The 57,671-nt window shown below is 63.5% G+C and carries 51 protein-coding genes, 2 tRNA genes and 1 pseudogene (2 of these 54 cut by a window edge); 29 read left to right on the top strand and 25 right to left on the bottom strand.

Translation table 11 applies throughout. The features are described from left to right. The 4 genes from AC1DVN_RS20630 to AC1DVN_RS20645 form a co-directional block, all read right to left on the bottom strand. Positions 1-130, bottom strand: partial view of a universal stress protein gene (locus AC1DVN_RS20630; RefSeq protein WP_020723653.1) — the 5' end (the start) only. Its footprint begins 302 nt before the window's first position; only the first 130 of its 432 coding nucleotides appear in the window; the start codon lies at positions 128-130; its stop codon lies beyond the left edge, outside the window. 157 nt (positions 131-287) lie between these two features. Next, entirely contained in the window at positions 288-1,829 is a 1,542-nt protein-coding gene (locus AC1DVN_RS20635) for an SDR family NAD(P)-dependent oxidoreductase (protein WP_074447104.1), read from the bottom strand. A gap of 108 nt (positions 1,830-1,937) precedes the next feature. Further along, positions 1,938-2,023, bottom strand: a tRNA-Leu gene (locus AC1DVN_RS20640). 162 nt (positions 2,024-2,185) lie between these two features. Beyond that, positions 2,186-2,271 (bottom strand) — tRNA-Leu (locus AC1DVN_RS20645). Between the two features lie 118 nt (positions 2,272-2,389). Here AC1DVN_RS20645 and AC1DVN_RS20650 point away from each other — a divergent pair. Further along, positions 2,390-3,742 (top strand): M20/M25/M40 family metallo-hydrolase, encoded by a 1,353-nt coding sequence (locus AC1DVN_RS20650; protein WP_003946170.1) that lies wholly within the window; start codon positions 2,390-2,392, stop codon positions 3,740-3,742. 65 nt (positions 3,743-3,807) lie between these two features. Beyond that, the gene (locus tag AC1DVN_RS20655) at positions 3,808-4,344 is read left to right on the top strand and encodes a YbhB/YbcL family Raf kinase inhibitor-like protein (RefSeq protein WP_007733394.1); all 537 of its coding nucleotides are present in this window, start codon (positions 3,808-3,810) and stop codon (positions 4,342-4,344) included. Between the two features lie 45 nt (positions 4,345-4,389). Here the strand turns inward: AC1DVN_RS20655 and AC1DVN_RS20660 are convergent. From AC1DVN_RS20660 to AC1DVN_RS20670, 3 genes and pseudogenes are all read right to left on the bottom strand, one after another. After that, positions 4,390-5,370 (bottom strand): annotated as a pseudogene (locus AC1DVN_RS20660) (quinone-dependent dihydroorotate dehydrogenase); the annotation flags it as partial. Between the two features lie 75 nt (positions 5,371-5,445). Beyond that, the gene (locus AC1DVN_RS20665) at positions 5,446-5,694 is read right to left on the bottom strand and encodes a DUF5703 family protein (protein WP_003946171.1); all 249 of its coding nucleotides are present in this window, start codon (positions 5,692-5,694) and stop codon (positions 5,446-5,448) included. Then, complete coding sequence (locus tag AC1DVN_RS20670) at positions 5,694-6,719, bottom strand: NHL repeat-containing protein (RefSeq protein WP_477994176.1); 1,026 nt, start codon at positions 6,717-6,719, stop codon at positions 5,694-5,696. The genes AC1DVN_RS20665 and AC1DVN_RS20670 overlap by 1 nt, the downstream gene beginning before the upstream one ends. A 183-nt stretch (positions 6,720-6,902) precedes the next feature. On the opposite strand from AC1DVN_RS20670, the gene AC1DVN_RS20675 reads away from it, so the two are divergent. Next, complete coding sequence (locus AC1DVN_RS20675) at positions 6,903-7,325, top strand: hypothetical protein (RefSeq protein ID WP_020969683.1); 423 nt, start codon at positions 6,903-6,905, stop codon at positions 7,323-7,325. Here the strand turns inward: AC1DVN_RS20675 and AC1DVN_RS20680 are convergent. From AC1DVN_RS20680 to AC1DVN_RS20700, 5 genes are all read right to left on the bottom strand, one after another. Further along, entirely contained in the window at positions 7,306-8,169 is an 864-nt protein-coding gene (locus AC1DVN_RS20680) for a heme ABC transporter ATP-binding protein (protein WP_141487249.1), read from the bottom strand. The two genes, AC1DVN_RS20675 and AC1DVN_RS20680, sit on opposite strands and share 20 nt — an antisense overlap. Then, entirely contained in the window at positions 8,166-9,263 is a 1,098-nt protein-coding gene (locus AC1DVN_RS20685; protein ID WP_020907826.1) for a FecCD family ABC transporter permease, read from the bottom strand. Before AC1DVN_RS20685 ends, AC1DVN_RS20680 begins: the two co-directional genes overlap by 4 nt. A gap of 63 nt (positions 9,264-9,326) precedes the next feature. Next, positions 9,327-10,334 (bottom strand): heme/hemin ABC transporter substrate-binding protein, encoded by a 1,008-nt coding sequence (locus tag AC1DVN_RS20690; protein WP_477994177.1) that lies wholly within the window; start codon positions 10,332-10,334, stop codon positions 9,327-9,329. Next, the gene (locus AC1DVN_RS20695) at positions 10,331-11,017 is read right to left on the bottom strand and encodes a biliverdin-producing heme oxygenase (protein WP_003946162.1); all 687 of its coding nucleotides are present in this window, start codon (positions 11,015-11,017) and stop codon (positions 10,331-10,333) included. The genes AC1DVN_RS20690 and AC1DVN_RS20695 overlap by 4 nt, the downstream gene beginning before the upstream one ends. 92 nt (positions 11,018-11,109) lie before the next feature. After that, positions 11,110-12,045, bottom strand: coding sequence for an aldo/keto reductase (locus AC1DVN_RS20700; RefSeq protein ID WP_003946175.1), 936 nt, complete (start codon positions 12,043-12,045; stop codon positions 11,110-11,112). A 228-nt stretch (positions 12,046-12,273) separates the two neighbouring features. Here AC1DVN_RS20700 and AC1DVN_RS20705 point away from each other — a divergent pair, with 228 nt between their 5' ends. The 4 genes from AC1DVN_RS20705 to AC1DVN_RS20720 are packed head-to-tail and all read left to right on the top strand — an operon-like array spanning position 12,274 to position 15,336. Beyond that, positions 12,274-13,119, top strand: a complete 846-nt coding sequence (locus AC1DVN_RS20705) for an undecaprenyl-diphosphate phosphatase (protein ID WP_019748539.1) — start codon at positions 12,274-12,276, stop codon at positions 13,117-13,119. Between the two features lie 58 nt (positions 13,120-13,177). After that, positions 13,178-13,873 (top strand): histidine phosphatase family protein, encoded by a 696-nt coding sequence (locus AC1DVN_RS20710; protein WP_019748538.1) that lies wholly within the window; start codon positions 13,178-13,180, stop codon positions 13,871-13,873. A 55-nt stretch (positions 13,874-13,928) separates the two neighbouring features. Further along, on the top strand, positions 13,929-14,525 hold the full coding sequence (locus tag AC1DVN_RS20715; protein WP_047888140.1) for a DUF3090 domain-containing protein: 597 nt from the start codon (positions 13,929-13,931) through the stop codon (positions 14,523-14,525). Positions 14,526-14,529: 4 nt separating this feature from the next. Further along, a complete protein-coding gene (locus AC1DVN_RS20720) occupies positions 14,530-15,336 on the top strand; it encodes an SCO1664 family protein (protein WP_003946172.1) in 807 nt (268 codons plus the stop codon). Here the strand turns inward: AC1DVN_RS20720 and AC1DVN_RS20725 are convergent. Next, positions 15,333-15,794, bottom strand: coding sequence for a MarR family winged helix-turn-helix transcriptional regulator (locus AC1DVN_RS20725; RefSeq protein WP_003946187.1), 462 nt, complete (start codon positions 15,792-15,794; stop codon positions 15,333-15,335). The genes AC1DVN_RS20720 and AC1DVN_RS20725 overlap by 4 nt on opposite strands. Positions 15,795-15,824: 30 nt before the next feature. Between AC1DVN_RS20725 and AC1DVN_RS20730 the strand changes: the two genes are divergently transcribed. Next, entirely contained in the window at positions 15,825-18,014 is a 2,190-nt protein-coding gene (locus AC1DVN_RS20730) for an MMPL family transporter (RefSeq protein ID WP_244891364.1), read from the top strand. Between the two features lie 10 nt (positions 18,015-18,024). Continuing rightward, positions 18,025-19,266, top strand: coding sequence for a cysteine--1-D-myo-inosityl 2-amino-2-deoxy-alpha-D-glucopyranoside ligase (mshC, locus tag AC1DVN_RS20735; RefSeq protein ID WP_020969678.1), 1,242 nt, complete (start codon positions 18,025-18,027; stop codon positions 19,264-19,266). Here mshC and AC1DVN_RS20740 read toward each other — a convergent pair. The 6 genes from AC1DVN_RS20740 to AC1DVN_RS20765 all read right to left on the bottom strand — a co-directional run bounded on the left by AC1DVN_RS20740 (position 19,243) and on the right by AC1DVN_RS20765 (position 29,606). Continuing rightward, positions 19,243-23,388: a TIGR02680 family protein gene (locus AC1DVN_RS20740; RefSeq protein ID WP_477994178.1), complete on the bottom strand. Its 4,146-nt coding sequence runs from the start codon at positions 23,386-23,388 to the stop codon at positions 19,243-19,245. The genes mshC and AC1DVN_RS20740 overlap by 24 nt on opposite strands. After that, positions 23,385-24,827, bottom strand: a complete 1,443-nt coding sequence (locus AC1DVN_RS20745) for a TIGR02678 family protein (protein WP_397510311.1) — start codon at positions 24,825-24,827, stop codon at positions 23,385-23,387. Before AC1DVN_RS20745 ends, AC1DVN_RS20740 begins: the two co-directional genes overlap by 4 nt. After that, positions 24,824-26,329 carry a TIGR02677 family protein gene (locus AC1DVN_RS20750; protein WP_019748531.1) on the bottom strand — a complete coding sequence of 502 codons (1,506 nt, stop codon included), beginning with the start codon at positions 26,327-26,329 and terminating at the stop codon, positions 24,824-24,826. Before AC1DVN_RS20750 ends, AC1DVN_RS20745 begins: the two co-directional genes overlap by 4 nt. A gap of 33 nt (positions 26,330-26,362) precedes the next feature. Beyond that, a complete protein-coding gene (locus tag AC1DVN_RS20755; RefSeq protein ID WP_211916638.1) occupies positions 26,363-27,448 on the bottom strand; it encodes a helix-turn-helix domain-containing protein in 1,086 nt (361 codons plus the stop codon). A 146-nt stretch (positions 27,449-27,594) separates the two neighbouring features. Further along, positions 27,595-28,755: an MFS transporter gene (locus AC1DVN_RS20760; protein ID WP_020969675.1), complete on the bottom strand. Its 1,161-nt coding sequence runs from the start codon at positions 28,753-28,755 to the stop codon at positions 27,595-27,597. Next, complete coding sequence (locus tag AC1DVN_RS20765) at positions 28,752-29,606, bottom strand: PAC2 family protein (RefSeq protein ID WP_223257810.1); 855 nt, start codon at positions 29,604-29,606, stop codon at positions 28,752-28,754. Before AC1DVN_RS20765 ends, AC1DVN_RS20760 begins: the two co-directional genes overlap by 4 nt. A gap of 168 nt (positions 29,607-29,774) precedes the next feature. Here AC1DVN_RS20765 and metH point away from each other — a divergent pair, with 168 nt between their 5' ends. From metH to hisG, 6 genes are all read left to right on the top strand, one after another. Next, positions 29,775-33,344: a methionine synthase gene (gene metH / locus AC1DVN_RS20770; protein ID WP_020907816.1), complete on the top strand. Its 3,570-nt coding sequence runs from the start codon at positions 29,775-29,777 to the stop codon at positions 33,342-33,344. Continuing rightward, positions 33,337-34,035, top strand: a complete 699-nt coding sequence (locus tag AC1DVN_RS20775) for an HAD family hydrolase (protein WP_003944849.1) — start codon at positions 33,337-33,339, stop codon at positions 34,033-34,035. The genes metH and AC1DVN_RS20775 overlap by 8 nt, the downstream gene beginning before the upstream one ends. 12 nt (positions 34,036-34,047) lie before the next feature. Beyond that, entirely contained in the window at positions 34,048-34,908 is an 861-nt protein-coding gene (trhO, locus tag AC1DVN_RS20780; protein WP_003944828.1) for an oxygen-dependent tRNA uridine(34) hydroxylase TrhO, read from the top strand. Positions 34,909-34,965: 57 nt separating this feature from the next. Beyond that, complete coding sequence (locus tag AC1DVN_RS20785; protein WP_229757176.1) at positions 34,966-35,826, top strand: pseudouridine synthase; 861 nt, start codon at positions 34,966-34,968, stop codon at positions 35,824-35,826. 59 nt (positions 35,827-35,885) lie between these two features. Next, complete coding sequence (locus tag AC1DVN_RS20790; RefSeq protein WP_003944933.1) at positions 35,886-36,149, top strand: phosphoribosyl-ATP diphosphatase; 264 nt, start codon at positions 35,886-35,888, stop codon at positions 36,147-36,149. Between the two features lie 97 nt (positions 36,150-36,246). Beyond that, the gene (gene hisG, locus AC1DVN_RS20795; protein WP_003944905.1) at positions 36,247-37,098 is read left to right on the top strand and encodes an ATP phosphoribosyltransferase; all 852 of its coding nucleotides are present in this window, start codon (positions 36,247-36,249) and stop codon (positions 37,096-37,098) included. A 46-nt stretch (positions 37,099-37,144) separates the two neighbouring features. Here hisG and AC1DVN_RS20800 read toward each other — a convergent pair whose 3' ends face one another. After that, on the bottom strand, positions 37,145-37,954 hold the full coding sequence (locus AC1DVN_RS20800; RefSeq protein ID WP_019748522.1) for a thioesterase family protein: 810 nt from the start codon (positions 37,952-37,954) through the stop codon (positions 37,145-37,147). 1 nt (position 37,955) lies between these two features. Next, positions 37,956-38,846, bottom strand: a complete 891-nt coding sequence (locus AC1DVN_RS20805; RefSeq protein ID WP_477994179.1) for a RecB family exonuclease — start codon at positions 38,844-38,846, stop codon at positions 37,956-37,958. 138 nt (positions 38,847-38,984) lie between these two features. Between AC1DVN_RS20805 and AC1DVN_RS20810 the strand changes: the two genes are divergently transcribed. Beyond that, on the top strand, positions 38,985-39,908 hold the full coding sequence (locus AC1DVN_RS20810) for a tRNA (adenine-N1)-methyltransferase (protein WP_007729892.1): 924 nt from the start codon (positions 38,985-38,987) through the stop codon (positions 39,906-39,908). Here the strand turns inward: AC1DVN_RS20810 and AC1DVN_RS20815 are convergent, their stop codons facing one another. Beyond that, positions 39,909-40,394: an MTB12 C-terminal domain-containing protein gene (locus tag AC1DVN_RS20815; RefSeq protein WP_477994180.1), complete on the bottom strand. Its 486-nt coding sequence runs from the start codon at positions 40,392-40,394 to the stop codon at positions 39,909-39,911. Between the two features lie 195 nt (positions 40,395-40,589). On the opposite strand from AC1DVN_RS20815, the gene arc reads away from it, so the two are divergent. Together arc and AC1DVN_RS20825 are read left to right on the top strand one after the other, a co-directional pair. Beyond that, positions 40,590-42,365: a proteasome ATPase gene (arc, locus tag AC1DVN_RS20820; RefSeq protein WP_003944870.1), complete on the top strand. Its 1,776-nt coding sequence runs from the start codon at positions 40,590-40,592 to the stop codon at positions 42,363-42,365. Between the two features lie 118 nt (positions 42,366-42,483). After that, positions 42,484-43,161 (top strand): TIGR00266 family protein, encoded by a 678-nt coding sequence (locus AC1DVN_RS20825; protein ID WP_003944961.1) that lies wholly within the window; start codon positions 42,484-42,486, stop codon positions 43,159-43,161. Between the two features lie 34 nt (positions 43,162-43,195). Here the strand turns inward: AC1DVN_RS20825 and AC1DVN_RS20830 are convergent, their stop codons facing one another. Beyond that, positions 43,196-43,753, bottom strand: coding sequence for an NUDIX hydrolase (locus AC1DVN_RS20830; protein ID WP_020969670.1), 558 nt, complete (start codon positions 43,751-43,753; stop codon positions 43,196-43,198). A 58-nt stretch (positions 43,754-43,811) separates the two neighbouring features. Between AC1DVN_RS20830 and dop the strand changes: the two genes are divergently transcribed. The 4 genes from dop (at position 43,812) to prcA (ending at position 47,292) form a co-directional block, all read left to right on the top strand. Continuing rightward, positions 43,812-45,311 (top strand): depupylase/deamidase Dop, encoded by a 1,500-nt coding sequence (gene dop, locus AC1DVN_RS20835; RefSeq protein WP_019748516.1) that lies wholly within the window; start codon positions 43,812-43,814, stop codon positions 45,309-45,311. 147 nt (positions 45,312-45,458) lie between these two features. Next, positions 45,459-45,653: a ubiquitin-like protein Pup gene (locus tag AC1DVN_RS20840; RefSeq protein ID WP_477994181.1), complete on the top strand. Its 195-nt coding sequence runs from the start codon at positions 45,459-45,461 to the stop codon at positions 45,651-45,653. Further along, positions 45,650-46,528, top strand: coding sequence for a proteasome subunit beta (gene prcB, locus AC1DVN_RS20845; protein ID WP_477994182.1), 879 nt, complete (start codon positions 45,650-45,652; stop codon positions 46,526-46,528). The genes AC1DVN_RS20840 and prcB overlap by 4 nt, the downstream gene beginning before the upstream one ends. Then, a complete protein-coding gene (gene prcA / locus AC1DVN_RS20850) occupies positions 46,525-47,292 on the top strand; it encodes a proteasome subunit alpha (protein ID WP_019748514.1) in 768 nt (255 codons plus the stop codon). Before prcB ends, prcA begins: the two co-directional genes overlap by 4 nt. A gap of 37 nt (positions 47,293-47,329) precedes the next feature. Here prcA and AC1DVN_RS20855 read toward each other — a convergent pair whose 3' ends face one another. Then, on the bottom strand, positions 47,330-48,748 hold the full coding sequence (locus AC1DVN_RS20855) for a phosphatase PAP2 family protein (RefSeq protein WP_021344323.1): 1,419 nt from the start codon (positions 48,746-48,748) through the stop codon (positions 47,330-47,332). Positions 48,749-48,892: 144 nt separating this feature from the next. On the opposite strand from AC1DVN_RS20855, the gene pafA reads away from it, so the two are divergent. The 7 genes from pafA (at position 48,893) to AC1DVN_RS20890 (ending at position 57,475) form a co-directional block, all read left to right on the top strand. Next, positions 48,893-50,251 (top strand): Pup--protein ligase, encoded by a 1,359-nt coding sequence (gene pafA / locus AC1DVN_RS20860; RefSeq protein WP_007729869.1) that lies wholly within the window; start codon positions 48,893-48,895, stop codon positions 50,249-50,251. A 75-nt stretch (positions 50,252-50,326) separates the two neighbouring features. Then, positions 50,327-51,340, top strand: a complete 1,014-nt coding sequence (locus AC1DVN_RS20865; RefSeq protein ID WP_019748512.1) for a helix-turn-helix transcriptional regulator — start codon at positions 50,327-50,329, stop codon at positions 51,338-51,340. Further along, positions 51,340-52,317: a helix-turn-helix transcriptional regulator gene (locus AC1DVN_RS20870; protein ID WP_021344321.1), complete on the top strand. Its 978-nt coding sequence runs from the start codon at positions 51,340-51,342 to the stop codon at positions 52,315-52,317. Before AC1DVN_RS20865 ends, AC1DVN_RS20870 begins: the two co-directional genes overlap by 1 nt. Positions 52,318-52,451: 134 nt before the next feature. Further along, on the top strand, positions 52,452-52,727 hold the full coding sequence (gene tatA / locus AC1DVN_RS20875) for a Sec-independent protein translocase subunit TatA (protein ID WP_003944836.1): 276 nt from the start codon (positions 52,452-52,454) through the stop codon (positions 52,725-52,727). A gap of 73 nt (positions 52,728-52,800) precedes the next feature. Continuing rightward, entirely contained in the window at positions 52,801-53,829 is a 1,029-nt protein-coding gene (tatC, locus tag AC1DVN_RS20880) for a twin-arginine translocase subunit TatC (RefSeq protein ID WP_019748510.1), read from the top strand. A 48-nt stretch (positions 53,830-53,877) separates the two neighbouring features. Then, positions 53,878-56,589: a DEAD/DEAH box helicase gene (locus tag AC1DVN_RS20885; protein WP_021344319.1), complete on the top strand. Its 2,712-nt coding sequence runs from the start codon at positions 53,878-53,880 to the stop codon at positions 56,587-56,589. A gap of 52 nt (positions 56,590-56,641) precedes the next feature. Next, the gene (locus AC1DVN_RS20890) at positions 56,642-57,475 is read left to right on the top strand and encodes a DUF4333 domain-containing protein (RefSeq protein ID WP_020907805.1); all 834 of its coding nucleotides are present in this window, start codon (positions 56,642-56,644) and stop codon (positions 57,473-57,475) included. Between the two features lie 4 nt (positions 57,476-57,479). Here AC1DVN_RS20890 and AC1DVN_RS20895 read toward each other — a convergent pair whose 3' ends face one another. Continuing rightward, positions 57,480-57,671, bottom strand: the end of a protein-coding gene (locus AC1DVN_RS20895; protein ID WP_029538151.1) for a 5'-3' exonuclease. The gene runs 774 nt beyond the window's last position; only the last 192 of its 966 coding nucleotides appear in the window; its start codon lies beyond the right edge, outside the window; its stop codon occupies positions 57,480-57,482.

Genomic DNA, 57,671 nt, shown 5'->3' on the forward strand with positions numbered 1-57,671 from the left:
CCCCGATGTTGACATCGTCCAGGACGTGCAGAACCAGCAGTTCCTCGCTTCGACCCACGGATTCCCGTGCGGCGGCCACGATTGCGGCGCGGCCTTCCGGGCTGTCCTTGTGTACGACGGCGATCGTCATGGTTCCTCCGAGTCGGTGAGCAGGTTCGCAATCCATTATCGCCTGCAATGCTGTGCCCTACCTGAATTGAGCTACTCGACACGGGGGTTTGGCGGTGACGAGATCGCCACATCGGGGCGCCTAGGTGCTGCCTGTCACCACTACGGGGTGCCGCCCATCACCACGGCGAGGGTTTGTAATCCTTGAGGAAGCAGCCGTGCAGGTCGACGCCCAACTCGCCCTGAACGATTGGGTCGTAGACGCGGGCTGCACCGTCGACAAGGTCGAGCGGCGCGTGGAAACCTTCGTCGGCCAACCGCATCTTGGTGAAGTGCGGGCGTTCGTCGGTGATCCAGCCGGTGTCGACGGCGGTCATGAGGATGCCGTCGTCGAGCATTTCCTTGGAGCTGGTGCGGGTCAGCATGTTCAGTGCTGCCTTGGCCATGTTGGTGTGCGGGTGGCCAGGGCCCTTGTATGCGCGGCTGAACTGGCCTTCCATGGCGGAGACATTCACGACGTACTTGCGTCGCGCAGCTGCCGCGGCCATCGACGGGCGCAGGCGTGAAACGAGGATGAAGGGCGCGACCGAGTTGCAGAGCTGGACTTCGAGAAGCTCGATCGGATCGACTTCCTCGACGGTCTGGACCCAACTGTTGGTGTGCGCGAGGTCCGGCAGCAGCCCGCCGGCGTCGATGGCGATGCCCTGCTCGATGCGATCGGGTGAAGCCGACTTGGCGACGAGTGCGAGCGAACTGACCGCGTCGGCGGACAGATTTCCGGAGGTGATGCTTGCGACGTCCGACAGCGATCCGGCCAGAGCCGCGGGGTGAGCGTCGCTCGTCTTGCCGAAGGTCAGGACATCAGGGAGTTCACCGGCGGGCAGTGCTCCGGACTCGGCGTCAACCAGAGCGCCGTAGGCACCGGGGGAGCGTCGGACGGTCTGCGCGGCGTTGTTGATGAGGATGTCGAGCGGACCCTGTGCGGCAACGGAATCCGCGAGTGCAACAACCTGGGCGGGGTCGCGGAGGTCGATGCCGACGATGCGCAGACGGTGAATCCAGTCGTTGCTGTCTTCCATCGCCTTGAATCGGCGGATCGCGTCGTTGGGGAATCGCGTCGTGATGGTCAGATGCGCGCCGTCACGCAGCAGGCGCAGCGCGATGTACATACCGATCTTCGCGCGGCCGCCGGTCAGAAGTGCGCGTCGGCCGGTCAGATCAGTGCTCGCATCACGTTTGCTGCGGCTGGTGGCAGCGCAATCGGGGCACAGTTGGTGGTAGAAGGCGTCGACTGCGGTGTAGCGCTGCTTGCAGATGTAGCACGGTCGCGCCTTGATGAGTGTGCCGGCGGAAGCGCCCGCGGTGTTCGACTTGATCGGAATGCCTGCGGTCTCGTCGTCGATGCGATCGGGTGAACCTGTGGCAGTCGCGGCGACTACTTGGCGGTCCGCTTCGTTGACGGCTGCGCGCGAGGCGAGGCGGCGCTTCTTCTTGAGTCGCTTGAACAGATGGCCGACAGCGCGCTGCATGGTGATCGAATCGGGATGCTCGTCGTCGAGTTCGGCGGCTTCGGAAAGGACCTTCAGGCAGATTTCGAGTTCTGCGGGGTCGAGGCCGGTGAGTTCGGCTCGAGCAGATTCTGAATCGGCTGTTTCCAGCGAATCTGCCTGCAGTGCATCCGACTTCTTGGTGTCTGTATCCACTTCGAACTTCTGTTCCATCTCGATCGCCGCTCGCGCGGACTGTTCCCTGGTGCGGGAACTTCGCCAATTACGAGAAAAGCTCCGGTTCGATGAACCGGAGCTTTTCCTGTCTGTCTCAACACAGAGTGTCCGAGGGGGGACTTGAACCCCCACGTCCGTTAATAGGACACTAGCACCTCAAGCTAGCGCGTCTGCCATTCCGCCACTCGGACTCGGCCCCGATTTCTCGGTGCTGGGAAAGAGTATCCGATGCCATCGCCAGGTCCCAAATCGCCCCACTGCTGTGCGCCTTTATTAACCGCCGGGGGTTAATAAAGGCGCACAGCAAAAAGACCCCAACCTGATCAGGCTGGGGTTTTTTTGCTGTATTCGAGTGTCCGAGGGGGGACTTGAACCCCCACGTCCGTTAATAGGACACTAGCACCTCAAGCTAGCGCGTCTGCCATTCCGCCACTCGGACTCGGCCCCGATTTCTCGGTGCTGGGAAAGAGTATCCGATTAGGTCAGCTGCCCCAAATCGCCAGGTTGCGGGGCATTCCGGTCGCCCGCGTCGTTTGATTCGATGGTAGGAAAGTGGAATGACCACAACCCCGAATAATCCGAATCCGAGTAGAGCCGAAGCAGAAGTAGTCGAACTGGTCAGTTCTCTCATCCGCTTCGACACCTCGAACACGGGAGAACTCGAAACCACCAAGGGTGAGCGTGCGTGCGCGGAGTGGGTTGCCGCGCAGCTTCAAGAAGTCGGCTACGAGACGGAATACGTCGAGTCCGGTGCGCCCGGCCGCGGGAACGTCTTTGCTCGCTTGAAGGGAGCTGAGTCGGGTCGAGGTGCATTGATGCTTCACGGTCACCTCGACGTCGTTCCGGCCGAGCCCGCCGACTGGAGCGTCCATCCCTTTGCCGGCACCGTCCAGGACGGTTACGTCTGGGGGCGCGGCGCCGTGGACATGAAGGACATGGTCGGGATGATCCTGGCCCTCGCCAGGCAGTTCAAGGCGGAAGGCGTCGTACCGCCGCGTGATCTGGTGTTCGCCTTCGTGGCGGACGAGGAAGCTGGCGGAAAGTACGGATGCCAGTGGCTGGTCGAGCACCGCCCGGATCTGTTCGAGGGAGTGACCGAAGCCGTCGGTGAGGTGGGCGGTTTCTCGCTGACGGTTCCGCGGCCGGACGGAACCGACCGACGGCTCTACCTCGTGGAGACTGCGGAAAAGGGCCTCGGTTGGATGCGTCTGACGGCCAAGGGACGCGCCGGGCACGGCTCCTTCCTCCACGACGACAACGCAGTCGCGACACTCGCCGGCGCGGTCTCGAGACTCGCTGCTCATCAGTTCCCGATCGTGATCTCGGATTCGGTTGCCGAGTTCCTCACCGCCGTCGGCGAAGAGACCGGATTGGACTTCGATCCGGGATCACCTGACATCGACGGGACTCTCGCGAAGTTGGGGACGATCGCCAACATCATCGGGGCGACGTTCCGTGACACGGCGAACCCGACGATGCTCAAGGCCGGATACAAGGCGAACGTCATTCCGCAGACTGCCGAGGCGGTCTTCGACTGCCGCGTGCTGCCGGGACGGCAGGCCGAATTCGAGCGCACGGTGGACCAACTGATCGGCCCCGACGTGACCCGCGAGTGGATCACCAAGCTGGATTCGTACGAAACGACGTTCGACGGACATCTCGTCGATGCCATGAACGAGGCGATCCTCGCTCATGATCCGGAAGCTCGCACAGTTCCGTACATGCTCTCCGGCGGAACCGACGCGAAGGCATTCGCGAAACTGGGCATTCGCTGCTTCGGCTTCGCCCCGTTGCAGTTGCCACCCGAGCTGGATTTCAGCGCGCTGTTCCACGGCGTCGACGAGCGAGTTCCGGTGGACGCACTACTGTTCGGGACACGTGTTCTGGAACATTTCCTGCTCAATTCCTGACGAGCACGTAGATAGATCCGTGAGCTCGACGCACATCGAGCTCTCTTGTCACAGAAAGGATTCGCATGGCGCACGATCCGTACGAACCATTGCCGAAGTTGCCGAGTTTCGAGCTGACCAGTGACGACATCACTGCGGGCCAGCCGCTGAAGCTTGCTCAGGCCAGTGGAGCCTTCGGAGTTCCCGGTGGCGAAGACATCTCACCGCAGCTCTCGTGGTCCGGCTTTCCGGCCGAGACGAAGAGCTTCGTGGTGACGGTGTTCGATCCGGACGCACCGACGGCGTCAGGATTCTGGCACTGGGCCGTGGCGAACATCCCCGCTTCCGTCACCGAACTCCCGGCCGGTGCCGGCGCGGCGGACAGCGATGTCCTGCCTGCCGGAACCGTCACCCTCCGCCACGACGGTGGCGGGTTCGGTTTCATCGGCGCAGGCCCGCCTCCCGGGCACGGTCCGCATCGCTACATCGTGGCGGTGCATGCCCTCGACGTGGAGACGCTCGACGGAGTCACCCCTGACTCGTCGCCGGCGTTCCTCGGTTTCAACGTGTTCCATCACGCGATCGCGCGTGCAACCCTGACCGGGACGTTCGAGGTCGAGTAATCACTTTGCCGTGCGCCTTTATTAACCGCGGGCGGTTAATAAAGGAGCCCAGAACGGTCCGCCGTAGATGAAGCCGGTGTACCCCTGCACCAGCGTCGCGCCGGCGAGGATGCGCTCCCACGCCTGGTCGGCTGTCTCGATACCGCCGACCGAGATGATGGTCATCTTGTCGCCGACTCGGGCGTACAGGCGCCGGAGCACCTTGAGCGAGCGGTCGGCCACCGGTGCACCGGACAGCCCGCCAGCGCCGAGTGCAGCTACCTCGGCATCCGGGGTCTTCAAACCGTCGCGGCGGATCGTGGTGTTGGTCGCGACGATTCCGGCAAGCCCGAGTTCGACTGCCAGATCGGCGACAGCGTCGACGTCCTCGTCCGAGAGATCGGGCGCGATCTTCACCAGTACCGGCACGCTGACGGTGTCGAGCACGGCCTGCAGGATCGGGCGCAGAGATTCGACGGCCTGCAGATCACGGAGTCCGGGTGTGTTCGGCGAGCTGACATTCACGACCATGAAGTCGGCCAGCGGACCCAGAAGCTGTGCGCTGGCGGTGTAGTCGGCAGCGGCGTCGGCAGCTTCGACGATCTTGGTCTTGCCGATGTTGGCACCGATCGGCACCGTGACGCGGCGCTGTCGCAGGAAATTCGCCGCGTGACCAGCGCCGTGGTTGTTGAAGCCCATTCGGTTGACCAGAGCGCGGTCGGCCGGAAGTCGGAAGAGACGCGGCGCGGGGTTACCGGGCTGAGCTTGGGCCGTCACTGTTCCGACCTCGGCGAAACCGAAGCCCAACGGGCCCCAGGCGTCGACTCCGGTGGCGTCCTTGTCGAATCCTGCGGCCAGACCGAGAGGTGCCGGGAACGTCAGACCGAAAGCCTGACTGCGCAGAACCGGGTCGTCGACGACAAGGACTTTTGCGACCAGCCAGCGAAGGGGAGCGAACCGTGTCACCAGTTTCATCGCGGTGAAGGCAATGTGGTGGATGCGTTCCGGTGGGACTCGGAACATCAGGCTCAGCAGCAGTTGGTACACGATTCTCCAGCTCTTCGATGGTGTGATTTTGTCAGCGGTTTCGATAGCGGCGGGTTCTGGTCGTCTGTTGAACGATCAGTGCTGAATGCCGTCCGGATCGGTCACGTGCAGCGGCGTCTTCTTTCGCTTGAGGAGCACGCGACGGCTGCCGTCGGGGTAGAGACGGACTCGGGAGAGTTCCCACCCGCCGAACTCGGCGGAGATCGCCAGGCGCATCGACGCCGTGACCCGCGAAACGTTCGGCGGTAGTCGGAGCGGCACGTAGTCGAACTTGTCGTCCGACGTCTCCCACTGCGCGGGGATCCCGCGCGTACGCTTTTCCATCAGTTCTCCCGTGACGGGATGACCTGCAGCCCGTCACCGGTTGCCGATCCGACGATCAGATTGCCGTTGGAAGAGTCTACGGCCAACGAATTCGGCTGTCGCACCGTCTTGAACCGTCCGGTCTCCACGGGGATGCCGGACGACAGATCGAAGCCGACCACTTCGTTGGTCGCCGTCAGTGTCACCCACACCCGATCCGCGGTCTCGTCGTAGGCGACGGCGTAAGGCGATTCGCCGACGGGGTAGCGCTGGTGCATCAGGAGCGGATCGGCAGTGAAGACGAGCAGTTCGTTGCCGGTGGTGTCGGTGACAAGGATGCGTCCGAAGCGATCGGTGGCCAGATGAGTTGCGCCCTCACCGGCGCGAAGAGCGACGCCGAGTTTGCCGTCTTCGAGATTGATCGCCGTCAGCGAGGTCTGACGGTGATCGAGGGCGCTCAGGTTGTCGCCGGTAACCGCAAGTTCGTCGACGGATGCAAACCCCGAAATCGTCTGTGACTGATCGGTCTTCGGGTCGACGATGTGAACTGAACCATTGTCCGTGCCGATCGCGATGCGGCCGTCGGTCAGCTCGACCGCGGAGTTCGCCTGGCCGTCGACCGGTATGGACGTCTGTTCGCCCGATGTCAGATTCAGCTTCACTACCTGGCGATCCATCGCCAGCAGAGCGCTACCGTCGGAGCCGATCGAAACGTCGCGTACGTCTGAATCCAGAGCTATCGGACGACCTGCGGAGGCGGGGTCGGCGCCGGCCAAACTGTCCGAAGGAACGACCAGCACCGATCGTGGGTCGTTGGCAACCAGAACAGCGCTGCGCGTGATCGGGTCGAATGTGATGGAATCGATCAGACCTGAATACGGGTGAACCACGCCGTCCGGGGTGCTGGTGGTGGCCGGTGAGACCGCTGCCGTAGCGGGATCGATCGTGATGAGGTCGTCTCCGCCATCTCCGGAAGAACATCCTGTGACCAGCAGAACCGCCGCCCCCATTGCTGCTGCAGTGGTGCGGATCCCTAGGCGAGCCATGTGTAGTTCCTCTTTTTCTTGTCATCTGTTCTTCACGCAGTGCGACTGTCATCGATCATCCCTGATCGCAGTCGGGCGCCGTTCATCGCGTCGAGGAACTACCGACCATTCCGCTCACACCTTTGACGCGATACCGTACGAACAGCGGTTGCGGTTGACGCTGCAATCACCGAGGAGATCATTGTGATTCCCACAGAACCCACCGATTCCGGCGCACAGCCGCCCGAACCGGCGCGGCCGGGCTTCGAGATCGAGGACCTCACCGTCGGCGCTCATGCACACGGTTTCGGCAGGTCCGACGGTCGAACTTTCGCGTTCCGCGTACGCAAGAGCGTGCTGTTCGTCGAGGTATACGGCGAATACTGCGAGCACAGTGTGCCGACCCCTTCGGACGTTGTCGCCACGGCGGAGCGATCGGTCACCGACATCGATCTGACCGACGAGCGAAGCATCGCCGGTGTGGTGCGCGACGCAGTTCTCTCGACCGAGACTGATTGGTCACATCCGGACGTCGGTGACGGCGTTCGTCAGGGCGAGGGTCGCAGCCTGCCGACGGTGAGAGCAGTCCTGAACAGGCTGGGATCGATCATCGATTCTGTTCGGTGAATTCTCGGCGCGGGATAACCAGCGTTGCTCCGGTTGTCGGATGCGGGAACACCTCGACCGGATAACCGTAGACGCGGGTCAGAAGCTCTTCGTGTAGCACCGATTCCGGGGGACCGTCGGCGGCGATGCGTCCATTCTCGAGTACGACGATTCGGTCGGCATACGCCGCTGCCAACGCGAGATCGTGCAACACGACGACGACGGCATCGCCGTCCGCAGCGCGAGCGCGCGCCACGGACATCACCGCTTCCTGGTGTCCGAGATCGAGTGCTGCAGTCGGCTCGTCCAGCAGGATGGTCGACGTTTCCTGTGCCAGTACCCGGGCAAGAGCGACCCGCGCCTGCTCGCCACCGGACAGCACGGCGAATGGCCGATTGGCGAACCCCTCGACATCGCAGGTCTTCATCGCCGCGGTGATAGCAGCGCCGTCGCGGTCTTCTCGGCGCGTTCCGGCCCATGGCGCACGTCCCATGCGAACGACCTGGCGAGCGCTGAACGAAAATCCGATCGTGTGTTTCTGGGGGAGAACCGCGCGTCGGCGCGCCATGTCGATCGGCGACCACTGAGTGAGGTCAGTGCCTTCGACGACCACCCGCCCAGCGATGACGGGCTGATCACCGGCCAACGCCGCAAGAAGAGTCGACTTACCGGCGCCGTTCGGTCCGACGAGGACGACGAGCTCGCCTGCCCGGACTTCGATGGATACGCCTTCGAGAATGTGTCGACCACCGCGTTCGACGGTGATGTCGCGCGCTTCGAGGGTGACATCACCGACGCCAGGGCTTTCCGGTTCGGGGGTGACGCGGCCGAACAGTTCGCGCCAGTTTCTTACGAGGCTGCTCATGCCCACCCGCCCTGTTGCGCGCGTGTTCGTCGGAGAAGCCAGAAGAAGAAGGGGCCGCCAACCAGAGCGGTCAGCATTCCGAGGGGCAGGTCTGCGTTGTCGATCAGCGACCGTGAGCCGAGATCTGCGACAAGCAGAACCAGTGCGCCGGCAAGGGCGCTCGCCGGAATCAGCGCGCGGTGGCCGGGGCCGACAAGAATGCGCATCAGGTGCGGAACGATCAGTCCGACGAAGAGGATGATGCCGGTGAAGGCAACACTCGCCGAGACCAGGAGAGCGACGATCAGAACCGCGAACTGGCGCAGCCGTTCGACGTTGACACCCAGGTGACGAGCTGCATGTTCACCGAGTGCGAGAAGGTCCAGACGCGGAGCGATCATGACCGTCGCGGCAATTCCGACAACGGTCATCGGCGCCACGATCATGACGGCATTCCACGACGCTCCGTTGAGTGAGCCGAGTTGCCAGAACACGATCTGATCGCGAGCGGACGGGCTGGCGACGAAGGTGAAGAACGCGATGAGTCCGCCGGCGAACGCATTGATCGCGACGCCGGTCAGCACCAATGTCACTACTTCGGTTCGGCCTTCGTGGCGCGCAAGCAGGTAGACCGCCGCGGTGGTGAACAGCCCGGCGACGAACGCTGCCGCAGCAACGGCCCAGCCGGCCACGAACGTGCCGCCGACGACGATGACAGCGCTCGCGCCAACTGCAGCGCCCGCGGACACTCCGATCACCCCGGGCTCCGCGAGTGGATTGGAGAACACACCCTGCAGGAGCGCACCGGAACATCCCAGCGCCGCGCCGACACAGATGGCGAGCACGACGCGGGGGAAACGAACCTCCCACAAAGTCACTTCACCGCTGGGATGGGCGGGCATCGGACCGAGATCGAGCCCGATGCGGTGCAGGATGCTGCCCAAAACCTCGAGAGGCGATGTCGGAACTTGACCGATGCACGCCGACAGCACTGCGACGATCACCAGGGCGAGAGTCAAGCTGACCAGAACCGCACTCACCCGCGACCGCGACGCGGGGCCAGACGCCGACTTGTCGGCGCCCCCGACGTCATGTGAATCCTCGGCTGCGGACACAGACTTACCTGCTTCGGAACTACCTGTTTCTGTACTCACGAATCAGCACTCACAAATCTTTGCTCACGATCCACCGGGCTCGTAGATCGCTTCGGCGAGTGCCGCCATGACGCGTCCGGTGTTCGGCCCGAAGCTGAGCAGGACACCGTCCACCATGTCGACTACTCGTTTGTTCTTTCCGGCCGGCGTCTGAGCGATGCCAGGGACCTTTTCGAGGCCGTCGATTCCGCCGATCGATGCCAATCCGTCCGTCATCATCAGCAGGGCGTCAGGCGCTGCGGCGATGAGCGCTTCGCTGGTGATGGGTACGAACTGTTGTGTGATGCCCGAGGCGGTACCCGCATCTGTGGCGCCGAGGGCCTCGATCAAGGAATCGGCACCCGAACCTTCACCACCGATCATGGTGATGGCCGATCCGCGCATGTAGAGGAACGCGATCTTCAGTGGATCGCCGTCGTTGGGAACCAGATCGCGCGCAGCAGCGATCTCCGATTCGGTTCGATCGATCAGCGCTGCGCCCTGGGCCGGAACGCCGAGCGCGTCGGCGACTGCTTGGATCTGCCCCGGCACACCTTCGAGGGTTCGGGTCGGGTCGAAGAACACCACGGGAACACCGGCGGCGCGCAACTGATCCTGGACGCTCTTGGGCCCGATGCTCGTGTCAGTGAGAACCACGGTGGGATTCAAATCGAGGATGGCTTCGGTATTGAGCGATTGGCCGCCGACCGTGACAACCGGTACGTCCGCGACCGCGGGGAACTTGGCGGCGGTGTCGCGGCCGACAAGGTTGTCACCGAGGCCGAGCGCCACCGTTGTCGTTGCGAGCGTCCCGTAGCGGTCGGCCGCAACGATCCGGCTGTTGTCGGTGATGGTCACGTCGACGCCGTCGAAGCTCTTCACCGTCACGGGCAACGTCGCGGTCGGGTTGTCGGACACGGGAACCGGGCTGGAATCTTCGAGTACCGCGGTCCGGGCACCCCGAGATGTCGTGGAATTGTCGCTGGATCCGCAAGCCACCAGACCGAAACCGACTGCTGCGACCAGTGCCGCCGCGGCCAAGCGCTTCATCATTTGACGAGGTAGCTCTCGATGTCGCCTTCGAGATCGGCGAACAGGTCACCGTTGAGGCGGTACGCCAGATTCACCTCGTCGATGAAACGCTGCTGTTCTTCGGCCGGAATCTGCAGCGCATCCAGATTCGAGCGGTAGTCGTCCTTGAAAGGCTTCGGCTTGGGGATGCCTTCGAAGATGTAGAAGCGAAGTCCGTCGGTCTCGAATCCGTAGGCGCGCTCGAGCATCCGGCGGATGATCTGTCCGCCCGAGAGGTCACCCATGTATCGCAGGTAGTGATGTGCGACGAAGCCGGCGGGCCAGTCGAACGCCACCTCCTTCAGGCGGGCGATGTAACGCTCGGTTGCAGGCAAGGCCACGAGTTCGTCGCGCCAGTTCGGTCCGCCTAGGAACTCGAGATCGGCTTCGAGCGAAGCCACCCGCAACAGATCCTCGGACAGGAACGGAGCGACCAACTCGTTGTCGGCGTGTGTGCGGCCGGCCTCTTCGAGGCTCGTGTAGACGAGGTACGTCTGTCCCAGAAGAGCGGCGTAGCCAGCCGTGGTCAGCTCACCGCCGAGAAGCGCGCCTACGAATCGCGACTGCTCCGTCTCGCGGTGTGCTGCGTCCGTCTCGGTCTTGATTCGTTCGGAGAAGGCGGGGCCTGCGTCTGCGGAAAGGCTGTCTACGTCGAGCGTGGTCATTGATTCTCCTGAGGCTGTAGTCAAGCGTTGCCTACTAGGTTAGCCTGCCCTCGCCAACACGATACCTTCGGTATTTCGATCAGCGGGACAGATCAAGCGCTCACATCGTCGAGAGCTGCGGCAATCGCTTTCGGAAGTTCCAATTCTTCGGTTGCCAGTACTCCTGTCAACTGGGCGAGATCCCGCGTGCCGACGACGGCGCTGGCTACCCCGGCGCGATCGCGCGCCCAGGCCAGTGCCACCGCCAGTGGGGAAGTACCCAGACCGTCGGCGGCGGTAACGACTGCGTCGACCACCCGGATCGAGGAATCGGTCAGATAGCTCTGCACATCCTGCGAATGTGCTTCGTCGGCGCCGCGGGAATCGACGGGAATGCCGTCGCGGTACTTTCCGGTCAGAACACCGCCCGCCAGGGGTACTGCGGCGAACACTCCGACGCCGTGGTGGGCCGCCGCTGCGAACAATTCTTCCTCGACGCCGCGCGCGAGCAACGAGTACTCGGCCTGCGTTGCGGCGAGTGTTGTTGCGCCACCGGCTCCGACGGCCGTCGCGAGCTGCCAGCCGAGGTAGCCGCGCACGCCGACATACCGCACCTTGCCGCTCGAGACCGCGTAGTCGAGGGTTGCTGCAACCTCGTCGACGGGCGTGAGCGGATCCCAGGTTGCGACCTGCCACATGTCGAGGAAGTCGGTTCCGAGTTCACGAAGAGTCGCGTCGAGCTGGCGGAGCAATCCGCGCCGCGAGCAGTCGACGCGGTCGGTGCCGATCGGAGTGGGATCGATTCCGGCGCTCGAGCTGATGATGAGTTCGTCACGTGGAACGACGTCGTCGAGTAACTCGGCGAGGATCCGTTGCGCCGCACCGGCGCCGTATGCGGGCGAGGTGTCGACCAAGGTTCCGCCGGCCTCGGCGAAGGCGAGTAGCTGCGCCGCAGCCTCGTCGCCGTCCGTGTCGCGTCCCCATGTCAGTGTGCCGAGCCCAAGCCGCGAGACCCGAAGTCCGCTCGTTCCGACAGATCTGTGCTTCATAACCGCCTGCATCTCGCGCCCGACTCGTGTGCGCAAGTGCGGCACCCGAGAGATCTCACCACGTGCAGACTAGTAGGCGCTCGCCTCGAGTCGGGGTATTCGGACACGGACGTGCCGGGCGCGGCGCGGCGTCGTGGGCCCCGGTAGCGTGGCGCCGGTGAAACGTGAACCCGACACACGAAACCTGTGTGCAGTAACCCCATTCGAATCAGCCGGGATCGGTGAGTGATGGGCGAAGCGATGACCTGGCTCCAGGCCGTGATCCTGGGCCTCGTGCAGGGATTGACCGAGTTCTTGCCCATCTCGTCTTCCGGACATTTGCGAATCGTGTCGGAGATATTCTTCGGCAGTGACGCCGGTGCGTCGTTCACCGCGGTGACGCAGCTCGGCACCGAACTGGCTGTGTTGATCTACTTCGCGCGCGACATCGTGAGGATCATCACTGCCTGGTTCCGGGGTGTGTTCAATGCCGAGCACCGGGGCGATCTCGATTACCGGATGGGCTGGTACGTCATCATCGGTACCATTCCGGTCGGCATCCTCGGGTTTCTGTTCAAAGACCAGATCCGTACCGGCGCACGCAATCTGTGGCTGATTGCCACGATGTTGATCGTGTTCGCGCTCGTCATCGCCGCTGCCGAGTACTACGGACGCAAGACGCGCCCGATCGAATCGCTCACAGCGCGCGACGGCATCATCATGGGTTCGGCTCAGGCGCTAGCGCTCATCCCGGGTGTCTCACGTTCGGGTGGCACGATCAGTGCCGGTCTTTTCCTCGGACTCACCCGTGAGGCCGCAGCTCGTTACTCGTTCCTGTTGGCGATTCCGGCAGTTCTCGCCTCCGGTTTGTTCAGCCTCCCGGATGCCTTCGAGCCGGCCGGTGAGGGTCTGAACGCGAGCGGTCCGCAATTGCTGGTGGCAACCGTCATCGCCTTCGCGGTTGGTTACGCAGCGATCGCCTGGCTGCTTCGATTTGTTGTCGATCACTCCATGTACTGGTTCGTCGGATACAGAATCGCTCTCGGCGTAGTCGTCCTTGCGCTGCTGGCCACAGGGGTCGTGTCCGCGACATAGAGCCCGTTTCGACGTCGACCACCCGTCCGTGCGGCCACCGCCCCATTAGGGTTGTGGAATGACAGTTGTCCTACTGCGGCACGGGCGGTCGACGTCCAACACTGCCCATACCCTGGCCGGTCGAACGCCGGGTGTGGAACTCGACGACCACGGCCGGAAACAGGCCGAAGGCGTCGTCGATCGGCTGGTCGGTCTGGACATCGCGGAGATCGTCCGCTCGCCGCTGCTGCGGTGCGAGCAGACGGTCGGCCCCATTGCCGTCGACCGTGGTCTGACGCCGGTGGTCGAGGATCGCCTCATCGAGGTCGATTACGGCGACTGGACGGGTCGCCCGCTCAAGGAGCTCTTGGAAGAACCGCTCTGGAAAGTGGTGCAGCGCCACGCTTCCGGTGCGGTCTTTCCCGGCGGTGAAGGGCTGGCCCAGGTACAGGCGCGAGCCGTTGCCGCGATCCGAGAGCACGATGCACGGCTGGCCGAAGAACACGGCAAGGACGTCGTCTGGATCGCTTGCACACACGGTGACGTCATCAAATCGGTTCTCGCCGACGCGTTTGCGATGCACCTCGATTCGTTCCAGCGGATCGTCGCCGAGCCGGCCTCGGTCAGCGTGATTCGCTACACGGCCACACTGCCGTTCGTTCTTCGAGTCAACGACACCGGAGACGTGCTCGCAGCGATCAGCGCAGCGAAGACCGCGACCAACGGTTCGGCTCCCGCGCAGGAGTCCGTCCCCGGTGGAGAGGTCGGTGCGTGAGCTGTGACGGATAATGGGTATTCAGTGATGTTCTGCTCGAACTCGAGGAGGTGCAATGTCGCGCGCGATTCACGTATTTCGCACTCCTGACCGATTTGTCGCAGGAACGGTGGGCGAGCCCGGTGACAGGTCTTTCTATCTCCAAGCCGTGCACGATTCACGGGTGGTGAGTGTGCTGCTCGAGAAGCAGCAGGTTCAGGTCCTCGCCGATCGCATGGGCCTTCTCCTCGAAGAGGTACATCGACGCTTCGGAACCGAGGTTCCGCCGCAGGCCGACGATGTCTCCGATCTCAGCCCGCTGGTCACACCGCTCGACGCGGAGTTCCGGGTCGGCACGATGGGGCTCGGTTGGGACGCCGATGCCGGTGCGGTCGTCGTGGAGTTGCTTGCCGTCAGCGAGACGGAGTTCGACGAATCAGTTGTCCTCGACGACGCCGACGACGGTCCGGACGCGGTCCGTGTGTTCCTGACCCCGGAGCAAGCGCGCGAATTCTCGCTGCGGTCCGAACGCGTCATCGCGGCGGGACGCGCGCCATGCCCTTTGTGTGGTGAGCCGCTGGCGCCCGAGGGACACGTCTGCATCCGCACCAACGGATACCGACGCGGCGAGTCCTTCGGTTTTGCGATCGACGACGCAGACGACGAGGTCTGACGTCGTGTCCGAACCTGGAGTGCCGGACGTTCTGCTCGAGGGTGATCTGACCCTGATCGGCCAGATCACCACGGCAAGCAACGCCACGCTGGTGTGCGAGTCGACTCTGGGGGAGCAGTCCACCCGTGTGGTCTACAAACCGGTGCGGGGTGAACGCCCACTGTGGGATTTCCCGGACGGCACTCTGGCCGGGCGTGAGGTTGCGTCGTACCGCGTGTCCGAGGCGCTGGGCTGGGGAGTGATTCCGCGAACAGTGTTGCGGGACGGCCCTTTCGGGCCAGGCATGGTGCAGCGCTGGATTGACACCGTCGATCGCCGCGCGGATGGATCTGGCGGACTCGAGATGGTCGACCTGTGCAGTCCCGGCAATGTTCCGCCAGGGTGGTTCGAGGTCCTGCAGGCCTTCGACTCGGAGGGCGAACCAGTCTCTCTGATCCATGCGGACGATCCACGGCTGCAGCGAATGGCCGTTCTGGACGTCCTCATCAACAACGCCGACCGCAAAGGTGGTCACGCCCTCGAAGGCGTCGACGGCTCGGTGTACGGCGTTGATCACGGAATCTGTCTTCACTCGGAGAACAAGCTGCGGACCGTGTTGTGGGGGTGGGCGGGGCAGCCCGTACCCGGTGCTTTGATCGCCGACGTCGCCGAATTCGCGACAACTCTCGATGGAGATCTCGGGGACGAGTTGTCCGAACTGATCACCGAAGAGGAAATCGTGGCCTTGGCGGTCCGGGCGATGCAATTCGCCGAGTCCGCGGTGATGCCCGAACCGAACGGCCATCGAACGATTCCCTGGCCGGCTTTCTAGTCTCGAGACGTTTCCTGCTGTTCGCGAGTTGCCGTCTTCAATCCGGGTGAGCGAACCAATCGCAGTAGTTGTTCGCGCAGCGCGGCGACGTCCCCGACGCCGACGGTCAACGCCGCATCTTCCTTCTCGAGCGTCAGTAGTCGCTCGTACGTCAGTCTTCCGGCGTCGGTTATCGCGATCACGCGCCGGCGCTCGTCCCGCGGATCGGTGTCACGCGTGACGTAACCCGCTCGTTCGAGACGGTCGATCGTGCGGCTCATCGTTTGATCGGTGACGCGGGCGTTCTTCGCGATGTCGCGTTGAGATGCCGCCCCACCGGCGATCGAGTGGAGCACGATCAGGCCCGCGTGCGTCATGTCCTGAGACCGCAGAACCTTCTCCCACGAGTGCTCTACCAGGCGCGCAGCGGTGGACAACAGCCGGCCGGTTGGCCAGTCGTCCAGGCCGTCGCTGCTCATGTTTTTGCCTTCCGTTTGCAATTACTCAGCATGCTGAACAAAATAGTAGGCAAGTCCTCTCTGCTGCCGATCCCTGGAGACCCAGTGAGCACACCAGTACAAAATCGTCCTGTTCGTCGCCTTCGATGGATTGTGCCAGCTCTCCTTGTGATCGGCTGGCTGGCAATCGGAGGATTCGGCGGCCCGTTCGCCGGAAAGCTCAGCACGGTGCAGCAGAACGACAACACGTCGTTCCTGCCGGCGTCGGCCGAAGCCACCGAGGTGGCAAAGCTTCAAGAGAGCTTCACGGACACCCGCTTCGTGCCGGCCATCGTCGTGGCGGAACGACCAGGTGGCCTCGAGCCCACCGACTCCACCTTCCTGTCCCAGACCGTCGATTCGTTTGTCGGTACCGAGGGATTCGGTGACGCGTCATCGCCGCCGATCCCGTCGGCCGACGGCCAGGCGTTGCAGATGTTCCTGCCGGTCGACAGCACCCTCGAGGTCAAGGACAGCGTGAAAGCGCTGCGCGCAGCGCTGGAGTCGAGCCCTGACGGACTGACAGTCAAGGTCACCGGCCCCGCTGGGCAGGTTGCGGATCTGTCGGCAGCATTCGCCGGTATCGACGGACTGCTGTTGTTGGTAGCCGGATCCGTCGTGATCCTGATCCTGATCATCGTCTACCGGAGCCCGATCCTGCCGTTCGTGGTGATCTTTTCGGCGATCTTCGCACTCGGATTGTCGAGCTTGCTCGTGTATCTGCTCGCCGACGCGGACGTCATCGCACTGAACGGTCAGAGCCAGGGCATCCTGTTCATCCTCGTGTTCGGTGCCGCCACCGACTACGCGCTGCTTCTGGTCTCTCGCTACCGGGAAGAATTGCGGATCGAGAAGGACAAGTACGCAGCAATGCGGACTGCGTGGCGCGCGACGCTCGAACCCGTCGCGGCGTCTGCCGGAACGGTCATCGCGGGCGTTCTGTGCCTGTTGCTCTCCGACCTGAACTCGAACCGCGGACTCGGTCCGGTGGCCGCCATCGGTATCGCCGCGTCCTTCCTCGCATCGATGACGTTCCTACCTGCTGTCCTCGTTCTGTTCGGGCGGACTGCGTACTGGCCGACCAAGCCGAAGTTCGACGCCGACCGCGAGCACCACGACGAGGCGAACGATCACCGGTTCTGGGCCGGGCTCGCTGCTCGAATCGGTAGGCACCCGCGCCGCTTCTGGGTGGCGTCGACGCTGGTGCTTGTGATCTTCGCGCTGATGATGCCGCAGTTCAAAGCCAGCGGTGTCTCTTCGTCCGACATCTTCTTGCTCGACGTCGATTCGGTTGCAGGCCAGGAGATTCTCGGCGAGCACTTCGACGCGGGTTCGGGTTCCCCGGCCGTGGTCATCGCGAATGCGGATCAGGTGGACGCCGTCGCGGCAGCCAGTCGCGTGGAGGGCGTCAGCGACGTAAGCGTCGTACAGAACGGGGGAGTCCCTCTGGTTGTCGACGGACGAGTCTCACTGCAGGCGACGTTGACTGACGCTGCCGACTCACTCGAGGCCGAAGACACCATCGTGCGACTACGTGATGCAGTTCACTCCGTGGACGGCGCCGACGCGTTGGTCGGTGGCGTCACTGCGACCGACCTCGACACGAAGACCACCTCGACACGGGACCGGACACTCATCATTCCCGTGGTGATCATCGTGGTGTTCGTGATTCTCTCCCTGTTGCTGCGTTCGCTTCTCGCACCGCTGCTTCTCATGGGCACCGTTGTGCTCTCGTTTGCTGCGACACTGGGCATTTCGTCGCTGGTGTTCGACCACGTCTTCGGGTTCCCCGGCGCGGATCCGGTGGTCCCGCTGTTTGCGTTCGTGTTCCTGGTGGCTCTGGGAATCGACTACAACATCTTCCTCATGACGAGGGTGCGTGAGGAAGCGCTGAAGATCGGCACTCGGGCGGGTGCGCTGCGGGGACTCACCGTGACCGGCGGGGTGATCACGTCTGCCGGAGTTGTTCTGGCAGCAACCTTCTCGGCGTTGGCGGTGATCCCGCTGTTGTTCCTCGCGCAGATCGCGTTCATCGTGGCGTTCGGTGTCCTGCTCGACGCTCTGATCGTCCGATCCTTGCTGGTCCCGGCCCTGACCTACGACATCGGTCAGAAGATCTGGTGGCCGAGCAAGCTCGCGTCGACGCCCGAACCGGAGCAGGATCAGCCAGCACCTTCCCAGCCTCAGAGCAGTCTCCACTAGGCTCGGCAGCATGCAGTCTTGGTCCGATACCGCACTCCCGTCCGTTCCCGGTCAGGGGCCGCCGTTGCGGCTGTACGACACAGCCGACCGTCAGGTTCGCCCCGTCACCCCGGGCAAGAAAGCGACGATGTACGTCTGCGGCATCACCCCGTACGACGCCACCCACCTCGGTCACGCCGCCACCTACCTCACGTTCGACCTCGTGAACCGCATCTGGCGCGACGCCGGACACGACGTCCATTACGTCCAGAACGTGACCGACGTGGACGACCCGCTGTTCGAGCGGGCTAATCGCGACGGCGAGGACTGGATCGTCCTCGGCATGCGTGAGACCGCGCTCTTCCGGGAGGACATGGAAGCGCTGCGCGTGCTTCCGCCGAAGGACTACATCGGGGCCGTCGAATCGGTGAACGAAGTAGTCGAGTTGGTGGAGAAATTCGTAGCGTCCGGCGCCGCGTACATCGTCGACGACGCGGAGTTCCCCGACGTCTACTTCCGCGCCGACGCGACCGAGCAGTTCGGCTACGAGTCGGGCTACGACCGCGCGACGATGGAGAAGTTCTTTGCCGAACGCGGCGGAGATCCCGATCGCGTCGGAAAGCGCAATCCGCTCGACGCTCTTGTCTGGCGGGCGGAGCGTCCGGGCGAGCCTTCGTGGCCCTCACCCTTCGGACCGGGGCGCCCCGGTTGGCACATCGAGTGCGCGGCCATTGCTCTCAACCGCATCGGCTCCGGCTTCGACGTCCAGGGCGGTGGCAGCGACCTGATCTTCCCGCACCACGAGTTCTCGGCAGCACATGCCGAATCGGCAACGGGGGATCGCCGTTTCGCGCGGCACTATGTGCACACCGGCATGATCGGCCTCGACGGCGAGAAGATGTCGAAGAGTCGCGGAAACCTCGTCTTCGTCTCGAAACTGCGCGGTGAAGGGGTCGATCCCGCAGCAATTCGTCTCGGATTGCTTTCCGGCCACTACCGCCAGGATCGCGCGTGGACCGATCAGGTCCTCGAGGATGCTCAGTCGCGTCTGAAGGTATGGCGCGAGGCAGCGGCTCTCGATTCCGCGCCGTCAGCCACCGACACTGTTGCGCGGTTGCGTCAGCATTTGGCCGACGATCTCGACACCCCGAAGGCGCTCGACGCGCTCGACGGTTGGGCACGCCGCGCCATCGAGGGCGGCGGATCCGACACGCAGGCACCCGGCGAGTTCGCCGATGCCGTCGACGCCCTACTGGGTATTTCGCTTCGCTGAATCCCTGCTGTGCGCCTTTATTAACCGCGGGCGGTTAATAAAGGGCAGCTCACCGTTCGACCACACCAGCAGCGCGGCGCTGACCGCTTGTTCGGCCGTGGAGTGCGCGAGGTCGTAGTGCGCACAGCCTGGGACGTCTGCGTACGTGATCCACAGGTCGTAGCCGGTCATGAAGAGATCCAGGTCGAACTGAACGCTCAAGCCGAGCAGCTCGCTGCGACCGTTGTCGTCGACACCGGCGAAGGCCTCGTCCAGTGCCAGCAGACGCGGGGCGTGCGGGTCGGCCGAGTCCAACATGACGTGCGCCGCGGCGAACAAAGGAAGGTGCAGCGAAACCGACTGCTCGCCACCGGACAGCGCGCTGTGCCGCGCGACGGTAAGGCGGTCTTCCTTGCCCTCACCGCTGATGAGGGTGAACGAGAACACGCGCCACTGCCTGTAGTCGAGCGCCGAGGACAGGATTTCCGGGTACGAGCGTTCGGGGTGCGCCGCGCGGGCGGTACGGATCTGGGTCGCGAAATGAGCTCGCAGAGTAGCGAGTTCATCGACGCCGAGGGCCGACGCATCTCGATCCAGCAGCTTGGAGATCGCTCGCGAGCTGTCGTCGAGGTTGTCGGCGAGCACCCAGTGAACGCCGATGGTGTTGCCCGAGGACATCCGACGCTCACGCATCTCTGTGCCCATCTGTGCGATCAACACGCGTGCGTCGACCGTGCGCTCGTGGATCTGCTGAGCCAATCCGGTCAGCAGGGCATCTTCGAGAATGCGACGCTCGGATTCGGTGAGCAACTGCTCCTGATCGCCGCGAGCATCGTGGATCCGCGTTGCGAATTCACCGATCGACGAATAGCCCTGATCGTCCTGCACTCGTACGACGGTCAGTCCGTCCGGTGCATCCCACTGCAGGCGGTAGTCCTGTCCGGCCGCTGCGAGTTGGGCGTCGAAGTCCTGCAACGCCGAGGTCAGTGCCGTGCGGGTTGCCTTGCGGGCTCCGTCGGTGACGCGTACCGCCGAGGTCGCAGCCTCGAGCGCTCGGTACAACTTGTCGACGTCTTCGGGGAGGACGGGCGGGTGGGCCGCGTCCTCGCTGCGGTCTTCGTTCTGGATGCGGTAGACCAACTGATCGGGGCTCATCCACGCCGCTGAACTTGCCGGCCAGCTCAGATGTTCCTTGACGCCCAACAACTCGAGAAGATCCGGGCGAGCATAGGGTGCGAGTCGCTCTGCATCACTGCGGGTTTCGGTCAGGGTGTGACGCAACGTCTCGACGGCGGTGTTGTACGCACCCTCTGCCGTGCCGATCTGGAGGACCGCAGCGTCGTACGCCTTTCGCGCAGCACGCTGTTCGACCTTGCATTCTTCGATCTTCGCGCGGGCTTTTGCCAGGTCGAGGTCGATCTGCTCGGCGCTGGCCCCGAGGGTGTCGCGCAGTGTCTCGAGGCGCTGGACCTGCTGAAGCAGACTCTCCTCGGCGATGGCGGCCTCTTCGGCGAATTCCTCCGCATTGGCGCGTGATTCGTCGAGACGGTCGCGAGACTCGCGTTCGAGTTCGACTTCCTTGGCATGTTCGCGTCGGCAGCGCAGCGCCAGTTCGCCCTGCTTCTCGAAATGACGGATCGCCGCCGCGAGGGAGTCGAGTTCACGGCCGACGTGCGGGGTCCGGTGCTGCGACGCCGTCGCCCGGAGTTGCTTTTCCTTCGCCGCGAGATCGGCGATCGCCGCATCGAGTTCGCGTTGTGCCGTTTCTGTGGCCTCCGAGCGAGTGCGGAGTGCACCGGCGGATTCGGTGACGGTTTTGAGTGCGCGGAGGATCGATCCTGTCTTCGGCAATTCCTTTGCCGCAGAGTTGATTCGGCTCAGCTGCTCGTTGGTCTGCGTCACCAGTGCCTTGGCTGCATCGACTGCCGCGGCAAGTTCTTCCAGAGCCGCGTCGATCTCGGTGATCCGAGCTTCGCGTCGACGCGCCCGCGCTGTCGTGCCGATGTACTCGGCGTCGGCCTTGACGTGCCGGCCACGCGCGACACCTTGCCAGAAGCGCCCGTCGACGCCGATCGCGACGCTGGCATCGGAGTCGCCCGGTGCCTCGACGAGACTGATCGACGCGAGAATGTCCTGTACCCGAGCGTCGGGTACGTCGGCATTGCCTTCGACCTCGAGGACGTCGGCCAGCGTTCGTCCCTTCGGGCGCTGCTTGACCGGCAGAGCGGTCAGGAACTGCTCACTGACGTGATCGGGAATCGTTTCGTCGGGGCAGACCCAGCCGTCCAGCAGATTTGCCGCCTGGAGTGCGGATTCGATTCCCGTAGCCACGTCTGGTTCGACGGAATCGGTGAAGCGCACCAGCTGCCACAGCGGCGCCCCACCCAGATCACTGCGGTTGTCGGTCCGTGCGTGGAAGGCCGGCGGAGCGTCGTCATGTTCCGCCGAGACGGCCTTGCGCTCGGATTTCAGAGCTGCGATGGAGGCGTGTGATGCAGATATTTCAGCTTCGGCCTCACGACGTCGCTCGCGCAGCGTCTCGGTGCCTGCCTCGGTGTGCTCGGTGAGAACTGCGGACAGCGCCGGAGCGTCCTCGTCGCCGACCTCGGCGAGCGCCGCGTCGAGAGCCTCGAACAGCGACGTGTCCGCGCCGACAGCCGAAAACAGGGAGGAGTGATCGGTCCACCACGCGCGCAGCCCGCTGGCGCACTGACTGCGTGCGAGTTCCACGGCAGCTTCGCCTTCGAGCACAGCGGCCTTGGACGCTTCGAGCAGCTCTTGTCCACGGCGCGAGCTGTTCTCGGCCCGGGTTCGTTCGGTAGCGGCCTTCTCGACGGTCGCGAGCGCAGTGCGGACGACGCGTACGTCGCCGTCACGCTCCTCTGCATGGCCACGCACTGCTGCGGTGATCTGGTCGCTGCGTGAGCCGTCGGGCAGGGGAGTCCAGACGATGCCGGCGTCCTCGGCGGCTGCCTGCAGTTCGTCCTCGGCACGTGAGAGTGCCTCGGCTGCACGCTTGACCGACGATGCAGCCTTGTCGGCTTCGTCGCCGCGCTGCGCGAGTGCAGCCTGCGCCTTCCTCGACTTGTCTGCCTGTTGCTCGGTCGAGAGCTTGAGCGTCGAGACGGCCTGAGCGAGATCGTCGAGTTGCTGTTTGCCTTCGTAGGCGCTCGAGCGTTGCAACGCCTCGACATTGGCGCGCGCGTTCTCGAGTGCCTGCTCGGCCTGGTTGAAGCGCTCCTCGGCTGCTGCCCGGGCTTCACGGCTGCGGGTCTGGGCGAGCGACGACTCGTCCATGGCGGCAACGCCTCTGGTGACTGCTGCGAGGCGGGTGCTGACCTGTTCGATCTCTCCGCGCGACTGCTGACGCAGGTACTTGGTGTAGACGCCGATGAAACTCTGCGCTGCCTGATCGGCGGCTGCGAGCCCCTCGAGCGCGCGGCCGACCTCTTCCATATCGCTGAACGAACGTGCAGCTTCGAGGACGAGTTGGTCGTCGAGTGGACGAAGGCCGTCGGTGAGCGCTTGCGAAAGGCCCTTCGGATCAAGGTTCTTCGCGAGCTGGGGACGGCGAAGCGTGAGAATGAGATTGATCAGCTGGTCGTAGCGCTGCACTCCGAGACCGAACATTCGCGCGTCGATCGCGGTGCGGTAGTCGAGGGGACGGTCGGTGATGGAATCGCTGCCGAGTTGTTCGGCCAACTGCTTCTTGGTGAGAGGACGATCGTCGTTGCCGATCAGCGAGAAGTCGACTCCGACGCGGCCGTCGGCGACGAAGTACCAGCGGGTGACCTTGTCGTTGGTGCGGGTTGCCCGCATGCCGATTCCCACGGTCACCGACTCGGGATCTTCGAGGGAGCCGCGGCAGAACTCCATCCACACGTAGGAGTGCGCGCTGTCCTGGCCCCGGTAGAGCAGGTTGGACTTCATCGTGCGCTCTTCACCGGCGAAGGGGTTGAGGCGCCGCGGTTCGATGCGGCCGTCGAAAACGAACGGGAACAAGACCTCGAGGGCCTTGGTCTTGCCGGATCCGTTTGGCCCTCGTAGGACCAGTCGACCGTCGGCGAACGAGAACTCCTGGTCTCGGTAATCCCAGAGGTTGATGATTCCAGCCCGAGTAGGTCGGAAGCGGGCGTTGCTCATACGTTCTCTACCTCTGATAGTTCGCCGTTGGTGGAAGATTCGGGGCCGAATTCGTCGACCGGATCCGGTGCGGAATTGTCTACCGCGAAGTCGATCTGAGGATCGCGTTCGCGTACGGAGACCACGACGTCGCGGTACCGGGCCAGGACGGGCAACACCAGTACGCCGCCGTCGACCGCATGCGTCAGGCGCAGACGTTGCAGCAACCCGAGCGCCTGCTTGCGCAGCCCGTTGTGATCGGCCTGCCATTGGGCTGCGAACGTGCGTCCGAACTGGTCCACCAACTCGGTGACCTTGTCGGCGAGCCAGTCTTCGTCGATCATCGGGTACGTGACGGGTTCCGGGGGCTCGGCCGGTTCGCCGGCAGGCAACACGAAGTCGTCGTCCTCGTCGGCGAGGTCCTCGAAGATCCCGGCCTCCGGGATGGCGGCATCGAGTTGTTCGATCAGGTGATCGTCCGACACGTGCGGGATCGGAAGTTTCGGCAGCTCCGGAGCGTCGACGTCGAGTACGCGGTCGGCAATCTCGCCGGCGAGGAGTAGAGCTACCTGGGCGATAGTTCCGGTGCTCGGGAAGCGGACGTCGGAGAGGCGACCGGTGGGATCGATCATCGCGATTCCCTCGGCGCGACGCTCGGCCACCAACCCCGTCAGTAGTTCGACTTCCGACGCGGTCTTGGGCTGCGCCAAGGCGATCAATTCGTGCTGATCGAGTTCACCCGCCAGTACGACCGGCCGCTCGACCAGTGCCCGACGCACTCGGCGTCCGATCTCTTTCGCGTCCACAGGAATTCCGTCGTCCTCGGCAGCGCTCGAGGTCTCCGTGGCCAGGAGTCCGCGGATGGAGTGCAGGTGCTGCAGGGCGCGCGGCGGACGGAACAGGGCCACGACGACGGAACGGTCGATGTCGTAGAGCGCTTCTCCCGCTTCGGGATTGGACGCCCAGCCGTTTGCGTCACCGTCGGCGAGGGCGATGGCGCCTCTGACGCCGAGCCAGCCCACTGCGTCGACGAAGGCGTCGCGGTCCGACGCACGATCGGTGGAGAGTTCGACGCCGTCGACTTGTGCAGCATCGGCCGCGACGTGATCCGCCAACTCCGACAACGTGATCTGGTTCCCGGCGCGGCCCAACGCGGCCAGGCACAATGCCAGGTAGGCGTAACGGGTGCGATCGAAGGTTCGCTCGGAGGCAGTTCGGGCCGGTGCCGACGGGTTGAGTCGATCCGACACCGTGAACAGGCGCGCGGTGGTCTCCGTCACCTCGAGGCGATAGCCGAACAGTTCGAGTAGGTCGTCACGCAGCTCGGTGGCCCAACGGCGCAAGAGCGGCAACGCAATTCGATCCGGGTACGTCGAGGTGATCAGGTGGTTGGACAGGATCACCCGCGCCGCGCGTTGATACGAGTCGAGGGCAAGGGGCGTGATCTCGCGAGCTTTCATCGAACACTGACCTCGATGCCGTCGAGGTGCATACGCCCGCGGGCGGTCTTGATGGTGGTCGAACCGTCCGAGGGACTGAGCGTCAGCTTCACCCCGTTCTCACTACCGGTGGAACTCTTGACGCGTCCCACCACCGGAACACGCGCGGTCAGTGCTGCATTGAGCAGACTCAGCAAAACTTCGGTCTCCTGCTCGTTGAGTTCACGCTGATAGACGCCGTTCGACGCGAGTGATTGCGCCGCGGCGCTGCGCGTACGTTGCGCTGCCAACTGCTCTTCGCGTAGGCGGCGGATGCTGCCGTCGTTGCGGGCGACCTTGCTTGGCAATCCTGGTGAGGGCGGGCGGCCGGTTTCGGCGAGTGTTCGCGCGATCTCGACCGGCGGTGCCTCCCACCACGAACGTGAGTGAGAAATGATGTCGGCGTCCGGATGCACCATCGAGAGGTGGCGTGGACGGCCGAGGTCGAACACTGCCTGGAACAGAGCATGAGCTGCGTCTTCGGACGGCGTGGCGGCGAACCAGCCGGCGAGGTGCCGGAGCTGGCTCTCGCGGCTGACGCCGCCGCGACGGGTTTCCGTGACGCGGCGAAGGAGCGCCAGAACCGCGGCGATCGCGCTCATCGTGCCCTCACGTAGACGCTCGGACTCGCTGATCCCCGATTCCGCGGAGACGAACCAGGCGGTCAATCCTCGCCAACGCGCAGCCCAGTCGTCTTCGCGTTCGGTGATCGGGACGAACACCCGTTCGTCACTGGCGGCGGCGAGGCGGATCATGCGATCGACCCCGGTGGATTCGACGTGCTCGATCGCTTCCTTGAGCTTGGGGGCGTAGCGCGCCAGATCGGAGCTGAACTCCCGCATATGCGTGAGCAGAGCGTCCTTGTGCGTGAGGAAAGCCTGCGGAGTGATCTCCGTGGTCCGTACGAGGTCCCCGAGGGTCAGATAGAAGTGCGCGGCTCGATCGGCCATGTCGGAGAGCGTCGAGTCGAGGCGCTTGAGCTTGCGGAAGATCAGGTCGCCGTCGGAGCTTCGGTTGGCCTCGGCGAGTTCGGACATGTCTGCGAGCAGGTCCGGCAGAGCGAGGCGCGAGAGCGAGGCCGAGTCCAGGCGTGCGGCGAGAACGTCTTCGACTGATCGATAGACCTGGTATCCAGCCTGACCGAACTGGTAGACGAAGTGGCGATTGCGGTACTCGGCCAGCGTGGCCGCGCGGGTGCCGTCGTAGCTGCGCTCGAGGATCTCCCACACATGGAGCTGATCCAACAGGGGAGTGACCTCTGCTGCCGACAGATCGGCCGCCGGATCCGATCCACCGATCTTCTCGAGGATTTGCGCGACGGCTCCGGCATGCAGCAGGACGGTGTAGTTGGCGCGAGCATGGTCGAAGGCACGAAGTACCCAGAGGTACTCGGCCCGTTTTTCCGCGATCGTGAACGAAAACAGCTTCAGTCGATTGGTGTCGGCGTACGCGGCGTAATCGGGCGCACTCGTTTCTTCCACCATGACAGGGTAGGCGAGAGACGCCCCCTCTTTTTCCTACGGGCGATCCGTAGCAGGGGATGCGGCGCGTCGCCACTGCGATTCGTTCTCGATCATCCATGTGAGCAGGTGCTCGGCCGCCGCCTCGTCGGAGTCCGGGCCGACCAGCAGATCGGCGAACGCTTGGCTGGGGGCGACGATGCGGATGCCGTCGCGGGTGAGCGATCGGTCGAAGGCAGACGGTGAGAGGGGAGCGGTGATCCACACGTCACCGCCGGATTCCACCCGCCGTAGTCCGAGAGCGTCGGCGAACTGATCGACGTTGTCGGCATGGAAGTGGGCACGTCGAGTGGGCGCGTACCGAGCAAAGGGTGCCGCGGCCACCGAGGCGGTACCGGCGTAGATGTGACCGCTGAGCTGACGCAGTTGATCGAAGAGTGCTTCCAACCCGTCCGGCGCGTGAAAGCCGTGAGGCGTCGGCGCTTTGGCGCCGGCTTCAGCCGCCCATTCACGAAGCATCTTCGGCCAGCGGACGTCACCGATCCCACCGCGGGGGAGCCTGGTCACCAGTTCACGATCCGACAGTGTCTGAACCACCCGATAGGTTGCTCCCGTCGACGCACCGGCCAGGCGCACCAAGGCAGTGATCGCCAGTGGCGCCGCGAAATCGGCAAGCGCACGCACGACGCGAGCTGACGGATCGCCCGTCAACTGTCCGGAAGGACGTCCGGGCCCCCGCCACGGATCGGCGTCGGCTCCGCGTCCACGCACCCAGACGGCGGGTCGATCAGCGGTCAACGACACGTTGCCCGTGGCGTCTGCGTACGAGATCGCGTGGGAATCGAGCTGCCGGCGGACCGGCTCGGACAGATATTTTGCGCACACGAAGCCGGGTTGACCGGTGGGGAAGCGATCGGCGATACCGGGAACGTCGCTGCTCAGGACACCGTGAGCGGCGTAGACGCCGAATTTGGCCACCGCGCCGTCAGGGGAGCGGAGGTCGAGTCGGAGTGGCGCCTCGGACAGGTCGGGGGAGCGCTGTGTCGACAAAGACCAGGTAGGAGGCAAATTTTCTTCGATGACGGCAACCGATCGCCGAAAAATGTCGATCGGCCGTTCCGGTTCCGACTCAGATTCGCTCATGTTCCAATGGTATCAATATCTGTCGACGACGGAAACACAAGATTTTCCGAATAATGTTCACCCTGACAGCGTCGCTACAACGGTGGTCGCTTTCGCCGAGAAACTCACTACCTACACAACTTCAAATTCGAAACTGCCGAGACCGATCAGCGTTGCTTCGGCATGATCAGGGGAGCGACGACGGCGAGCAATAGTGCGGGGATCAGGAAGCTCGCGGCAGGCGAAGAGTCGTAAATCGGTGTCAGGGCCAGGGGAGCAAGAGCGGCGCCGCCGAAGCGCATCGCTTGGACGACCGACACGGCGCCGCCACGGTTGGGCCCCGCGGATCCGAGCACCGCCGCGTTGACGCCGACAAGGACGAACTGGCTCGCGACACCTGCGACAAACCATGCGATCGCGATCACCGGCACCAAGCCGGCGAGGCCGACGACGGAGACCAGAACTGCTCCGCCCAGTGCACCGATCATCACGGAGGAGCGTGCGCCGATGCGATCGATGAGGATTCCGATGCGCCGGGCCGAGAGGATGCCGGCCACGCCGAAGACGGTGAGCAGTAGGCCGCGGACGGTGGGGGACAGCCCGAACTCGTCTTCGAAGCGGAAGGCGAGCAGGAAGCTCAGTCCACCGAGGGCGCCCCAGCCGAGCAATGCAGCGATACCGATGCGGAGCACTTCGGGGCGTAATGCATCGCGGAGACGGGCGGGAGTGGTCGCTGCCGGTGCTTCGGACTTCGGGAGTCCGACGGCTCCCAGGATGCCCGCGACCACTGCGATGACGAGAAAGGCCAGACGCCAGTCGAATTCGGCCGCCAGTCCGCCGATCAACGGAGCCGACGACTGCCCTGCAGCCTGGAATGCGCCGAAGGCACCGAGGGCTCGACCCAATCGAGCCTGCGGAGTTGCGGCCGCCAACGAAGCAAGCAACAGCGGCGTGGTGAATGCGTTCGCGGAGCCCTGCAGTACCCGGGCGGCCAGGAAGATCTCGAGTGTCGGGGCGAGAAAGCATGCCAACGACGCGAAGACGTAGACGCCGTATGCGATCCGCACCGTCCGGACCTTGCCCCACCGTGTCCCGAGCGTCCCCGACACCAACATCAGAGCGGCGAAGGGGAGCAGGTACGCGGTGAGGGAGGAGGCGGCCGCCGACGGTCCGACCCCTAGATCGTCACCGATCTCGGGGAGGATCGAAGCAACCACGCCGCCGCCGAACGGGCCGAGGAACCCGCCGGCGTACAGCGCGATCAGTTGAAGCCGGAGGCGCAGTGGGCGCTGTGTACTTCCACCTTCTTCTGGAGTGTTCTTGCTCACAGTCCGAAGCTGCCGGGTCCTCGCCGTCTGAGGTAGCGCTCGAATTCCGCGGCGATGGCGTCGCCGTCGATCTTGGAGATTGCTTCGCTGATGTCGGTTTCGGCGTCTCCCCGCTCTTCCAGGGTGCGCACGTATTCGCCGATTTCCTCGTCGTCCGCGGTCATTTCGTTGACCGCTTCCTCCCAATCCTCCGACTGAGCTGGGAGTTCACCGAGGGGGACCTCGATGTCGAGAACATCCTCGACTCGTTGAAGGAGGGCCACTGTGGCCTTCGGGTTGGGTGGCTGCGAGACGTAGTGCGGGACCGCTGCCCAGAACGAAATAGCGGGTACACCAGCACGAACGCACTCATCCTGAAGAACTCCGGTGATGCCTGTCGGGCCTTCGTATCGGGTCTGTTCGAGGTTGAATCGTGCCGCGGATTCGCTGCTGTAGGCCGTGCCCGTGACCGGCACCGGGCGGGTGTGCGGAGTATCGGCGAGCAGGGCTCCGAGGATGACCACGGTCTTGACGTTCAGTTGGTCGATCAACTCGAGCAGATCCTCGCAGAAACTGCGCCACCGCATGTTGGGTTCGATCCCGCGAAGAAGGACGATGTCGCTCTCACTGCCTGGAGGTGAACAGACCGACAAACGTGTTGCCGGCCAAACGATTTCGCGAGTGACACCGTCGACCTGACGGACCGTGGGACGGTTGACCTGGTAGTCGTAGTAGTCCTCGGAATCGAGTTCGGCGAGCGGCTGGGCATCCCAGATCAGCTCGAGATGTTCGACCGCACCGCTGGCTGCGTCACCGGCGTCGTTCCAGCCCTCGAAAGCTGCAACGAGGATGGGATCACGTAGGACAGGGATGTCGCCCTCGAGGCGGTCACTGCTGTCGACGGCAAAGCCGTCAGGGCTCTCGAAGGCCGCGGAATCGTCGAAATCGACCGGGCCGTCGGGAGTGACGGGGAACTCACTTGGACTCACCCACCCAGCCTACGGCCAGAGCTTGTCGGTGCGCCCACTACTCTGGACGGCATGTCTGCCCCATTTAACTCTGCCCTGCTTGATGCGCTGAAACAGCGCGTTGTCATCGGCGACGGAGCGATGGGCACCATGTTGCAGGCCGCGGACCTCACCCTGGACGACTTCCTCGGCCTCGAGGGGTGCAATGAGATCCTCAACGACACCCGTCCCGACGTGCTCAAAGACATCCACCGTGCGTACTTCGCCGCTGGTGCCGATGCCGTCGAGACCAACACCTTCGGTTGCAACCTGCCCAACCTCGCCGACTACGACATCTCTCACCGGATCCGCGAACTCGCGGAAAAAGGCACTGCTCTCGCCCGTGAAGTAGCGGACGAGATGGGACCAGGCCGCGACGGCATGGCCCGATTCGTACTCGGCTCGATGGGACCGGGAACCAAGCTCCCCAGCCTCGGACACGCACCGTACGCAGTCCTTCGTGACGCGTACACCGAAGCTGCGCTCGGCATGATCGACGGTGGCGCCGACGCCATCCTCGTCGAAACCTGCCAGGACCTGCTTCAGGTGAAGGCGGCCATTCTCGGCAGTCAGCGCGCGATGGAGCAACTCGGACTGCGGTTGCCGATCATCACGCACGTGACGGTAGAGACAACTGGAACGATGCTCCTGGGCAGTGAGATCGGTGCCGCGCTGACGGCACTCGAGCCACTCGGTATCGACATGATCGGCCTGAACTGTGCCACCGGGCCGGCCGAGATGAGCGAACATCTCCGGCACCTGTCCAAGTACTCGACGCTGCCGGTGTCGGTCATGCCCAATGCCGGTCTGCCGCAGCTCGGCCCCAAGGGCGCCGAGTACCCGCTGACCGCCGACGAATTGGCCGAAGCCCTCAGTGGTTTCGTTTCCGAGTTCGGACTCGGCCTCGTAGGCGGCTGCTGCGGTACGACACCCGAGCACATCAGCGCGGTCGCCGACGCGGTCCGTCAGGTCGAGAAGGCCCAGCGCACCCCGATCCACGAGCCGAGTACCTCTTCGCTGTACTCGGCGGTGCCGTTCGAGCAGGACGCCAGCATCCTGATGATCGGTGAACGCACGAACTCCAACGGCTCCAAGGCTTTCCGTGAGGCAATGCTCTCCGCGGACTACCAGAAGTGCCTGGACATCGCCAAGGACCAGACCCGCGACGGCGCACACATGCTCGACCTCAACGTCGACTACGTGGGCCGCGACGGTGCCGCCGACATGTCGGAACTGGCCAGCCGTCTGGCGACGTCCTCGACGCTGCCGATCATGCTCGACTCCACCGAGCCTGCCGTGTTGCAGGCCGGTCTCGAACACCTCGGTGGCCGCTGCGCTGTCAACTCCGTCAACTACGAGGACGGCGCCGGCCCCGAATCGCGTTTTCACAAGATCATGACGTTGGTCAAGGAGCACGGCGCGGCAGTCGTCGCCCTGACCATCGACGAAGAGGGCCAGGCTCGCACCGCCGAGACCAAGGTCGCCATCGCCAAGCGTCTGATCGAGGACATCAAGGGAAACTGGGGACTCGCCGAGTCCGACATCATCGTCGACGCCTTGACCTTCCCCATCTCCACCGGTCAGGAAGAGGTGCGACGCGACGGCATCGAGACCATCGAAGCCATCCGTCAGCTCAAGGCTGCGTACCCGGAACTGCACTTCACCCTGGGTATCTCGAACATTTCGTTCGGTTTGAACCCGGCGGCACGTCAGGTCCTCAACTCGGTGTTCCTGCACGAGTGCACCGAGGCCGGTCTGGACACGGCGATCGTTCACGCGTCCAAGATTCTGCCGATGGCGCGAATTCCGGACGAGCAGCGTGAAACCGCACTCGACCTGGTCTACGACCGTCGTAGCGAGGGCTACGACCCGCTGCAGAAGCTGATGGCTCTGTTCGAGGGTGTCTCGGCTGCGTCGGCGCGCGAGTCCCGTGCGCAGGAACTCGCCGGACTTCCGTTGTTCGACCGGCTCGAGCGTCGCATCGTCGACGGCGAGCGCAACGGCCTCGACGACGATCTCACCGAAGCGATGACGGTCAAGTCCCCGATCGAAATCATCAACGAGACACTGCTTTCGGGCATGAAGACCGTCGGTGAACTGTTCGGTTCCGGACAGATGCAGTTGCCGTTCGTTCTGCAGTCCGCCGAGGTCATGAAGGCAGCAGTTGCGTTCCTCGAGCCGCACATGGAAGCGACGGACGACGACGGCAAGGGCCGCCTCGTCATTGCGACGGTCAAGGGCGACGTCCACGATATCGGCAAGAACCTTGTCGACATCATCTTGAGTAACAACGGTTACGACGTCGTGAACCTCGGCATCAAGCAGCCCATCGCGACCATTCTCGATGCTGCGATCGAGCACAAGGCCGATGTCATCGGCATGTCCGGACTGCTCGTGAAGTCGACAGTGGTCATGAAGGACAACCTCAAGGAACTGAACTCTCGCGGTGTCTCGGAACAGTTCCCGGTTTTGCTGGGTGGTGCCGCGCTGACGCGTTCGTACGTCGAGAACGATCTGCAGGAGGTGTACGAGGGCGACGTCAGCTATGCCCGCGACGCTTTCGAGGGTCTGAACTTGATGGACCAGATCATGACGACCAAGCGCGGCGGCGGCCCGGCGCCGGACAGCCCGGAGGCCATCGCTGCTCGCGAGAAGGCTGCCGAGCGTAAGGCTCGTCACGAGCGTTCCAAGCGCATCGCCGAAAAGCGTAAAGCTGCAGCGGTTCCCGTCGTCCTGCCGGAGCGTTCCGATGTCGCTACCGACATTGCGGTGCCGACACCGCCGTTCTGGGGCTCGCGCATCGTCAAGGGAATCTCTCTGTCCGAGTACTCGGGGCTGCTCGACGAGCGCGCTCTCTTCCTCGGCCAGTGGGGCCTTCGCGGTCAGCGCAAGGGCGACGGTCCGACGTACGAGGAACTGGTCGAGTCGGAAGGCCGTCCGCGGCTCCGGTACTGGCTCGATCGGCTGACGTCCGAGGGCATCCTCGCGCACGCCGCGGTTGTGTACGGCTACTTCCCGGCGATCTCGGAGGGCGACGACGTCATCGTGCTCACCGAACCGAAACCGGATGCACCTGAACGGTTCCGGTTCACCTACCCGCGTCAGCATCGCGACCGTTTCCTGTGCATCGCTGACTTCGTGCGCTCGCGTAAGGAAGCAGAAGCGACCGGCCAGGTGGACGTTCTTCCGTTCCAGTTGGTGACGATGGGTCAGCCGATCGCGGACTTCGCCAACGAATTGTTCGCGTCGAACTCGTACCGTGATTACCTCGAAGTTCACGGAATCGGCGTCCAGCTCACGGAATCTCTGGCCGAGTACTGGCATCGACGCGTTCGTGAAGAGCTTGTGCTTCCCGAGGGGCATACCGTCGCGGAGCAGGACCCGACCGAGGTTGCCGGCTACTTCGATCTCGAGTACCGCGGCGCTCGTTACTCGTTCGGATACGGCGCGTGCCCGGACCTCGAGGATCGTGCCAAGTTGGTGGCGTTGCTCGAACCCGAGCGAATCGGTGTCGAATTGTCCGAGGAACTGCAGCTGCATCCCGAGCAGTCCACGGACGCTTTTGTCCTGCACCACCCGGAAGCAAAGTATTTCAATGTCTGAGTTGTTGACCGAGGTATCCGAATCGACCCTCGGTGGTGTCCTGTGGGACATGGACGGCACCCTGCTCGATTCGGAGAAGCTGTGGGACATCGCGCTTCGTGAGTTGTCCCTACGCCTGGGCGGACCGATGACGGAAGCGACACGCATCGCCGTCATCGGTGCGTCGAGYCCCTTCGCTCTGGCGACGGTGTTCGACGCGCTCGGCTTGGAGAAGCACCCCGATGCCGTCGCCGAGGCGAAGGACTGGATGTACACCCGCGTCGGCGATCTGTTCGAGGACGGCGTGACCTGGCGGCCGGGTGCTCGCGATGCACTGGCGACCGTGCGTGACGGTGGTCTGCGTTCTGCACTGGTCACCAACACCGAGCGAGTACTGGTCGATCGGGCACTCGGCATGCTCGGCCGTGAATTCTTCGACCACTCGGTGTGCGGCGACGAGGTTCCCAACGGAAAACCGGCGGCGGATCCGTACCTGCGCGGAGCGCATCTGCTCGGACTCGAGCCGGCGCAGTGCCTCGCCATCGAGGACTCGCCGACCGGTACTGCGTCGGCAAGCGCCGCGGGTTGCGCGGTGCTCGTCGTTCCGTGTGAGGTCGATGTCCCGGCGGGTCCTGGACGCGTGTTTCGAGAGTCTCTGGTGGACTTGTCCATTCACGATCTTCACGACGTTCACTCGAGCGCGGCACGTTAGGCGGGATTTGCTGTGGCTATTCCGAAAATTGTTCTGTTCTACCAGTTCACGCCGTTGGCGGACCCGGAAGCGATCAAGCTGTGGCAGCACAGCCTGGCCGAGTCCAACAACCTGACGGGCCGGATCATCGTCTCGCCTCACGGAATCAATGCGACGGTCGGCGGAGACATCGAGGATGTCAAGCGATACGTCCGCGGAACGCGTGGCTACGAGCCGTTCCGTACCGCTGACATCAAGTGGTCGGACGGACTCGGAAACGACTTCCCTCGCCTCAGCGTCAAGGCTCGCTCGGAGATCGTGACGTTCGGAGCCCCCGACGAGCTGAAAGTCGACGAGAACGGTGTTGTCGGTGGCGGAGTTCATCTGGCGCCCAAGGAACTACACGAACTCGTCGACAGTCGCGGTGACGACGTTGTGTTCTTCGACGGCCGCAACGCCTTCGAAGCCGAGATCGGCCGCTTCCGGGATGCGGTAGTTCCGGACGTCGCCACCACCCGCGATTTCGTCGACGAACTCGACAGTGGAAAATACGACCATCTCAAGGGCAAAGCCGTAGTCACCTACTGCACTGGCGGAGTGCGCTGTGAGGTGTTGTCTTCGCTGATGCGCTCACGCGGCTTCGACGAGGTCTACCAGTTGGACGGCGGAATCGTCCGTTACGGCGAGACTTTCGGCGACCGGGGCCTCTGGGACGGCTCCCTGTACGTGTTCGACAAGCGGATGAACATCGAGTTCTCATCCGAAGCCAAGACACTCGGCGTGTGTGTCGATTGTGGTACTCCGACACCGCGTTACCGCAATCGGATCGACGGCGACGGCCGCACCCTCGAATTGCTCTGCGAGAGTTGTTCACCAGACCTCGAGCAGGACTGAGTAGTGCCCAAGGCTCCGTTGCCGATCCGAAACGGTCTCGGACCCGACCGGCTGCGGATGCCGGCGGAGTCGTCGGCGCATACCGTCCTCGAGCATCTGATCGGCGAGCACCCGGGGGAGCGGGACCTGTGGGCGGACCTCGTGAATGCCGGAGACGTCGTCGACGAGCACGGGCGGAAGATCACGAGCCGAACGCCCTACCAGCCGACCCGTTTCGTGTACTTCTACCGCGAGCCGGCCCCCGAGATTCCGGTTCCGCACGAGATCGAGATCTTGTACCGCGACGACTCCATTCTCGTGATCGACAAACCGCACTTCCTGGCGACCATTCCACGGGGAGCGCACATCGTCGAAAGCGCCGTCGTGCGACTGCGTCGTGATCTGGATCTTCCGGATCTTGCGCCCGTTCATCGCCTCGACCGAATGACGGCGGGTGTCATCGTATTCACGGTGACACCGGACCTACGACGGCCGTACCAGGAACTTTTTGCCGAGCAGCGGATCGTCAAGGAATACGAGGCGATTGCAGGGTTCGATCCGGAACTGACTTTCCCTCGCACGGTGCGTAGCCGCATCAACAAAGTTCACGGCGAGATGACGGCTACCGAGATCGATGGCGAGCCGAACAGTGAGACTTCGATCGAACTGATCGAGACGATCACCGACTCGGCCGGCCGGACTCTCGGCCGATACAGGTTGCTCCCACGGACCGGCCGTACCCATCAGCTTCGGCTGCACCTCAACTCGCTGGGCGTCCCGATCGTCGGTGACAATTACTACCCCGAGTACCTTCCCGCGGTGCCCGGCGACTTCTCGACTCCGTTGCGATTGTTGGCGCGGGCGTTGGAATACCCGGATCCGATCACCGGGCAGACTCGCAGGTTCGTGAGTTCGCGCAGCCTCGACGCAGGCCTGTGAACACCGCTGTTCGTGGGCGTGTGCAAACCGCTTCCGTCCTCGTGAAAGAATGTGTACCCGTGAAGACCTTCGAATCCTTGTTCGCCGAATTGACCGAGCGTGCTGCTACTCGCCCCGAGGGGTCCGGCACTGTCGCCGCCCTCGACGCCGGTGTGCATGCTCAGGGCAAAAAGGTCATCGAGGAAGCCGGTGAAGTGTGGATCGCTGCGGAATACCAGAGCGATGAGCAGCTAGCCGAGGAAATTTCCCAGCTGCTGTACTGGACGCAGGTGTTGATGGTCGGTCGCGGACTGACCCTCGAGGACGTGTACCGACATCTGTGATCGGAGCTGACCAGCGAGATGTTCGCCATCTCGCTCGTCCAGGGCTTCCGATTCATGTCGTCTCACGTCACCCACACCTTCCGAAAGGACATCCACCATGCTGCGCGTAGCAGTTCCCAACAAAGGCTCACTGTCCGAGTCCGCCGCCGAAATTCTCAGCGAGGCCGGCTACCGTCGACGCACCGATTCCCGTGATCTGACGGTCCTCGATCCTGCCAACCAGGTCGAGTTCTTCTTCTTGCGTCCCAAGGACATTGCGATCTACGTCGGCTCCGGTGAGCTGGATCTCGGCATCACTGGTCGTGATCTCGCCGGCGACTCGGGCGCTCCCGTATCCGAGCGTCTGTCACTGGGCTTCGGCCGTTCGTCGTTCCGCTACGCAGCACCGGCAGGCAAGGACTGGGCCGTTGAGGATCTGTCCGGCCTGCGCATTGCGACGTCGTACCCGAACCTTGTCCGCAAGGACCTCACCGATCGCGGACTCGACGCCACCGTCATCCGTCTCGACGGAGCAGTGGAGATTTCGATTCAGCTCGGTGTCGCCGACGCGATCGCCGACGTGGTCGGGTCGGGTCGTACTCTCCGCCAACACAACCTCGTTGCTTTCGGTGAATCGCTCTGCGATTCCGAAGGTGTCCTGATCGAGCGCACCGGCGCTCCGCAGGACGATCCCGCACGCAATCAGCTCATCGAACGCGTACGCGGAATTGTCTTCGCGCAGCAGAATCTGATGATCGACTACGACTGCCCGCGCACCATCCTCGACGACGCCATCAAGATGACTCCGGGTATGGAGTCGCCGACCCTCTCGCCGTTAGCTGATCCCGACTGGGTCGCGGTTCGCGCGATGGTTCCGATCAAGGGACACAACCAGGTGATGGATGCCTTGGCGGAACTCGGCGCCAAGGCCATCCTCGCGTCGAACATCCGCTCGGTACGCGCTTTCTGATCACCGTCTGAATAGATTTACGCGCATTCGCGCCCGTTCCTGGAAATCAGGAACGGGCGCGAATTTGCAAAGTCTGGGCGATACGGCCGACGGCACCCTGCTCGTCGTAGAGCACTCCCGCACACATGCCGACGCCGTCCGGACCGGTAGTGGTTTCGGCGGCGACACCGACCCACTCGCCCTCGGGTACACGGAAGATATGCACCGTGAGATCGGTGTTGAGGAACGTCCAGTGCTCAGGGTCGAGCTTGGCGCCGACGCCGTTGGAGATGTCGGCCACCGCGAACAAACGCTCGAGGGCAGACATCTTCTCGCCCTCGACCAGCTCGGGCTTGGGGCGCGCCCATACCTTCCCGGTTCCCACGCACCCGATCGGAGCAATCCAGGACCAGTCGAGGGTTTTGAGGTAGCCGACGCTCCAGAGACCCTCGAGAACGCCCGGGGTGCCGCTGTCACGGGGTTCGAGCGGGGGATCGACTACGTGGACGACCTCGCCGGTATCGACGGTCTCCATCCGCCATGCCGTACCGCGCGCAACCGCGCGGGCAGATCCGTCGGCGGTGGTTGCCCACAGCTCGGCGACGATCAATTCGATTCGGCGACCGGGGCGTTCGATCCACGACCGGACTTCGAGGTCGGCAATCGGAATGGGCCCGAGAATCTCGACGACGACGCGCGTCAGACGGGTTTCGTCGCGCGCACCACACCGCTCGAGGGCTCGTACCAACAGCGCCGACGGGGGAGCACCGTGCTGCAGTGTCGGGCCCCAGATGCTGACAGTCGCCTGCGTGCTCGCGAACCGCTCGTGCCCTTCCTCCGTGGTTCCGAGGTAGCGGTAGTACGAACTGTCCGTCATGTTATGAATTCTCCTTTGCAGCAACAGGTTCGGTGCTCAGCAGGTCCGGCCAACCTGGATACGGCGGTGGTGTTCCGCCGAACGAGGGGCACAGTGACTTGTGATCGCACCAGTCGCACAGTTTGCCAGGCTTGGGTCTGAAGTCTCCGGTCGCACCTGCCGCGAGGATCGCCTTCCAAATGGCGGAGAGGGTCCGCTCGAATCGAATGAGCTCGTCGTGATCCGGGGCGTACGTGAGAATCGAGCCGGAGGCCAGATAGATCAGGCGCAGTTGCGCGGGAACGATTCCGCGAGTGCGCAGTAGCACGAGCGCGTAGAACTTCATCTGGAAGAGCGCTTTGGACTCGGTGAACTCGCGGGGTGCCTTTCCGGTCTTGTAGTCGACCACCCTCACCTCACCGGTCGGTGCAACGTCTATCCGGTCGACGAAGCCGCGGAGTCGAACGCCGTTCTCCAATTCGGTCTCGACGTAGACCTCGCACGCCTCGGCATCGAATCGAGTGGGATCTTCGAGCGTGTAGTACGTCGCGACGAGCTTGCCGACTTCGCCGAGAAACGCGTCCAGCTCGTCTTCCGGAATCAGATCAGCCGCTTCGCGAGACTCGGCACTGACACGTTCCCACGCGGGACGGACGAGTTCAGCTGCGCGATCGGGAACCCGGTGACCGGTCGGGAGTGCAAACAGCGCTTCCAAGGCCGCGTGGACGACGGTGCCTCTGACCTGGGCTCTGGTAGGTGTTTCCGGAATTCTGTCGACCGCTCGGAACCGGTAGAGCAGGGGACATTGCTTGTAGTCACCCGCACGCGAAGGAGAGAGCGCCGGCCGACTACGCGGGCGCTCCTGTGATGTTGCACCCGTTGGAGTGGGGGTTGGCAATTCGACAGAGCTCACACCTGGCAGGCTATGCGGTTGGTCCGACAACTCCGTCGGAGCCGGTGGCGAGGACACCGGAAACAAGCGAACAGGGATCATCTGCGCATGGCGAACGAGCTGCAACCAGAAGAAGGCACGACCGAAGTGGATGAGGTTGTGCAGTCCGCTGTCGCCGAGATTCCCGAACAAGAGCTTCCGGAAGCTGATCTCACTGCGCCGGGCAAGCGGCCGTCGGGGCCGTTTCGCGTCGGCGACCGAGTCCAGCTGACCGACGGCAAGGGACGCCACTACACGATCGTTCTCGAGGCGAACCGCGAGTACCACACCCACAAGGGCGGAATCGTTCACAACGATCTGATCGGGGCCGACGAGGGCAGCGTCGTCAAGTCGGTCAACGGCACGCCATACCTCGCCCTGCGCCCGCTACTGGTCGACTACGTGCTGTCCATGCCGCGCGGTGCACAGGTCATCTACCCGAAGGACGCAGCTCAGATCGTCCACGAAGGCGACGTGTTTCCAGGAGCACGCGTGCTCGAAGCCGGAGCCGGCTCCGGCGCACTGACGTGTTCACTACTGCGTGCCGTCGGACCCGAGGGCAAGGTCATCTCCTACGAGGTCCGCGACGATCATGCCGAACACGCGGTTCGCAACGTCGAGACCTTTTTCGGTGAACGTCCGCCGAACTGGGAACTGACCATCGCCGATCTGGCGGAGTTCGATCCGGAAGCGCACGGCGGCAAGGTCGATCGCGTCGTACTCGACATGCTGGCTCCATGGGACGTCCTGCCCGCCGTCTCGAAGGCGCTCGTGCCAGGCGGCGTGTTGATCGTCTACGTCGCGACCGTTACTCAGCTCTCGAAGGTCGTCGAAGCGATGCGTGAGCAGGAATGCTGGACCGAGCCACGGTCGTGGGAATCGATCGTGCGCGGTTGGCACGTCGTCGGTTTGGCGGTGCGTCCCGAGCATCGGATGCAGGGCCACACCGCGTTCCTCGTGAGCGCTCGTCGTCTGGCCGAAGGAACGGTCACCCCGAAGCCGCAGCGGCGCGCGGGCAAGGGCTCGAACACGGCAGCCAAGTAGTCACACGAAAACAACAAGAGCGGCGATCCGGATTCCGGCTCGGCCCCAGGTCCACGGGGTGGCGGGTGCGGCGCCGTGCGGGCTGACGACGGCGACGTCTGCGGTTGCGGTCTGACCGTCGACCTTGACGTTGTCCACGTTGAACGTGATCGCGTAGGCCGGGTTACCGCCCAGCGCAGCACTCATCGTCTCGATGTTGGCCTGACGCTTGGTTCCGTCGACCACCAGAGCGGTCTTCTCCTCGATCGGCTTGGCCGGATCGATCAGAGCGACGAGCGAAGCGTTGAGCTCCTCGGCCGTCGGAGCCGTTGCAGCAGCGGCAGCAGGCGTCGTAGCGGAAGCCGAGGCCTTGGCCGTGGTGCTCGAGGCGGCGACCGAAGTCGAGCTGGCAGCCGTCGAATCCTTGTTGTCGTCCGAGCTGCATGCGCCCATGGTCAGGACGGCAGCGACGGCACAAGCGCTGATGAGAGTCTTGCGGATGATCACAGCGTTACCTTTCGTTGTAAAGAGAGACAGGCGCTGTCTCCATCTTGTAGGCAAGGCTAACATGACCAAAACCTGGCTCGAGACCAGTCGGCACGGTCCGTACTCACGTGTGAATTCGCACTCGCGCACCGTGTCTGGCGACACTTGGGGCCTTATGCCGGTAGCGTTGATGGATCGCACTGGGAGGAGACGCACATGAGCTCGACAGAGAACCCGGATTCGGTTGCGGCAGCAGAAGAACTCCACGCGCTACGAGTGGAAGCACAAGTACTGCGCCGACAACTTGCACAATCGCCGGAGCAGGTGCGTGAGCTGGAGTCGAAGGTGGACTCGCTGTCCATCCGAAACAGCAAGTTGATGGACACCCTCAAGGAGGCCCGTCAGCAGCTCATCGCACTTCGTGAAGAAGTCGACAGACTCGGTCAGCCGCCGAGCGGTTACGGAGTCCTTCTCTCGGTACACGAGGACAAGACCGTCGACGTGTTCACGTCGGGTCGCAAGATGCGATTGACGTGCTCACCGAACATCGACACGGACACCCTTGCCCTCGGACAGACGGTGCGCCTCAACGAGGCACTCACCATCGTCGAGGCCGGCACCTACGAGCAGGTCGGTGAGATCAGCACGCTCCGTGAGGTACTCGACGACGGCTTGCGCGCACTGGTGGTCGGTCATGCCGACGAAGAGCGCATCGTCTGGCTCGCAGCACCGTTGGCAGCCGTCTTCGCCGACCCCGAAGCCGACATCATCGCGTACGACGCCGATTCTCCGACCAGGAAACTGCGTCCGGGCGACTCGTTGCTCGTCGACACCAAGGCCGGGTACGCCTTCGAGCGCATCCCGAAGGCCGAGGTCGAAGATCTGGTTCTCGAGGAAGTTCCGGATGTTCACTACGACGACATCGGTGGTCTGGGGCGTCAGATCGAACAGATCCGTGATGCCGTCGAACTCCCGTTCCTGCACAAGGACCTGTTCCACGAATACTCGCTGAGGCCGCCGAAGGGTGTACTGCTCTACGGTCCGCCTGGTTGCGGTAAGACGCTCATCGCCAAGGCCGTCGCCAACTCGTTGGCCAAGAAGATCGCCGAAGCTCGCGGTCAGGACAGCAAGGACGCCAAGTCCTACTTCCTGAACATCAAGGGCCCGGAACTTCTGAACAAGTTCGTCGGCGAAACCGAGCGTCACATCCGGATGATCTTCCAGCGTGCTCGTGAGAAGGCGTCCGAGGGGACGCCGGTGATCGTCTTCTTCGACGAGATGGACTCGATCTTCCGTACCCGTGGTTCGGGAGTCTCTTCCGACGTGGAGACAACGGTCGTTCCGCAGCTGCTCAGCGAGATCGACGGCGTGGAAGGGCTCGAGAACGTCATCGTCATCGGCGCCTCCAACCGTGAGGACATGATCGACCCGGCCATCCTGCGTCCCGGCCGACTGGACGTGAAGATCAAGATCGAGCGCCCCGACGCGGAATCCGCTCAGGACATCTTCTCGAAGTACCTGGTGGACGGTCTGCCGATCAATGCGGACGACCTTGCCGAGTTCGGTGGCGATCGCACCGCATGCTTGAAGGCGATGATCGTTCGCGTCGTCGATCGCATGTACGCGGAGAGCGAAGAGAATCGTTTCCTCGAGGTCACCTACGCCAACGGCGACAAGGAAGTTCTGTTCTTCAAGGACTTCAACTCGGGTGCGATGATCCAGAACATCGTCGACCGCGCCAAGAAGTACGCGATCAAGTCGGTACTCGACACCGGTGCTCCTGGCTTGCGTGTGCAGCACCTCTTCGATTCCATCGTCGACGAGTTCGCCGAGAACGAGGATCTGCCCAACACCACCAATCCTGATGACTGGGCACGTATTTCGGGCAAGAAGGGTGAGCGGATCGTCTACATCCGCACTCTCGTCACCGGTAAGAACGCCAGTGCCAGCCGCGCGATCGACACAGAGTCGAACACGGGCCAGTACCTGTAGCGAAACGAACACCGATCGGGCCGGCCACTCTTCGGGAGTCGTCGGCCCGATCTGTGCGTCGCTGCCGTTCCCTCCGTTGCGATTGGACCGGTCGGTCGCGCTGGTTTAGAGTCCCGCCGTGCAGATACATCTTCGACACAATCCGTCGTCCACTGTCGCTCGCTGCTACCTCGCGCCCGGCGAACCGCTGCGCGTGGAGAGCGGGGCAATGCTCGCGCATTCCGCCGGCGTAGTTCTCGAAGCGAAGGCGCAGGGCGGCGTCCTGCAGGGACTCAAGCGGTCGATGCTCAGTGGGGAGTCGTTTTTCGTCACGACGTATACCGCTCCGCCGCAAGGTGGTTGGGTCGACGTGACCGGCGTGCTTCCCGGCGATCTGATCCCACTGACCATCACGTCCGATCGCCCGTTCTTCCTCAACCGTGGAACCTGGTTGGCCAACTCCTACGGCGTGACCGTCGAGTCCAAGTGGGGAGGCATGTCCAACCTCTTCGGCGGTGAGGGTGGATTCGGTCTGCGGGCAAGTGGCGACGGTGAAGTAGTGCTGGCCGTCTACGGCGCGATCGACGTCATCGACTTGCAGCCAGGCGAGACGGTCACGATCGATACCGGTCACGTGGTCGCCTACGACCTCGGGATGAACTTCAACATGCGGCGCGCCGTTCAGGGGCGCACCATTCAGTCGATGAAGTCCGGTGAAGGATTTGTCTTCGACTTCACCGGCCCAGGACGCGTTCTCGCGCAGACCCGCAACCCCAGCGCGTTTGCTGCTTGGCTTTCGGCGATCACCCCGGGCTGATCACGGTCGCAGCAGTGTTCAGCTCCAGCAGTGTTCAGCTCCAGCAATAGTCGGCCAGCAGCGCGCGTGAGTCCGGAACGAACGGCCACGACGGGTCCTGCAGGTGGGCGCCGAGTTCTTTCGGCGTCCACCACCAACCTTCGGCGATCTCGCTGGGTTGATGTGCCATCGGCCCGTCGTATCTGAGTTCGAACGCAAACAGGTGACAGCGCAACGGAGAGTTGTTCCACTCGCCGTCCCAGGAGATTCGAGCGATCTCCGTCAGTTGGAGTGGCTGATCTGCTGTTCCGAAGATTCCGAGTTCTTCACCGACTTCACGGATCGCGGTTTCCTGCGGCGTCTCACCTGGATCAACGACACCTCCGGCAAGACAGTCGTGATAGCCCCCGAACACCGCTTTTGTATCGGTTCGGCGATGGACGTAGATGCGGGAGCCGTCCCCGGTGCGAACCAGGACGCCCGCACTCGCGTGCCAGAGCCCACCCGAGTAGACGACGGAACGTGGTGCTCGGCCGATCGGATTACCCGTCCGGTCGTACACGGCGACTACCTCGTCCGCGGGATTCAGGTCTGCGGTGAGAGGTTGGTGCATTCCTCCAACTGTGCCACGCCTGTGGGTGCCGCGCCGCAATCACATAGGCTCTTGTGTCATGCAGCGGATCATCGGTGTCGAGGTCGAATACGGAATATCTTCACCCAGTGAGCCGTCGGCGAATCCGATTCTCACTTCAACCCAGGCGGTGCTTGCCTACGCCGCCGCAGCGGGCGTGCCACGGGCCAAGCGCACACGCTGGGATTACGAGGTCGAATCTCCGCTGCGAGATGCCCGAGGCTTCGATCTGGGGCGAATGAGCGGGCCCGCACCGGTCATCGACGCGGACGAGATCGGCGCCGCGAACATGATTCTCACCAACGGGGCACGGTTGTACGTCGACCACGCCCATCCGGAGTATTCGGCCCCCGAGGTCGCCGACCCGCTCGATGCCGTGATCTGGGACAAGGCCGGCGAACGAGTGATGGAGGCAGCTGCGCGGCACGCCTCCAGCGTGCCGGGTGCCCCACGGTTGCAGTTGTACAAGAACAACGTCGACGGCAAGGGTGCGTCGTACGGCACGCACGAGAACTACCTCTGCTCGCGTGACACCCCGTTCGCCTCGATCGTGACCGGCTTGACGCCGTTCTTCGCGTCGCGGCAGGTGATCTGCGGTTCCGGTCGTGTGGGTCTCGGTCAGTCCGGCGACGAGGCCGGATTCCAGCTTTCGCAGCGATCCGACTACATCGAGGTCGAAGTAGGCCTCGAGACCACGCTCAAGCGCGGAATCATCAACACCCGCGACGAACCGCACGCGGATGCGGACAAGTATCGCCGGCTGCACGTCATCATCGGTGACGCGAACCTCGCGGAGATGTCGACCTACCTCAAGGTGGGAACAACCGCGCTGGTACTCGACCTGATCGAGGCGGGCGTCGACCTCACCGATCTGCAACTGGCACGTCCGGTCACCGCCGTCCACCACATCAGCCACGACCCCACCCTTCGCAAGACCGTTGCGCTGGCCGACGGTCGCGAACTGACGGGGCTTGCGCTGCAACGTATTTACCTCGAACGTGTCTCGAAGTTCCTCGATCGCGAGGCGGATCGTGATCCGCGAGCGGACGATATCGTCGCCAAGTGGGCGATGGTTCTCGATCTCCTCGAGCGCGATCCCATGGAGTGCGCGAACATCCTCGACTGGCCGGCCAAACTGCGCCTGCTCGAAGGTTTCCGCAATCGTGAGGGACTCGCGTGGTCGGCTCCGCGATTGCATCTGGTGGATCTGCAGTACTCCGACGTGCGACTCGACAAGGGCCTCTACAACCGTCTGGTTGCTCGCGGCTCCATGGAGCGGCTTGTCACCGAACAGCAGGTTCTCGACGCGGTCACGAACCCTCCCACCGACACTCGCGCATACTTCCGTGGCGAGTGCTTACGCCGATTCGGTGCCGATATCGCGGCCGCGAGCTGGGATTCGGTCATCTTCGATCTCGGCGGCGAGTCGTTGATCCGCATCCCCACCCTCGAGCCGCTTCGAGGTACCAAAGCGCACGTCGGAGCGTTGCTCGACTCCGTTGACAGCGCCGCGGAACTGGTTGATCAGCTCACTCACTGAAACAGCCGATGCGGCTCGCCGTCGCGTCTCTCCACACCTGACGGTGCCGCTCGGTAGGGTGAAGGTCCGAGCGGGATCAGTTACCGACTCTGCTGGGCCGAACAGGATGCTCGCGAGAGCTCCCTTCACACAAGGAGGTCGACGGCGATGGCTCAAGAACAGACGCAGCGTGCCGGTGGCGGCGAAGACGACGAAACCACTGATGGCGACGGCAGTGCCGGCCAGGAACGTCGTGAGAAGCTCGCTGCAGAAACCGACGACCTGCTCGACGAGATCGACGACGTGTTGGAAGAGAACGCCGAGGACTTCGTCCGTGCCTATGTCCAGAAGGGCGGCCAGTGACGGTGGATCGCGCGCCCCGGATCACCGACGGGGACACACGGTTGAGCTTCGGCTCGAATCTGTCGTCATTCTCGGAATACCTTCGGGTGCATGCACCGGAGCATCTTCCGCAGAACCGCTTCGCCGACACAGGAGGTGTTGTCATGGGCGGGGGAGACGTAGCTCCGCACGGCACCACCATCGTCGCGATCAGCTATGCGGGTGGAGTTCTGCTCGCGGGTGATCGCCGAGCGACGATGGGCAACCTCATCGCCAGCCGTGACGTGCAGAAGGTGTACGTCACGGACGACTACTCGGCTGCGGGTATCGCCGGTACGGCCGGGATCGCAATCGAACTGGTCCGGCTCTTCGCGGTCGAGCTCGAACATTACGAGAAGATCGAAGGCGTCCCACTCACGTTCGACGGCAAGGCTAATCGACTTTCGTCGATGGTTCGAGGAAATCTCGGAGCAGCGATGCAAGGTTTGGCGGTCGTGCCATTGCTCGTGGGTTACGACCTGGACGCGGTCRATCCGTCGAGGGCAGGTCGCATCGTCTCCTACGACGTCGTCGGTGGGCGATACGAGGAGCGCGCGGGCTATCACGCAGTCGGATCCGGTTCCCTGTTCGCGAAATCGGCGCTCAAGAAGCTGTATTCCCCGGGAATCGACGAGGACACCGCGCTTCGGTTCGCAGTCGAGGCGCTGTACGACGCGGCAGATGACGATTCGGCTACCGGTGGTCCTGATCTGACACGCGGGATCTATCCGACAGCGGTCACCATCACCTCGGCCGGTGCCGTGGAGTTGTCGACGGCCAAGGCTGCCGAGATCGCAAGGGAGATCGTCGCGGCTCGTACTGCGACAGCGAGTCCGGAAGGGGAGTCTGCGCTATGACGATGCCGTACTACGCATCAGCCGAACAGATCATGCGCGATCGTTCGGAATTGGCGCGCAAGGGAATTGCCCGCGGACGCAGCGTCGTCGTTCTCACCTACCGCGACGGAGTGCTCTTTGTCGCCGAGAACCCGTCGAGGGCGCTGCACAAGGTCAGTGAACTGTACGACCGTCTCGGATTTGCGGCAGTGGGCAAGTACAACGAGTTCGAGAATCTGCGCCGCGCGGGCATCGTCCACGCCGACATGCGTGGGTACTCGTACGACCGTCGGGACGTCACGGGGCGTTCCCTCGCCAATGCGTACGCACAGACCTTGGGAACGATCTTCACCGAGCAGCCCAAGCCGTACGAGGTCGAGATCTGCGTTGCCGAGATCGGCCGTTTCGGGAGTAGTACGCCGGCTCAGCTCTACCGGATCACGTACGACGGTTCCATCGCGGACGAGCAGGAATTCGTGGTCATGGGCGGTACAACCGAACCGATCGTGACGGCGATGCGCGAGTCCTACCAGCGAGACCTCGACCTCGAATCCGCGGTGCGGCTCGCGGTTGGGGCGCTTCAAAAGGGCGGTCCGGCGCCGGCCGGAACTACTGAGGCGGAACCGCGAACACTCGATGTGAGTGCCCTCGAGGTTGCCGTTCTCGACAGCAACCGTCCACGCCGTGCGTTCAAAAGAATCGCTGGTTCGGCATTGGAAGAGATGCTTCCAACTCCGGCAGCAACTGAGGACGCGCCGCCGGCAAACGGCGACGCACCCTCGTAGTTGCTGCGTCGGTCTGGGAGTTACTGCAGGTCTGGAGTTACTGAGTGATTCTGTAGACGGCCACCGCGCCCGGTTCGGTGTCGAAATCGAACCGGCGCGCGTCTGCCACCACTTCACCGTCGGTGGCGATGGCTACCGGTGAATCGGCCACTCGAACCGACATCGAGGACACGAGTTCGCGAACGTAGACCCGCGAGCTGCCCAATGTTCCTGTGGCAGCAGCAAACAGCAGGCGTGAACGCGAGAACTTCTTGTCCGCGCGCAAGTAGCGGACGTCCAGCAGTCCACGGTTCATCTCCGGACGCGACATCGGCACCTGATCAGCGGGGGAGTATCGCCCGTTTCCGACGAACAGCATCCAGATGGTGGTCCGCTTCCCGTCGATGGTGACAGTCATCGGCTCTGCCGCTGCGAGAACCCGGATCATTGCAGCACCAGCGGCCGGCCACTTACCGAAACGCGGTTCCCACTTTTCCCTCAGACGCACAGCGTCCGGGTATCCGCCCAGGCTGGCTGTGTTGAGAAACCGTGCAGTCACTCCGGAATCCGTGCGCACCACCGCGTGGTCGACAAATGCCGCCTGACCGGACTCGACTGCCTGTGCGGTCTCCTCGACATTCACCGCCCCGACGTCGCGGGCGAAATGGTTCAACGTTCCGCCGGGAAAGACGGCAAGTGGTAGCTCGTGCTTTGTCGCCGCGGTCGCGACCGTGACCACTGTTCCGTCGCCGCCGCATACTCCTAACGCTTTCGGCGAGAGTTCGGGGATCTTGGCATCGATCTGCATGTCGAAGTCGATGTCCGCGTCGAACTCGTAGACGATGGCCTCCGGTAGCAGTTCTCGAATCGATTCCACGATCCCGTCGTCCTCGGAGCCTGAACCAGGATTGGTGAAGACCAACAAGCCTTCTCCGCGCGCGAGCGCGGGAACCACGCACTCGGGTCCGAGTTCGGCGGGTTCTTCGTCCCGCACCGCCCACCAACGACGCGTGCCGGCAGCGATTGCGCCGCCGACCGCGAGGCCTGCGAAGACGTCGGACGGCCAGTGCACTCCGTTGTGAACGCGTGAGTACGCCACTGCTGCGGCCAGTGGTGCGAGTGCGGCGCCCGCCGCCGGGGACTCCATGGCCACTGCCGCGGTGAATGCCGCGGCCGAAGACGAATGCCCGGAGGGGAACGAGGACGACGTCGGAATGTCGACGCCTCGCTTCGGGCTCAGCCAGACACGCGCCGGTGGGCGCCGGCGGGGGAAGAGGGGCTTGAGTATGCCGTTGGCCAGCGCGCTCGAACCTGCCAGCGCGAGCATCCCACGTGCCGCTGCCCTCCTGGGGCGGCCACCGATCATCGCGAGCAAGGCTGCGACAACCATCCACAAAACGCCGTGATCGGCAGCTCTGGAGAGAAACCGCATGGTCGGGTCGAGCACGGAAGGGCGCAGTGCTCCAGTGCTTTCCATGACTTTGACGTCGCTTCGGACAACTTTTCGGCGAATAAGGCTCACACCGTCACACTATGCCGCCGCCCGACGTTGTCGAGTCGTGACTTACGACGCGATCGAAGTACACGGGTGAACCTCGCATTCTGGTTGTAGTGTCGAAGTGTGCAGAGACGAATCATGGGTATCGAGACGGAATTCGGCGTTACCTGCACCTTTCACGGGCACAGGCGACTGAGCCCCGACGAGGTTGCTCGTTACCTCTTCCGTCGTGTCGTGTCGTGGGGTCGCAGCTCCAATGTCTTCCTCCGTAACGGAGCCCGCTTGTACCTGGATGTGGGTTCGCACCCGGAGTACGCGACCGCAGAGTGCGACAGCCTCATCCAGTTGGTCAATCACGACCGTGCCGGTGAGCGAGTGCTCGAAGAACTGCTGATCGACGCCGAGGCGAGACTCGCCGAGGAGGGGATCGGTGGCGACATCTACCTCTTCAAGAACAACACCGACTCGGCCGGAAACTCGTACGGATGCCACGAGAACTTTCTCGTCGCGCGCGCCGGTGAGTTTTCCCGCATTTCGGATGTCTTGTTGCCGTTCCTCGTCACGCGCCAGTTGATCTGCGGCGCCGGCAAGGTGCTGCAGACGCCGAAGGCCGCGACGTTCTGCCTCTCGCAGCGTGCGGAACACATCTGGGAAGGTGTCTCGTCGGCGACCACTCGCTCGCGCCCGATCATCAACACCCGCGACGAACCGCATGCCGACGCCGAGAAGTACCGCCGACTGCACGTGATCGTCGGCGATTCGAACATGGCCGAAACAACGACGATGCTCAAGGTCGGTTCTGCAGCACTCGTGCTCGAGATGATCGAAGCCGGGGTTTCGTTCCGCGATTTCGCTTTGGACAACCCGATTCGTGCCATCCGCGAGGTGAGTCACGACGTGACGGGTAAAAAGCCTGTCCGTCTAGCTGGTGGTCGTCAGGCCAGTGCCCTCGACATTCAACGCGAATACCACGCCAAGGCAGTCGAACACCTGCGTAACCGCGAACCGGACCCGCAGGTCGAGCAGGTAGTCGACCTGTGGGGTCGCACCCTCGATGCCGTCGAAGCTCAGGATTTTGCGAAGGTCGACACGGAGATCGACTGGGTCATCAAGCGCAAGCTGTTCCAGCGTTACCAGGACCGTCACGGTTTCGACCTGTCCGATCCCAAGATCGCGCAGCTCGACTTGGCGTACCACGACATCAAACGCGGCCGAGGAGTCTTCGACGTGCTGCAGCGCAAGGGCTTGGTCAAGCGGGTCACCGAGGACGAGACGATCGACGACGCCGTCGAGAATCCGCCGCAGACCACGCGCGCCAAATTGCGAGGCGACTTCATCACTGCCGCCCAGGCCGCAGGCAGGGACTTCACGGTCGACTGGGTTCACCTCAAGCTCAACGACCAGGCGCAGAGAACGGTGCTCTGCAAGGATCCGTTCCGTTCCGTCGACGAGCGTGTCGAGCGTTTGATCGCTTCGATGTAGGTCACCCACTTTCACGATTGACAACACGGCAGGTCTGTTTTGCGGCGACGGGCCCGGGGCCAAAATGATTTCGGCGTGGCGACATCAAAAATCGAGCGGTTGATGAACCTGGTGATCGCATTGCTGTCCACCAGACAGTTCCTCACGGCGGAGAAAATCCGCGACAGTGTGGCCGGGTACAACGATTCCGCGAACTACGAAGCGTTCAGTCGCATGTTCGAACGCGACAAGAACGAACTTCGTGACCTGGGTGTCCCGTTGGAAACCGGTCTGGCAGGACGGTTCTCGACGGTCGAGGGTTATCGGATCAATCGCAATGCCTATGAGCTTCCGGACGTTGACCTCACCAGCGAGGAATCTGCTGCGGTTGCCGTCGCCGTGCAGTTGTGGGAGTCGCCGGAACTGATTTCGGCAGCCCAGAGTGCACTACTCAAACTCCGAGCGGCCGGCGTCCAGGTCGACTCAGAAGTCAGTGCCGCGCCGGTCACGGCGATTCCCGCGCGCACCCGCGGTTCGGAGCCCGCGCTCGGCAAGCTGCTTGCAGCCGTCGACGCCGGACGAGCAGTTCATTTTCAGCACCGCGGCGCGTTGAACGAACCGTTCACCGAGCGCACCGTCGAGCCGTGGGGCGTAGTCACGCACAACGGCAAGTGGTATCTGGTCGGGCACGACGTCGACCGTGATGCGGTGAGGACCTTCCGGCTCTCCCGGATCGGTGACGACGTCAGGGAGTTCGGCCCGGCCGGTTCGGTTCACAAACCCGAAGGTGTTGATCTTCGCGAGGTCGTCGACCGCGTGACCGGATCGGGAGTCGTCACCGGAACCGCCACGGTCTGGGTCGCAGACGGCCGCGCACATGAGCTTCGGCGGCTTGCGACGTCGTCGTCCGATCGGCGGCTGACCGATCGTGATGGCAGCGTGCTGGCCATTCCCGTCCGATCCTGGGAATGGACCGCTCGGTTGATCGCCGGTCACGGCTTGGATGCACTGGTGTTGGACCCACCGGATTTGCGTGCGGAGGTCGTCGCGAAGCTTCGCGCCGCCGCGGCGAGCCCGGCCACCAGCAATGACGGACAGGGGGACAACTGATGAGCAATCGACTGTCATCGCGGTTGGCACGGCTGCTCAACCTCGTGCCGTACTTCATCGCGAATCCGGGCATCAGTCCCGCCGAGGCGGCCGAGGAACTCGGCGTCAGCACGACTCAACTGATGACCGATCTGAATCAGCTGTGGGTGTGCGGACTGCCCGGGTACGGTCCCGGCGATCTCATCGACCTGTCCTTCTCCGAGGAAAGTATCGAGGTCACGTTCTCGGCCGGGATCGATCGCCCGCTGCGCCTCACCTCTACCGAAGCGACGGCATTGCTGATCGCCCTTCGGTCGTTGGTGGAAATGCCGGGCATGGTCGATCCGTCGTCGGCCCAGCGCGCTATCGCGAAGATCGAGGACGCAGCAGGCTCGGCCGCGGCACGAGCTATCGGTCAGGACCGGGATACATCGCCGGCGCCGGACATCGCCGAAGACCCGATCGCCGCGACGGTCAGAGCCGCGCTCGCAGACAAGACCGCCCTGCGATTGACGTATTATTCGGCCTCGCGTGACGCGGTCTCCGAGCGCATCGTCGATCCCGTTCGTATCGTGTTGGTCGACAACTACAGCTACCTCCAGGCCTGGTGCCGTCAGGCCGAGGGTGTGCGGTTGTTCCGATTCGATCGGATCGATGCCGCCGTCCAACTCGACGAGCCCGCCGACCCGCCGCCGCAGGCCCTCGAGGAAGATTCGAATCTCGAGTTGTTCAGCGGCGACGGTTCCCTTCCGGAAGCACGGTTGTTCATCACCAAAGAGTGGGTGTGGATGCTCGACTACTACCCGATGGACGTCGAGCACGTGAACGACGACGGGTCGGTCGAGGCGACGATGAGTTTCGGAACACTCGAATGGATGGCAAGGCTGGTGTTGGGATTCGGTGAGGGAGTTCGGGTCCTTCATCCGCCGGAACTGGTCTCCGAAGTCCATGATCGGGCCGTTGCGGCACTCGACGCCTACGACGTAATCGGTTCGTAAAAGTTGGGGAAACTCCGCGTTCAGTGGGTTCGCAGGAAACAAACAGGTAAAAGGTAGCTGAAGTAAGTGCTTTGACACCTCCGAGCGCCGGTTGTGTCCGGTAGCATCGAGGAATCTGATCATGGGAGGTCGTTATGGGTGCAATGCAGCCGATGCATTGGCTGATTGTCGCTGTTGTCGTCGTAATTCTGTTCGGGTCGAAGAAGCTTCCCGATGCAGCACGCGGTCTGGGTCGTTCACTCCGCATCTTCAAGAGCGAAGTCAAGGAAATGCAGAACGACGATGCGGCGCCCGCAAGCGCGCCGGTCGCACAGCCTGCTCCGGCACAGTTGCCGACGGCCAACACCGCGGTGGTCGCAAACGGTGCAGCAGCACCTGTTGCGCAGCCGACCGAAGTCAAGCCGCTCTAGTACACACTGCGTTCTAGCCGGGGTGAAATATTCGTTCACCCCGGTTGTCTGCTGACCAAGACCAGGATGCACAGTGCGTATTCCGTTAGATCCGCGTAACCGCAAGCGGAAGGTCAACCCAGACGGCACCATGTCGTTGGTCGACCACCTGTACGAATTGCGGACTCGTTTGTTGTTCGCATTCCTCGGCGTGATCATCACCACGGCGTTCGGCTTCTTCTGGTACTCACACTCGATACTCGGTCTCGAGAGTCTGGGCGATCTGCTTCGTGGACCGTATTGCGAGCTTCCGTCCGAGAGTCGCGCCAACCTCAGCACCGACGACGCGTGCCGATTGCTGGCGACCGGGCCGTTCGAGCAGTTCATGCTGCGATTCAAAGTGGCGCTCACCGCCGGCATCGTTCTTGCCTGCCCAGTGTGGCTTTACCAATTGTGGGCATTCATCACCCCGGGGCTCTACGCCAAAGAACGTCGATACGCGGTCGGATTCGTCACCGCCGGTGCCGCACTCTTCATTCTCGGCGCGATCCTGGCGTACCTCGTCGTTGCGAAGGCTTTGCACTTCCTCCTGACCATCGGTGACAACGTCCAGATCACCGCGCTCAGTGGTTCGGAGTACTTCGGCTTCATCATCAACCTGCTGCTCATCTTCGGTGTCAGCTTCGAAATTCCACTGCTCGTCGTCGTGCTGAACTTTGCCGGCATTCTGACGTACGAGCGTTTGAAGGCCTGGCGTCGAGGATTGATCTTCGGGCTTTTCGTATTTGCTGCAGTCGCTACGCCGGGTTCGGATCCGTTCTCGATGCTGGCGCTCGCGCTGGCCCTGACGCTTCTCTTCGAGGTCGCTGTTCAGATCGCTCGCCTCAACGACAAACGTAAGGCCAAGCGAGCCGGTGAAGACTGGGGCGCACTGTCCGACGAGGAAGCGTCCTCCATCTCGTCTCCGTCCGATCTGAACGAGGCTTTCGACAATCCGACCAAACCCAAGGCCGAATCGAGTGGATTGTTCGGACGTAAGTCCAAGTCCAAGGCTCCGGTTGCGGAGAAATCCGACACCGGCGGCGACAACGCGCCCGGTCAGGATTTCACTGACACCCTCTGAGCGCCGTGCCACCACGTCGGCGGCGTGTGAAACCCTGACGAGGTGGTTATGAACAAGAGTGAACTGAGCACGTTTGCGTCCAGCCTGAAGTTCGAACTCGATCCATTCCAGGTGAAGGCATGCGTTGCGCTCGAAGCGGGCCACGGAGTCCTTGTCTGCGCGCCGACCGGCGCAGGCAAGACCGTGGTCGGCGAGTTCGCTGTCCACCTGGCTCTCGCGGCGGGCCGCAAGTGTTTCTACACGACGCCGATCAAGGCGTTGAGTAATCAGAAGTACGCAGAACTCGTCGAGCGGTACGGCCCGAGCGAGGTCGGCCTGCTGACGGGTGATTCGAGTATCAACTCCGACGCACCGGTGGTCGTCATGACCACTGAAGTCCTCCGGAACATGCTCTACGCAAATTCCGAGGCACTGCGCGGGCTTTCGCACGTAGTCATGGACGAAGTGCATTACCTGGCGGACCGGTTCCGTGGTGCGGTGTGGGAGGAAGTGATCCTGCACCTGTCCGAGGACGTTCGGCTGGTGAGTTTGTCGGCGACCGTGAGCAATGCCGAAGAATTCGGCTCCTGGATGGAAACCGTCCGCGGCGACACCACCGTGGTCGTCGACGAGACGCGGCCGATCCCGCTGTGGCAGCACATCATGGTCGGTCGACGGATCTTCGATCTCTTCGACAGCCGCAGTCACCCTGCGGCTGGGCCGAAGACCGTGCTCGTCGACCAGGATCTGGTTCGCCACGTCAAGCAGCGTCAGGCTCTCGAACGCGTCGAGAGCTGGCAGCCGCGTGGCCGCGGGCGTCGTGGCAGCTACCAGAGTTCCAACGATTTCCGACCCTTGCCACGCCCCGACGTCATCGCGCAGCTGGACCAGTCCGGACTGCTCCCGGCCATCACCTTCATCTTCAGCCGCGCCGGTTGTGATGCGGCTCTTGCACAGTGCCTGCGGTCCCGACTGGATCTGACTTCTCCGGAGCAGGTTCGCGAGATCGACACCATCATCGAGAAACACACCGGGGAACTACCCGAGGAGGATCTCGAAGTTCTCGGATATCGGGACTGGTGCAAGGCACTGCGACGCGGACTGGCCTCTCACCATGCCGGCATGTTGCCGGCATTTCGCCAGACAGTCGAGGAACTGTTCGTCAAAGGTCTCGTGCGGGCGGTCTTCGCGACCGAGACGCTGGCCCTCGGCATCAACATGCCGGCACGCACGGTGGTCCTCGAACGTCTGGTCAAGTACAACGGTGAATCGCATGCCGAACTGACACCGGGGGAGTACACGCAGCTGACCGGTCGGGCAGGCCGACGCGGCATCGACGTCGAAGGGCACGCTGTGGTCCTGTGGCAGCCCGGGGTCGAGCCCACGGATGTCGCCGGCTTGGCGTCGACCCGGACGTTCCCGCTCCGCAGTTCGTTCCGCCCCTCGTACAACATGTCGATCAACCTCGTCGAACGCATGGGCGCGGCCGATTCACGGAAGCTGCTCGAGCGTTCCTTCGCACAATTCCAAGCGGATCGCTCGGTGGTCGGCCTGGTGCGTGGCATCGAGCGGAACGAAGAAGCCCTGAAGGGTTTGCAGGAGAAACTCGGCGGCGCGGACGGCGAATACTTCGAATACGCGTCGTTGCGTGAGCGGCTCAGTGCGCGCGAGCGCGCGCTCGAACGTAAGGGCCGCGAAGATCGACGCGGAGATGCGGTGGAGTCCCTCCGTGCACTCGCCCGCGGTGACGTGATCGCAATTCCCATCGGTCGTCATTCCGGGGTGGCAGTGGTCCTCGTCCCGGACAACGATCCGAAGGACCCGCGTCCGCTGGTTCTGACTGCCGATCAGTGGGCCGGCCGACTCTCCTCGGGTGATTTCCCGGAAGCAGCCGACGTTCTGGGAAAGATGCGCCTGCCCAAGCATGTCGATCACCACACCGCAAGGATCCGGCGCGATCTGGCCTCGGCGTTGCGTAGTACCGGGATCAGTGCCCCCCGGCGGAAGAAGCGCCACAAGGCGGGCGCGTCCGAAGACGCCGAGGTCGCTACTTTGCGACGCGCTATTCGCTCGCATCCGTGCCACAGCTGGCCCGATCGTGAACATCTGAGCCGGATCGGTGAGCGCTACAACCGGCTGGCCCGGGAAACGCAGTCGATGAGGGAAAAGGCAGCGGCCACCACCAACTCGTTGGCGCGGACGTTCGACCGCATCATTGCGCTACTCAAAGAGCGTGAATACATGACTGCCGAAGCAGCGCCCGAAGTCACCGAATCCGGACGACGACTCAGCCGCATCTACTCCGAAAGCGACCTTCTGGTCGCCGAGTGCCTGCGGACCGGGGCGTGGACAGGTCTCAGCCCGGCCGAGTTGGCGGCCGTCGTCTCCTCGGTGGTCTACGAATCACGTCGGGACGGCGACACCGTTGATCGGGTGCCGACAGCGGCGCTTCGTCACGCCCTCAACGACACTCAACGATTGTGGAGCGAACTGCGGTCGGACGAGATTCGCCACAAGCTGCCGCCGACGCGGGAACCGGATCTCGGATTCGTCACCGCCGTTTATCACTGGGCGAGTGAGAACTCGCTTGTCGACGCACTGATCGCGGCCGGAGTGCAAGGCCGTGCGCTGTCTGCGGGTGACTTTGTACGTTGGTGTCGTCAGGTGATCGATCTCCTCGATCAGGTCCGCCTGACATCGACGGATGCCGACGTCGCGAAGACTGCGGCGCGGGCGGTAGCTGCAATTCGTCGCGGGGTAGTTGCTGTCGACGCAGCATGACCGCAACTATGTGGTTTGATTCGCAGACTGGTATTTCGAGTGGGAGGCGAACATGAGCGGGCCTTACGGACCGAACGATCCGAATCGGCAATGGGGTCCTGGTGATCAGCAGCAGCCGAACGAGCAGCAGTGGGGGCAGAATCCTCAGCAGCCGGGCGGTCAGCAGCAGCCTGGTCAGCAGCCCGGCCAGCAGCAGCCGTGGGGTCAGCCTGGTCAAACACCGCAGCCCGGTCAACAACCCGGCCAGCAACAGCCGTGGGGACAACCTGCCTACGGCCAGCCCGGGCAGCCTGGTGGTCAGCCTGCGTACGGTCAGCCGCAGCAACCTGGACAAGGACAACCCGGCCAGCAACAGCCGTGGGGACAACCTCAGCAGCAGCCTCCCGCTCAGCCGTGGGGTCAGCCGGGGCAACAGCAGGCACCTGACGCAACCCAGGCCTGGGGTCAGCCGCCTGCTGCCGCACCTCAGCAGGCATGGGGCGCCGCCGCTCCCGGCCAAGCGCCGGGACAGCAGAATCAGTGGAACCAGGCTCAGCCGTTCCCGAGTCCCGGTGCGCCCGGAAACCAGTCGGGTAAGTCGAAGAAGCCCTTGATCTTCGGTGCGATCGGTGTTCTCGTCGTTCTTGCTGCTGTCGTGGTGGCCCTGGTGTTCGGTGTCTTCGGCAAGAACACACTCGATCAGAGCGCGGCTCAGGCCGGCGTCGAGAAGATCGTCACCGAGTCCTACGGGGCAAAGAACGTGAGCAACGTTCAGTGCCCCGCGGACCAGGAAGTCAAGTCAGGCAACAAGTTCACCTGCACGCTTTCGATCGCGGGTGTGAAGTCGAACGTGACTGTGACGTTTGTCGACGACAACGGCACGTACGAGGTCAGCCGCCCGAGCTGACGCTCTACTGGTCGGAACGGCCTGCCGCCGCAGCCTCGAGCGCGGCGGCAAGTCGTCCGGCCGAACGCTCGATGTTCAGCGAGGCCGCCACTTCCTCGAAGCGTGCGGGATCGACGGGGGCCGCCGGGAGTTGGTCGTCCTTCGAGAACTGAACGTCCGCGTCGCGAACCACTCGTACTACCGGCAACGCAGCATC

The sequence above is a fragment of the Rhodococcus sp. P4_E4 genome (assembly GCF_056401575.1).

Bases quoted from the DNA above. Each gene is read 5' to 3' on its own strand.
- AC1DVN_RS20635 (WP_074447104.1), bottom strand. From the start codon at position 1,829: ATGGAACAGAAGTTCGAAGTGGATACAGACACCAAGAAGTCGGATGCA.
- AC1DVN_RS20650 (WP_003946170.1), top strand. From the start codon at position 2,390: ATGACCACAACCCCGAATAATCCGAATCCGAGTAGAGCCGAAGCAGAA.
- AC1DVN_RS20655 (WP_007733394.1), top strand. From the start codon at position 3,808: ATGGCGCACGATCCGTACGAACCATTGCCGAAGTTGCCGAGTTTCGAG.
- AC1DVN_RS20665 (WP_003946171.1), bottom strand. From the start codon at position 5,694: ATGGAAAAGCGTACGCGCGGGATCCCCGCGCAGTGGGAGACGTCGGAC.
- AC1DVN_RS20670 (WP_477994176.1), bottom strand. From the start codon at position 6,719: ATGGCTCGCCTAGGGATCCGCACCACTGCAGCAGCAATGGGGGCGGCG.
- AC1DVN_RS20680 (WP_141487249.1), bottom strand. From the start codon at position 8,169: ATGAGCAGCCTCGTAAGAAACTGGCGCGAACTGTTCGGCCGCGTCACC.
- AC1DVN_RS20690 (WP_477994177.1), bottom strand. From the start codon at position 10,334: ATGATGAAGCGCTTGGCCGCGGCGGCACTGGTCGCAGCAGTCGGTTTC.
- AC1DVN_RS20695 (WP_003946162.1), bottom strand. From the start codon at position 11,017: ATGACCACGCTCGACGTAGACAGCCTTTCCGCAGACGCAGGCCCCGCC.
- AC1DVN_RS20700 (WP_003946175.1), bottom strand. From the start codon at position 12,045: ATGAAGCACAGATCTGTCGGAACGAGCGGACTTCGGGTCTCGCGGCTT.
- AC1DVN_RS20705 (WP_019748539.1), top strand. From the start codon at position 12,274: ATGGGCGAAGCGATGACCTGGCTCCAGGCCGTGATCCTGGGCCTCGTG.
- AC1DVN_RS20710 (WP_019748538.1), top strand. From the start codon at position 13,178: ATGACAGTTGTCCTACTGCGGCACGGGCGGTCGACGTCCAACACTGCC.
- AC1DVN_RS20715 (WP_047888140.1), top strand. From the start codon at position 13,929: ATGTCGCGCGCGATTCACGTATTTCGCACTCCTGACCGATTTGTCGCA.
- AC1DVN_RS20725 (WP_003946187.1), bottom strand. From the start codon at position 15,794: ATGAGCAGCGACGGCCTGGACGACTGGCCAACCGGCCGGCTGTTGTCC.
- AC1DVN_RS20730 (WP_244891364.1), top strand. From the start codon at position 15,825: ATGCTGAACAAAATAGTAGGCAAGTCCTCTCTGCTGCCGATCCCTGGA.
- mshC (WP_020969678.1), top strand. From the start codon at position 18,025: ATGCAGTCTTGGTCCGATACCGCACTCCCGTCCGTTCCCGGTCAGGGG.
- AC1DVN_RS20740 (WP_477994178.1), bottom strand. From the start codon at position 23,388: ATGAGCAACGCCCGCTTCCGACCTACTCGGGCTGGAATCATCAACCTC.
- AC1DVN_RS20745 (WP_397510311.1), bottom strand. From the start codon at position 24,827: ATGAAAGCTCGCGAGATCACGCCCCTTGCCCTCGACTCGTATCAACGC.
- AC1DVN_RS20750 (WP_019748531.1), bottom strand. From the start codon at position 26,329: ATGGTGGAAGAAACGAGTGCGCCCGATTACGCCGCGTACGCCGACACC.
- AC1DVN_RS20755 (WP_211916638.1), bottom strand. From the start codon at position 27,448: ATGAGCGAATCTGAGTCGGAACCGGAACGGCCGATCGACATTTTTCGG.
- metH (WP_020907816.1), top strand. From the start codon at position 29,775: ATGTCTGCCCCATTTAACTCTGCCCTGCTTGATGCGCTGAAACAGCGC.
- AC1DVN_RS20785 (WP_229757176.1), top strand. From the start codon at position 34,966: ATGCCGGCGGAGTCGTCGGCGCATACCGTCCTCGAGCATCTGATCGGC.
- hisG (WP_003944905.1), top strand. From the start codon at position 36,247: ATGCTGCGCGTAGCAGTTCCCAACAAAGGCTCACTGTCCGAGTCCGCC.
- AC1DVN_RS20800 (WP_019748522.1), bottom strand. From the start codon at position 37,954: ATGACGGACAGTTCGTACTACCGCTACCTCGGAACCACGGAGGAAGGG.
- arc (WP_003944870.1), top strand. From the start codon at position 40,590: ATGAGCTCGACAGAGAACCCGGATTCGGTTGCGGCAGCAGAAGAACTC.
- AC1DVN_RS20830 (WP_020969670.1), bottom strand. From the start codon at position 43,753: ATGCACCAACCTCTCACCGCAGACCTGAATCCCGCGGACGAGGTAGTC.
- dop (WP_019748516.1), top strand. From the start codon at position 43,812: ATGCAGCGGATCATCGGTGTCGAGGTCGAATACGGAATATCTTCACCC.
- AC1DVN_RS20840 (WP_477994181.1), top strand. From the start codon at position 45,459: ATGGCTCAAGAACAGACGCAGCGTGCCGGTGGCGGCGAAGACGACGAA.
- prcA (WP_019748514.1), top strand. From the start codon at position 46,525: ATGACGATGCCGTACTACGCATCAGCCGAACAGATCATGCGCGATCGT.
- AC1DVN_RS20855 (WP_021344323.1), bottom strand. From the start codon at position 48,748: ATGGAAAGCACTGGAGCACTGCGCCCTTCCGTGCTCGACCCGACCATG.
- AC1DVN_RS20870 (WP_021344321.1), top strand. From the start codon at position 51,340: ATGAGCAATCGACTGTCATCGCGGTTGGCACGGCTGCTCAACCTCGTG.
- tatA (WP_003944836.1), top strand. From the start codon at position 52,452: ATGGGTGCAATGCAGCCGATGCATTGGCTGATTGTCGCTGTTGTCGTC.
- AC1DVN_RS20885 (WP_021344319.1), top strand. From the start codon at position 53,878: ATGAACAAGAGTGAACTGAGCACGTTTGCGTCCAGCCTGAAGTTCGAA.
- AC1DVN_RS20890 (WP_020907805.1), top strand. From the start codon at position 56,642: ATGAGCGGGCCTTACGGACCGAACGATCCGAATCGGCAATGGGGTCCT.